The sequence below is a fragment of the Rhodobacter aestuarii genome (assembly GCF_900156655.1).
GTDB lineage: Bacteria > Pseudomonadota > Alphaproteobacteria > Rhodobacterales > Rhodobacteraceae > Rhodobacter > Rhodobacter aestuarii.
Genome location: NZ_FTOG01000007.1, coordinates 109,937 through 165,859 on the forward strand (window position 1 = coordinate 109,937; position 55,923 = coordinate 165,859).

Below are 55,923 nucleotides of genomic sequence, written 5' to 3' on the forward strand. Positions count from 1 at the left end.
TGCCGGATCACGCCTGCGCCATTTTCAAACGCATTGCCCAACTGGTCGAGTTGGTTTTGCAAGGTGTTGCGCAGTTCGGTGTCATAGCCATCAGGCATGTAGGAAATGGCATAGCCAGGAACATCGGCCATCACATGCACCAGCGTGACGCGCGCCCCCGGCGCGGCAAGCGCGCGGGCAATATCAATGGCGGCATCGGGGTTGTGGCTTTCATCAAAGGCCACGGGAACGATAATATTGGAATACATGACGCACTCCTCTCCTTTGGAGAACGGTTACAGGATCAGTTTCGAGCTTTCTGCGCGCGGGCGCCTTGACGCAAGTCACGGTTGCGCGCGATTGCAGCCACTTGCGCAAAACGCATGAGCCGCGACAGGGTGAAAAGATAGGCCGCCGTCGCCCCGGCCCAAAGCGCGGGGGTGAGCGGGGCGTGCCAGAACAAGGTCTCGAATGCTTCGCCGGGCAAAAGCGCCATGCCGAAATCATCAGCAAGCCGCGCGGTGACGGTTTCGCCCAGCCAATACCAGCCCGCCGCAAACATCAGAACCGACAAGAGCCGAAACGGCCAAGGCCCGGAAAAGGCGGCGAGGATGGCAAGGAGAAAAACCAAAAGCGGTGCGGCCAGCGCGACGTGCAGGGCCAGTAAGGCGGGTGTCACAACAAGCGTGGGCGTGAGATCGCTGGCGGACCCCATGAAGCCAGCCCCGCCTCCCCAAACAAGGTTTGCCCAAACTGTGGTGGCGGCCATCACCGCACCGGCAAGGCCCGTCAGAAGGGCAAGGCCCGCGCGGCGAAGTTGGGGTGCCATCTTAGCCCCCCGTCCGGTTCATTTGCCGCGCCACTTGGCCGGAAACACCGGTTTCGGTGTAAAGAAAATCATGCGCTTTTGGTTTGTGCGCGAGACCTTCGCGGATCGCTTCAATTAGCGGGCCATCGCCTTCGCTTGCCCGCAAGGGCCCGCGCAGATCGACCTTTCCGGCTTGGCCAAGGCAGGGGTAGAGCGTGCCCGTGGCGCTGACGCGGACCCGGTTGCAACCCGCGCAGAAGTTGTGGCTGAGCGGCGTGATAAAGCCGATTTTTTGCCCGGTTTCACGCAGCTTTGCATAGCGCGCCGGGCCGCCCGTGGTCTCGGTTAGGTCGTCCAGCGTGAAGCGTTCGGCCAGCCTTGCGCGCAAATCCGTCAGCGCCCAAAACTGGCCAAGCCGTTCCGGCCCCAGCGCCTCGCCCAGCGGCATCACCTCGATGAAGCTCAGATCAAGCCCTTCGGCGCCCGCCCAAGTGACAATGTCAAAAAGCTCGTCTTCGTTCACGCCTTGCAACGCGACGGTGTTGATTTTGACCCGCAACCCGGCGGCTTTGGCGGCTTTGATGCCTGCGAGAACCTGCCCCAGATCACCGCGCCGGGTGATGGCGGCGAAACGCTCCGGGCTCAAACTATCAAGCGAGATATTGACCCGTTCCACCCCACAATCGGCCAAAGGCGCGGCGAAACGGTCCAGCTGCGCGCCATTGGTGGTGAGGGTGAGTTCTTTTAGCGCGCCAGACACACGGTGCCGCGACAGGGCGCGAAACAGGTCCATCACATCGCGGCGCACCAAGGGCTCGCCCCCGGTGATGCGCAATTTGGTGATGCCAAGCCCGACAAAAGCGCTCGCCAGCCGGTCAATTTCCTCAAGGCTGAGTACATCACGGCGGGGCAGAAATTTGGTGTCTTCCGCCATGCAATAGCTGCAACGAAAATCACACCGATCCGTCACCGAAACCCGTAGGTAGGTGATGTTGCGCGCAAAGGCATCGGTGAGAGCGGGTGCGGTCATGTCCGAAGGCTAGTGCGGGGCCATGGCAACGGCAAGGGGGATCGCGGCGGGTTGGTGCCCGGATGCGACCTTAGGTGACGCGCGCGCGGGCGTGAAACTCGGGCCGGTCCCAAGCGCGGGTCGCCATGATCTCAGCCAAGATCGCGGCGGCTCGCTCCACCTCATCCATGCCGATGTAAAGCGGCGTGAAGCCAAAGCGCAAAATATCAGGCGCGCGAAAATCGCCAATCACGCCGCGCGCAATCAGCGCCTGCATGATCGCATAGCCCTCGGGGTGGGCAAAGCTGACTTGGCTGCCTCGGCTTGCGTGATCGCGCGGGGTGACAAGGGTCAGATCGGGGCAGGCGGCCTCTACTTCGGCGATGAACCGGTCGGTAAGCGCGAGCGATTGCTTGCGGATATCGGCCATATCGACGCTATCCCACACATCCAGCGCGGCATCGAGCGCGGCCATTTGCAACACAGGGGGCGTGCCGACGCGCATCCGCTCGGTGCTCGGAGCCGGGCGGTAGCCCTGTTCAAAGGCAAAGGGCGCGTCATGGCCCAGCCAGCCGCAAAGCGCAGGCTGAACCGTCGCCGCATGGCGCGGGGCCACATAAATAAAGGCGGGCGCCCCCGGCCCGGCATTGAGGTATTTATAGGTGCAGCCCGCCGCAAAATCGGCCCCGCACTCCGCAAGCGCCACCGGCACGGCGCCTGCCGAATGCGCCAAATCCCAAAAAGCCAGCGCGCCTGCTGCATGGGCTTTGGCGGTAAGTCGCTTCATGTCATGCTTGCGGCCGGTGCGATAATCCACCTCGGTCAGCATGGTGACGGCGATGGTTTCATCAATCGCCTCTTCCACCGCTTCGGGCGCGACAATCCGCAATTCATGCCCGGTGGCCAAAAGATCCGCGAGCCCTTGCGCCATGTAAAGATCGGTCGGGAAATTGCCATTGTCCGACAAGATCACCTTGCGTTCGGGGCGCGCTTGCAAAGCCGCCGAGACCGCCTGAAACACCTTGATCGAGAGCGTATCGCCCAAGGTGACAGAGCCGGGCTCCGCCCCGATCAGTCGTGCCACTCGGTCGCCCAAACGCGCGGGTTGTTCCATCCAGCCCGCATTGTTCCATGCGGTGATCAGCATCTGCCCCCATTCGGCCTGCATCGCTTGCGCGACGCGCCCAGGCACAGCGCGGGGCAGGGGGCCGAGCGAATTGCCATCAAGATAGATCAGCCCTTCGGGGATATCGAAAAGCGCGCGCGTTGCGGTGAAATCAGTCTGCATTGGGGTCTCCTGTCGCGGGCAGACTGCGCCCTGACGCGACTGCGCGCAAGTGCCCCGCCGCAAAGGGGTTGCGCGGTTCACGAACGGCCCCCAAATGGGCGCAAGGGCCAAAAAGGGCGCAAGGGGGAGTGCGATGGACCTGCGGGAAAAGCTGAAGCTGGCGCTGAAGGAACTGGAACTGCCGCCGATGTGGCTTGCGGTCTTTGCGGCGATTGGCTGGGCTGTGGGGCAGATTGCGCCACTGCCGATCCCTTACGCCGATTGGCTTGGCTATGGGTTGGTTGGCTTGGGGCTGGTGATCTCGGGTCTGGCGGCGGCGCAAATGGTGCTGGCGCGCACCACCTTCATTCCGCGCCGCCAACCGCAGCGGCTGGTGACCGGTGGGATTTTCGCGCTCAGCCGAAACCCGATCTACCTTGCCGATGCCTTCATCCTTTCGGGCCTTTTGCTGATCTGGGATGCACTCTTTGCCGCGCCGCTGGTGCCTGCCTTCATGGCTTGGATCACGCATCGCTACATTCGTGGTGAAGAGGCATGGATTATGGCGGCGCATGGCGCGGACTATGCCGCCTATTGCGCGCGGGTGCGCCGCTGGCTCTAGGTGCATTTCTGCGGCGCAGAAAAATCGTCGCACCCCTATTCCTGCCCACTGTTTAAGCAAACTGTGCCAAGCGACGGAAACGAAAGCCAAACCCTTGAATCGCTGCGCAAAATGGGACCGCTAACATTGCATGCGACGGTATGCTTTTGTATACCCGCGACCTTCGGTCAGATTTCCAACTGTTTCCAATGATCATTGGCTTGTGAAACTTTCTTACGCGGTGTTAAAGGGCTTTCGCCACGTTTTGTCCCCCGGCTGAAATCGTCCGAGGGCAGCAATGGGAGAAAAATGAAGTGAAAATCGGCGCTCCGAAGGAGATTTTCGAGGGGGAAGCGCGTGTCGCTCTGACCCCCGACTCTGCGGTCCAGCTGCAAAAGCTCGGCCATGAATGCTATGTCGAGGCCGGTGCCGGCTACGCGGCAGGGTTTGCCGACACTGCCTATGAGGCGGTTGGCGTGACCGTCGTGCAAGGGGCGGCAGCGCTCTTCGACGCTGTCGATTTTGTCGTCAAAGTGCGTCCGCCCGTGGATGCCGAAGTGGCGATGCTGAAACAGGGTAAAACCCTGATTTCCTTCTTCTACCCGGCGCAAAACGAAGCGCTGTTGGCGGCGGCCAAAGATACCGGCGCGAATGTTATCGCGATGGATATGGTGCCGCGGATTTCGCGCGCGCAAAAAATGGATGCACTGTCGTCCATGGCCAATATTTCGGGCTATCGCGCGGTGATCGAGGCGGGCAACAACTTCGGTCGTTTCTTTACCGGTCAGGTGACGGCGGCAGGCAAAGTGCCCCCGGCGAAAGTGCTGGTTGTGGGCGCGGGCGTGGCCGGTCTGGCCGCGATTGGCGCTTCCACCTCGCTTGGCGCGATCACCTATGCGTTCGACGTGCGTCCCGAAGTGGCTGAGCAGATCGAATCGATGGGTGCCGAGTTCGTCTATCTCGATTTTGAAGAACAAGCGCAGGATGGCGCGGCGACGGGTGGCTATGCGGCCCCCTCCAGCCCCGAATTCCGCGAAGCGCAGCTGAAGAAATTCCGCGAACTTGCGCCCGATATCGACATCGTCATCACCACCGCGCTGATCCCGGGCCGGGATGCGCCGGTGCTTTGGACCAAAGATATGGTCGAGGCGATGAAGCGCGGTTCGGTTATCGTGGACCTTGCTGCCGAGCGTGGCGGCAACTGCGAACTGACCAAGAAAGACGAGAAAGTCGTCACCGAAAACGGTGTGACGATCGTCGGCTATACCGACTTCCCGAGCCGTATGGCGCAGCAGTCGAGCCAACTTTATTCGACCAACATCCGCCATATGATGGCCGACCTCACGCCGGGCAAAGACGGTGTGGTTGTCCACAATATGGAAGATGACGTGATCCGCGGCGCGACCGTGGCCTATCAAGGTGAGATCACCTTCCCGCCGCCGCCGCCGAAAGTGGCCGCGATTGCGGCGCAAAAGCCGAAGGAAAAGGTCAAAGAGCCGACGCCGGAAGAACGCAAAGCCGCCGAGGCTGCCGCGTTCCGCAAGCAAACGCGTGACCAAATCCTGATGCTGGGCATTGGTGGGGCGCTGCTTTTGGGCATTGGCCTTTTCGCTCCGGCCAGCTTCATGTCGCACTTCATCGTCTTCGCGCTGAGTTGCTTTGTGGGCTTCCAGGTGATCTGGAACGTGTCGCACTCGCTGCACACGCCGCTGATGGCGGTCACCAACGCGATCTCGTCGATCATCATTCTGGGTGCGCTGATGCAGGTGGGCTCCACCTCCTATCTTGTCGTGCTTTTGTCGGCTGTGTCGGTCTTCATGGCAGGCATCAACATCTTCGGCGGCTTCATGGTCACCCGGCGCATGCTGGCGATGTTCCAGAAATCGTAAGCGGAGGGAAACATAATGGATTTCGGTTTCACGACAGCCGCTTACGTCGTTGCGGCAGTTCTGTTCATCCTCTCGCTCGGGGGCCTTTCGGGGCAGGAAAGCGCGAAACGCGCCGTGTGGTATGGCATTGTGGGTATGGCGCTTGCCGTGGCTGCAACGCTTGTTGGCCCCGGTCAGGGCTACTGGCTTTTGTCGATCATCTTGCTCGGCTGGGGCGGGTTCTACGGCGTCAAAGTTGCCAAGAAAGTGCAAATGACCGAGATGCCGCAGCTTGTGGCGGCGATGCACTCGCTTGTTGGTCTGGCGGCCGTGCTGGTGGGCTACAACGCCTATATCGAGTCGGTGCGCGTGCCCGCGATGGCCGAGGTCGAGCATGGCCTGCTGCGCGGTTTTGCCGAGATTGTCGCGCATAAAACCGCGACCGAACTGGCGATTTTGCGGGTTGAGCTGTTCTTGGGCGTGTTCATCGGGGCCGTGACCTTCACTGGCTCGATCATCGCCTTTGGCAAGCTGGCGGGCAAAGTTGACACCAAAGCGAAAAAGCTGCCCGGTGGTCACATCCTGAACGCGGTCGCCGCAGCGGCTTCGGTCGTGATGCTGGTGCTCTTCATGATGGGCTATGGCACGCTGCCGCTGATCGTCATGACGCTTCTGGCCTTCTTCATCGGTTATCACCTGATCATGGGCATCGGCGGCGCCGATATGCCGGTCGTGGTGTCGATGCTGAACTCCTATTCGGGCTGGGCCGCGGCGGCGATTGGCTTCTCGCTTGGCAACGACCTTCTGATCGTGACCGGCGCGCTGGTCGGTTCTTCGGGCGCGATCCTGTCTTACATCATGTGTAAGGCGATGAACCGCTCCTTCATCTCGGTCATCCTCGGCGGCTTCGGCAATACCGCTGGCCCGGCGCAAGAAGTCGAAGGCGAGATGGTCGCCATTGATGCGCAAAGCGTGGCCGATACGATCTCGGAAGCCGATAGCATCATCATCGTGCCGGGCTATGGCATGGCGGTGGCTCAGGCCCAAATGGCGGTCTCGGAACTGACCTCGTTGCTGCGCAGCCGTGGCAAGAACGTCCGCTTCGCGATCCACCCTGTTGCGGGCCGTCTGCCGGGGCACATGAACGTGCTCTTGGCCGAGGCGAAAGTGCCCTATGACATCGTTCTGGAAATGGACGAGATCAACGAGGACTTCCCCGAAACCGACGTGGTGATCGTGATCGGCTCGAACGATATCGTGAACCCGGCGGCGCAAGACGACCCGAACTCGCCCATCGCGGGGATGCCGGTTCTGGAAGTGTGGAAAGCGAAACAGGTCTTTGTCTCGAAACGTGGCCAAGGCACCGGTTACTCGGGCATCGAAAACCCGCTCTTCTACAAAGAGAACACCCGCATGTTCTACGGCGATGCGAAGAAGTCGCTTGAAGAACTGCTTCATCTGATCCGCCACTAAGGCCGATCCGTTAGAAAGAAAAAGCCCCGCCGGTTTGGTGGGGCTTTTTTGTTTGGCTTTGGCTTTGCCTGAACGGCCCGCCGGGCAGATATGAAAACGCCGCGCGAGGGATCTCGCGCGGCGCTCTTTTTAAGTTGCCGTCTGATCAGATCGACAGGCAGACGTATTTCATCTCAAGGTAATCCTCGACGCCGTGATGGCTGCCCTCGCGGCCAAGGCCGGATTGCTTGACCCCGCCAAACGGCGCCACTTCGGTCGAGATGATCCCGGTGTTCACACCGACGATGCCGTATTCCAGCCCTTCCTGCACGCGGGTGATGCGGCCAATGTCGCGGGCGTAGAAATAAGAGGCGAGGCCGAAGATCGTGGCATTGGCCTTTTCGATCACCTCTTCCTCGGTCTCGAACTTAAAGAGCGGCGCGACCGGGCCAAAGGTTTCCTCGGTGGCGACCTTCATCTCTTGCGTGACGCCGGTGACGACGGTGGGCTGGAAGAACGTCCCGCCCAGTGCGTGCCGTGCGCCGCCAGTGACGACCTTGCCGCCGCCCGCAACCACATCAGCGATATGGTCCTCGACCTTTTCGACCGCATCTTCCGAAATCAGCGGGCCGGTGGTGACGCCTTCGGCCAGACCGTCGCCCACGTTGAGCTTGTTCACAGCGGCGGCGAGTTTCTCGGCAAAGGCATCATAGACGCCCGCTTGCACATAAAGTCGGTTCGCGCAGACGCAGGTTTGACCATTGTTGCGGAACTTCGACATCATCGCGCCTTCAACGGCGGCATCGAGATCGGCATCATCAAAAACGATGAAGGGCGCGTTGCCACCCAGTTCCATCGAGCATTTCATCACCTGATCTGCGGCTTGGCGCAGCAAAATGCGCCCCACTTCGGTGGAGCCGGTGAAGGTGAGTTTGCGCACGGCATGGTTTTCGCAGAACTCTTTGCCAATGTCCGAGGCGCGCGAGGAGGTGATCACCGACAAGATGCCCTTGGGCAGGCCCGCGCGTTCGCCCAAAAGCCCCATGGCCAGCGCCGAAAGTGGGGTTTCCGCCGCCGGGCGGCACACGAAACCACAGCCCACCGCAATCGCCGGGCCCGCTTTGCGCGCGATCATCGCATTGGGGAAGTTCCACGGCGTGATCGAACCCACCACGCCAATCGGTTGCTTGAGCACGGTAATGCGCTTGTCGCGCATATGGCCGGGGATGGTTTCGCCGTAAATCCGCTTCGCCTCTTCGCCGAACCATTCGATGAAGCTCGCCCCATATGCGATTTCACCTTTGGCTTCTGCCAAGGGTTTGCCCATCTCGGCGGTCAGGATCAAACCGAGGTCATCTTGGTTCGCCATCATCAAATCGAACCATTTGCGCATCACGCTCGCGCGTTCTTTGCCGGTGCGCGCGGCCCAATCTTTCATCGCGACGCGGGCGGCTTCAATCGCGCGGGCGGTTTCGGCCCGGCTCAGGTCCGGCACGGAACAGATCACATCGCCGCGGGCGGGGTTTGTGACTTCGAAGGTGGCGCCGTCATCGGCATCAACCCAATCGCCGGCAACGAGGGCCTTGGTGCACAGAAGGCTCGGGTCCTTGAGGAGGGTTTTCAACTCGGTCGCGGTATCGGGCATGGTAACTCTCGTCGGTTGAGGGATATGGAAGGGAAGCATGTGGCCGCGCAGATGTAAATTGCGCGCCGTGGAAAGAAAGGGCGAGGAAGTGACCGATCTGGACGATGACTATGCCAATATGCCGTATATCCCGGAGGGCGAGGCCTATCCGGCGCGTTGGGCGGCACAGGCCGAGGCGTTTCGCGATGAGGCGATGATGCTGGAAATTGGCTATGACAGCGGGGTGCGCCGCCAGATTGATGTTTTCGTGCCGATGGGGCAGGCGAAGGGCGTGCTGATCTTTGTGCATGGCGGCTATTGGATGAAGTTTTCACGCCGCGATTTCTCGCATCTTGCCAAAGGTGCTTTGGAGGCGGGCTGGGCCGTGGCGCTGCCAGGGTATGATTTGGCGCCCGATGTGAAAATTTCGCAGATCTCCGCGCTTGTGGCGATGGCGGTGGCCGAGGTGGCGCGGCGGTTTAGCGGCCCGATCCGGCTGGTGGGCCATTCGGCTGGCGGGCATCTGGTGGCGCGGCTGGCCAGTTCCAACCTGTTGCCGCCAGAGGTCTTGGCGCGGGTGGAAAAGGTCGTGCCCATTTCGCCGGTCTCTGACCTTGAACCGCTGTTGCGCACCTCGATGAATGAGACCTTTGGACTCGACGCCGCCGAGGCGCGGGCGGAAAGCCCGGTTCATGCGCCTGCGCCCAAAATGCCGGTCACGGTTTGGGTGGGCGAAAACGAGCGTCCAGCCTTCCGCGATCAAGCGCGCTGGTTGGCCGAGGCTTGGGGATGCGACTTGGTCGTCGATCCGGGCAAACACCATTTCGATGTGATTGAGGGGCTCGAAGATGAAAGCCCGCTGTTGCAGGCGGTGATCGGGTAGGGGCTTTGCCCCCACCCAAACCCTCTAGCTGCGCGCATCTTCCAAAATCATCCGCGCGGCCTTTTCGGCAATGACCATCACCGGGGCATTGGTATTGCCCGAGGTGATAGTCGGCATGACCGAGGCATCCGCGATACGCAGCCCCTTGAGCGCCCTAAGCCGTAGCCGAGGGTCCACCACTGCGGCGTCGTCTACGCCCATCCGGCAGGTGCCGACGGGGTGGAAGATCGTCGTGCCGATATCGCCTGCCGCTTGTTGCAAGGCCTCTTCGCTCGTGATCTGCGCGCCGGGTTTGTATTCTTGCGGCGCAAAGCGGGCGAAGGCGGGCTGGGTGGCGATGTCGCGCGTGAGCCGAATGCCTTGGGCGGCGACGCGCCTATCCCCTTCGGTCGCCAGATAATTTGGGCGAATGGCCGGGGCGGCGCGAAAGTCCGGGCTGGCCAGATGCGTGGTGCCCCGGCTTTCGGGGCGCAGGTTGCACACGCTCGCCGTCATCGCCTCAAACGGATGCACCGGGTCGCCAAATTTATCTAAGCTCACCGGCTGAAGGTGCCATTCCAGATCGGGCATTTCCTTTTCCGGGAAGGAGCGCGCAAAGATACCCGCTTGGCTTGGGGACATCGACATCGGTCCGCGCCGGAAAAGCGCATATTCCGCCGCGATTTTGGCCTTGCCCCAAAGCGAAGACGACATGGTGTTGAGCGTGCGCACGCCCGAAACTTTGAAGATCAGCCGCAATTGCAAATGGTCTTGCAGGTTCTTGCCCACTTGCTCCACCGCGACTTGCGGCGCGATGCCATGGCTTGCCAAAACCTCTGGGGCGCCAATGCCCGAAAGCTCCAAAATCTGCGGTGTGCCAATCGCGCCTGCGGCCATCACCACCTCGCCCGCTTTCACCTCGTGGCGGGTGCCTTCGCGGTGATAGATGAGCCCGGTGACGCGCCCCTCTACGATGGTGAGCTTTTCCACCTGCGCGCCGGTCAGCACCCGTAGGTTGGGGCGCGCCATCGCAGGTTTCAAGAACGCGCTCGCCGCCGACCAGCGCCAGCCGTTTTTCTGTGTGACGTGGAAATAGCCCGCGCCTTCATTGGTGCCTTGGTTGAAGTCATGGGTGCGGGGAATCCCCGCTTGTTCGGCGGCTTCGATAAAGGCATCGAGCACCTCCCAGCGCACCCGCGCTTCTTCCACCCGCAGTGGCCCGCCTTCGCCATGCAGATCAGAGGCGCCGCGATAGAAATCTTCTTGATCGCGGAAAAGCGGCAGAAGGTCCTCCCACCCCCAGCCGGTGCAGCCCGCTTGTGCCCAAAGGTCATAATCGCGGGCCTGACCACGCATGTAGATCATGCCGTTGATCGCCGAACAGCCGCCCAGAATCCGCCCGCGTGGGTATAGAAGGCTGCGCCCGTTCAGCCCCGGTTCGGGCTGGGTCGCAAACCCCCAATCGGTGCGCGGGTTGCCAATGCAATAAAGATAGCCCACCGGAATATGCACCCAGTGGTAATTGTCCCGCCCGCCGGCTTCCAGCAGCAGCACGCGGTTTTTGGGATCGGTGCTGAGCCGATTTGCCAAAACACAGCCCGCGCTCCCCGCGCCGACCACGATAAAATCGTAAGTTTCCATGATCTCCCCTCTCCTCGGGTGATCTTCTCAGCCGGGGGGGATCGGCGCAAGCTTGCTGATCGCGTGGCTGCGGGGCAGGCATGCAAAGAGCGTGCTTGCAATTTTGTCGCAGCGCCTGTCTGATGAACTTGTCTATAAGTGCGCGCCGATGATCCGTTACAGCCTAAAATGCGAAAACGACCATAGCTTTGATAGCTGGTTCGCCTCGGTCGAGGCGTTTGAAAAGCTGCATGCCGCGGGCATGGTGGCTTGCGCTGTTTGTGGATCGGCCCATGTGCAAAAGGCGTTGATGACGCCGTCTGTGCGGTCCGCGCGCAAATTCGCTGCGGGACATGAGCCGGAACCCGATCAGGCGGCGAATGGGGCGAGCGCGCCGACGAAAAGCGAGAATGCAGCCCATCCGCTAAGCAAGCCGCAAAACGCTGCCGAAGAATTGTTCGATGCGATGCGCCGCACGGTCGAGGAAAACTCGGACTATGTTGGGGGCGATTTCGCCGCCGAAGCGCGGGCGATGCATGCGGGCGAAAAGCCTGAGCGGTCCATTCATGGCGAGGCGCCGCTTTCTGAGGCTAAGGCCTTGCTGGAAGAAGGTATTCCGGTGACGCCTCTCCCGATCTTGTCCAAGCGCAAGCGCAACTGATCTCTTCTGTCGCGGGATGCGGGTTCCGCTTGCCCCTGCCGCTGAGCGCGGCATGATGGGCAAAAAGGAGGATCGCATGACCATTCTCATTACCGGGGCAAATCGGGGTATCGGTGCGGCTTTGTTGAGCCATTATCGCCATCAAGGCATGGCCACTTTTGGCACGGCGCGGCGCCCCGAAGGCGACCTTCTGCCGCTTGATGTGATGCAGCAAGACAGCGTCAAAGAGCTTGCGCGGCGGCTCAACGGTCTGCCGCTGAGCCTGTTGGTCTGCAATGCCGGGGTCTATGCCGATAAGGGCCAAGCTCTTGAGGCGGGCTATGCGCCAAGGCTTTGGGCGCAAAGCTTTGCGGTCAATGTCATGGGCGTGTTCTTGACGGTGCAAGCGCTGCTTCCCAACCTGCGCGCGGGCAAAGGCAAGGTGGCGATCATTTCCTCTGCGATGGCGTCTGATGCGCGCGCGCCGGGGGGAAGCTATATCTATCGGTCCTCCAAAGCAGCCGCGCTCAACCTTGGGCGCAACTTGGCGGTGGATTTGAAGTCCGAGGGTGTGGCCGTGGGGATTTATCATCCCGGTTGGGTGAAAACCGATATGGGCGGCCCACAAGCGGAGATTTCCCCCGCGCAATCGGTGGCTGGGCTGACCGCGCGTTTCGCGGCGCTGTCGCTCGACACAACCGGCTGCTTTGAAAGCTATGACGGGACGGAACTGCCGTTTTAAGCGCTAGGAAAGGAAAAAGCCGCTCGGCCTTTGCAGCGGGAGGAGGAGGCTGCGCGGTCGAGCGGCTTATTCAGTCAACCCGCATGGGGTGCGGGGTCTTTTGGAACCTTGGAACCATCCTGCTCCAATAAGCTAAGGGTCGCGCCGAAGCCCGTTTCGGTCAAGAAAAGCCGGGACGGGCTGCGCAGTTTCGCGGCGGTCGGGCCTAAAGCTGTAGCAATTGCCGCAATGCGCGGCGTCTTTGCTGGTAAAATGGGCGGTGCAAAAACGTTTGCGCAGGTTTGCTGTAAGACTCACGCCCCTAGAGGTCGTGCCACAGCCCCAAAGCGCCCAGCCGGGGCGATTTTTTGTTCGTGTGCCGATCCATCCGCATCAGCACATCGCGCAAAAAGCCCACCGCAGGCACCAGATGCGGCCCTTTGTTCAGCATCACACATTCGGCGCGTTGGCTCATTGCGGCATCGGTCATCTCGGCGCGGCTGGCTTGACCGTCTTTGACCATGCTTTCGAGCACTTGGGTGGCCCAGACCACGGGCACCTCGGCCGCTTCGCACAGCCACAGCACCTCTTCTTGGATCTCGCTGAGCCGTTCAAAGCCGATTTCCACCGCCAGATCACCGCGCGCGATCATCACGCCGATCGGCATCCGGCCACCCGCTTCCACAATCAGCCCGGGCAGATTGCGCAGGCCCAAGGGAGTTTCGATTTTCAGCATCAACGCGGGTAAATCACGGCTGGTGCCCCCATCCGAGCGCGCATCTAATTCGGCAAAAAGCGCGCGCAGATCAGCGCTGGTTTGCACGAAGGAAAGCGCCAGAATATCGGCATGGCTCAGAACGAAATCGAGGTTGGCAATGTCACTGGCGGTAAGCGCAGGCACGCGCAGATCGACGCCGGGCAGGTTCACGCCCTTCTCAAGCTTGATTTTGGCGCCTTTTGATGGGGTCGAGACCACCTCGGCCAGCACCCGCCCTTTGGCGACGCCGACGATTTTGGCGCGTAGCTTGCCGTCATTGATCCAAAGCGCGCCGCCCTCGGCCATCAATGCCATGAGCGCGGGGTGGCTAAGCTTGATCTGCAAATGATCAATATGCTGAGAGAAGCGCTCCACCACCTCAAATTGGTCGCCCTCAAACAGCCGATGCGATTCCGCTTTGCCGTTTGAAAGCGCCTCAACCCGCAGTTTCGGCCCTTCAAGATCCATCTGCACCGGCACGCGCCGACCCATCCGCACGGCGGCATGGCGCACATGACCGATCATCGCGGCCCAAACGTCAGGCGTGTCATGCGCGCAGTTGATGCGGATGCAATCGGCCCCCGCGGCGAGCAGATTGCCGACGATCGTTGCGTCTTCGGCGGCTTCCGTGGGCAGGGTGACCATCACCCGCGAACGCGGCGCATCGCGGCGCGCGCCAAACAGCATATCGCGCCGCGCGGCGAGCCGGGCGGGGCCTGCGGCGAACATCTCAACTGTGGGGTAATCGGCGGTGCCCTCGCCGCCGATCATCGCCAGCGAGGCGAGCACGGAATCGAGCGAAGGGCGGACATGGCTTTCGGCCCGGCCAAGCGAGCTGAGCCCGAGCGAGGCGAGCGGAGCCTGAAACGGCACCAAATCGCCCCGACGCAACGCAAGATAATCGGCGAGGTTGCGGGCAGAAGGCATGAACTCGGGGCGACGGATCATCCCGTCCCAACCTTCAAGCGTCGCCTCTGAGCGGCGCACCAGATCGGCGCGCAGCACTTCAAGCGCGCGTTGCAGCCCCCGCGCCTGCGCGCGACGTTCCCGAATTTCAACCTCTGCAAGACTCATCATCTTTCTCCTCACGTCTTGCTTTTGGGCTATCGTCTCGCCGTAACGACAGGGTGACAAAGCCGCGACATCCCGCCGCGAACAAAGGCTTGTGAAGCGGGTGAAACCCTTGCAAGCGCGCCTGCCTTCCGATAGCAGGAGCGCGAACCCGGACGCAGGGTCCGGCGCAGGATTGGAGGGGAAGATGCCGCTTCTCGTGATGAAATTCGGCGGCACCTCGGTGGCTGATCTCGACCGCATTGCCAATGCGGCGGCAAAGGTCAAACGCGAGGTCGAACGCGGCTACGATGTGATCGTGATCGTCTCGGCCATGTCGGGCAAGACGAACGAACTCGTGGGCTGGGTCGAGGGCACTTCCCCGCTTTATGACGCGCGCGAATATGACGCCGTCGTGGCCAGCGGTGAAAATGTGACCGCCGGTCTGATGGCGCTGCGTTTGCAAGAAATGGGCGTGTCGGCGCGCAGCTGGCAAGGCTGGCAAGTGCCGATCCACACCACCTCGGCGCATGGCTCGGCACGGTTCATGTCGATCCCGCGCGAGAACCTTGATGCGAAATTCGCCGAAGGGTTCAAGGTTGCGGTGGTGGCGGGCTTCCAAGGCATTTCCGCCGAAGGCCGCATTACCACGCTGGGTCGTGGCGGTTCGGATACCACGGCGGTGGCCTTTGCGGCGGCCTTTGGCGCGGAACGCTGCGATATTTATACCGATGTCGATGGCGTCTACACCACCGACCCGCGGATTTCCTCCAAAGCGCGCAAGCTTGATAAGATCGCCTTTGAGGAAATGCTCGAATTGGCCTCGCTTGGTGCGAAGGTCTTGCAGACCCGTTCCGTGGAACTGGCGATGCGTTACAATGTGCGCCTGCGGGTGCTCTCGTCCTTCGAGGACACCGACGAAACTTCTGGAACCCTTGTCTGCGGTGAGGATGAAATCATGGAATCGAAAGTCGTCTCGGGCGTCGCTTATTCGCGCGATGAAGCCAAGATCACCCTCTTCACCATCGAAGATCGCCCCGGCGTGGCGCAGGCGATCTTTGGTCCGCTTTCCGAAGCGGGGGTCAACGTGGACATGATCGTCCAGAACATTTCGGAAAAGGATTATGACGAGGCGCACCCTGGTGCGGTGACCGACATGACCTTCTCTTGCCCGATCAACCAAGTCGCGCGCGCGCAAAAAGCGCTCGAGGAAGCTGTGGCGGCTGGCAAGATCAAATATGACGAGCTGATCATCGACACCGAGGTCGCGAAGGTCTCGGTTGTGGGGATCGGCATGCGCTCGCAAGTGGGTGTGGCGGCGCGCAGCTTTGCCGCATTGGCCGCCGAAGGCATTAATATCAAGGTCATCTCCACCTCCGAAATCAAGATTTCGGTGCTGATCGACCGGAAATATATGGAACTGGCGGTGCAAGCCCTCCATGATGCGTTCGAGCTGGAGAAATCGGCCTGAGCTGATCGAGGTCAGGCCCTTGGCAGAAGACGGGGGCGTCAACGCATGGTAGAGCGTCGCGACACAGACAGCCGGACGCTGCTGCGCCGGCTGCGTGACACGCTTGCCACCCCCGGTGGCGGGCAAGATCGGCTGGACCATATCACCCATCTGATCGCGGATTCGATGCACACGCAGGTGTGCTCGATCTACCTGTTCCGCGACCCCGAAACGCTGGAGCTTTGCGCCACCGAAGGTCTGAACCCTGAAGCCGTGCACCAAGTGCGGATGCGGCTCGGGGAAGGTCTTGTAGGGCGCGTTGCGCGCACGGGCGTGGCGGTGAACACGGGGGATGCGCCCTCGGAACCCGGTTTCCGCTACATGCCCGAAACTGGCGAAGAGATTTATTCGAGCTTCCTTGGGGTGCCGATCCAACGCGTGGGCGAAAAGCTCGGCGTCTTGGTCGTGCAGTCGCGCGAGGCACGCGAATTTTCCGAAGACGAGGTCTACGGCCTCGAAGTCGTGGCGATGGTGATCGCCGAAATGACCGAGCTTGGCGCTTTCACTGGTGATCAGGGCGGCATTGGGTCGGCGCATCGGTTCCCGGTCATGTTCCGTGGCGCGACCGGACAAGAGGGGGCTGCCGAGGGCCGCGTTTGGCTGCATGAGCCGCGCGTTGTGGTGGCGAACCCGGTGGGCGACGACCCCGACGCGGAAAAGGCGCGGCTGGAAGAGGCCGTGGCCACGCTGCAAGCCCATATCGACGAAATGCTGATTGGCTCTGCCGCAATGGATAAAGAGCAGCGCCAGATCCTTGAAGCTTACAAGATGCTCGCCCATTCGCGTGGTTGGGTGCGGCGGATGTGCGAAGATATTGACCTTGGCCTTTCGGCCGAGGCGGCGGTGGAGAAAGAACAATCCACGGCGCGAGCACGGCTTGAACAATCGACCGATGCCTATCTGCGCGAGCGGTTGCATGACCTTGATGACCTGTCGAACCGTCTGCTGCGGCTGTTGACGGGGCAGGGCAAGGATACCGGGGCGGAACTCCCCGAAAACCCGGTGCTGGTGGCGCGCAACATTGGCCCGGCGGAACTGCTTGATTACGGGCGCAAGCTCAAGGGCGTGGTGCTTGAAGAGGGCTCGGTTGGCAGCCATGCGGCGATTGTCGCGCGCGCGCTTGCTATTCCGCTCGTGATCCATGCTGCCCGCGTCACCAATGAGGCACTCAACGGTGACCAGATCTTGGTCGATGGCGATCAGGGCATCGTGCATTTGCGGCCCGAAGAAAGTGTGGCCGGGGCTTTTCGCGATAAAATCGCGATGCAGGCCGAGGCGCAAAAACGCTATGCCGATCTGCGTGGTGTGCCGGCACAGGACAAATCTGGCCAAAATGTCAGCCTGATGATGAACGCGGGGCTGATGGCCGATCTGCCCTCGCTCAACAGTTCCGGCGCGGATGGGGTGGGCCTGTTCCGCACAGAGTTGCAATTCCTGATCCGGTCGCGCGTGCCGCGCCGGGGCGAGTTGGCGGCGCTTTACAAGCGGGTGATTGATGCGGCGCAAGGCGCGCCGGTGCAATTCCGCACGCTTGATATCGGCTCTGACAAAGTCGTGCCCTATATGAAGCCGCAAGAAGAGCCGAACCCGGCCATGGGCTGGCGCGCGATCCGCGTGGGGTTGGATAAACCCGGCGTGTTGCGAATGCAGCTTCAGGCGTTGATCCGCGCCTCGGAAGGGCGGCCCTTGTCGGTGATGTTCCCCTTTATCGCCGCGCCTGACGAATTTAACACCGCCAAGGCGATGTTGATGCGCGAGATCGACCGCGAGTCGACCCTCAATCGCCCAGTCCCGCGCGATGTGCGTGTGGGGGCGATGTTGGAAACGCCCTCGCTTGCTTTCGCGCCCGACAGCTTCTTTGCCGCCTGCGATTTCATTTCGATTGGCGGCAATGATCTCAAGCAGTTCTTCTTTGCGGCAGACCGCGAGAACGAGCGGGTGCGGCGGCGCTATGATACGCTCGACGTCAGCTTCTTGGCCTTTATCGAGGCGATCATTGCGCGTTGTAACGCCAATGATGTGGCGCTGAGCTTTTGTGGCGAAGATGCGGGCCGCCCGATTGAGGCGCTCACCTTCGCGGCTTTGGGGCTGCGCACGCTCTCGATGCGTCCGGCCTCTATCGGCCCGGTGAAGCACTTGATCCGGCGTGTCGATCTTGCGGTCTTGAAGCAGGTGATTGATGCCGCGCGTGCGCGTGGTGACCAATCCGTGCGCCACGCCGTGACAGCGTGGCTGGCCAGCCAATAGAAGCGAAAACGCGCTTTAGTGCACGGTCAGGTCGCTGAGTTCGTGCAAGATGGCGCGGTTGCGGCACCAATCCGGCGTCTCGCCCGCAGCGGGCGAGCTGCCCGCCAGATAGGCCATACAGCCATCGACCCCAGGGCATTCGCGGCACCGCGTGATCATCGAGGCAAAATCGGCCTGTGTTAGATTGCCGTCATGCATCGCCTCGGTCAGATTCACGCCCAATCGCCGCGCCATCCCGCGGGTGATCCAGAAGTGCAAATCCAAATTGCCCTGTGCGCCCATCCTATCCTCCTTGAGCGACCTCCGTCGCCAGTTCATCCTCAGCGCGCTGGTGCCGCAGACGCGCCATCATCATGCGGTTGGTGCAATAGCCGGGCGTATCGCTCATCGGCGCGGCATTGCGATCAACACCGGCTTCGGCATGTTCCGCCAGCCAATGCAGGCACTCTCCGGGTTCACTGCAGCTTGCGCAGCGAACCACCGCTTCGCGCCACTCGTCACCGCTGATTTTGCCACGGATCATCATCTCGGTGAGATTGATGCCGAGCACTTGCGCCATGCGGTTCATCAGCGAGGCGTGGCGATTGAGGGTTTTCCGTCCGTACATGGTCAGTCCTTTGCGGGCAGAGTTGCGCCATGCTCGTTTTAGAGGGCGCTTGTTGCCATGATTCAGATCAAAGCCCCCGGAGGTGGGGCTTTGGGGAGCCTAACTCACAGAGGCGTGAGGAAAAAGTGATTAGATGCCGCTGCCAGATTTTGCACCCGCACGCAGCTGCGCCACGGTGCGACGCACCAATGCGATGCGCTCTGCGTTGGAGGGATGCGTGCCAAGGAAGCTGTGGCCCGGATCGGCGAGTCGCGTGAAGAACAGCGCCCCATGCGCGGGATCATAGCCCGCATTCCACGCGATGATCGTGCCGAGCTTATCGGCTTGCAGTTCATAATCTTTGGAATAGCGTCGCGCGCCGAGTTCGGCACCGAAATCCTGCGCCTGTTGGATCGTGCTTTCGTCGCCCCCCGAAGCAGCGGCAAGCGCTCCCATGATCAAGGCGCCGCGATTGGCATCGGTGCTTTTGGCTTCAAGGTGGCCCAAAATGTAATGCGCCGCCTCATGCCCCATCACAAAAGCCAGTTCATCGCGGTTCCGCGCCTCAGCGATCAGTGCAAGGTTGAAGGCCACCACGGGACGGCCGCGCCGATCCACGGTTTGCAATGCGTTGGGCGTGCTGTCGGGGCGGTCATCGACCATCACCTGATAGTCGCAGTTGCGCCCGCGCGTCCGCGCGCGGCATTCGCGCTCGATCCGGGGTTCCATGTCGGCGGCTACGGCGATGAAGTTTTGGGCAGCTTGTTTGGCACTTGGCCCCGGTTCCGCGCTCACGACGGGCGGCCCCGAGTGCGGCAGCGGCGTGCGGACAACGGTTCCCGGCGGCGCCTCGCAAGCGGCCAGCATGATCGGCAGGAAAAGACAGGCAAACAGTCGGTTGCGATACATGCATAGGCCTCGAAATCGTGAGTCCATGTTATCGGCCCGTGTGCCGCTTGCGCAACGCGCAAAGACGTGAAGGGCCGAAACTTTACCCTTGCCGCTGCAAAATGCTGCGCTAGCATCGTGGGTATGTTTACAATCGAGCACGAATTCGACGCCACCGTGATCACCCTTGTCGATGAAGGGGATGATCCGCGCGATTACTTGCAAGAAGACATCACGATCCAGTCGTTTGAAGACTGCGTTGTGGTGGAGCAACTGGATGAAAACACGGAAATCGTGATGCGGGTGGTGTTCTCGCACGCGCAACTGCGGGAACTGGCCGCGGCGCTGGATCTGCCCGAGGGGGTTTACCGGCTGCAAAACCGCAAGCCCAAAGCCTGAGCTTGCGGTTTCAGATACGGATCAGACCGCGATATTGTCGATCAAGCGCACATCGCCAAGCATGACCGCGGCGAGCATCCGCGCGGGTTCGGACAGGCTTTCCAGCGGGCGCAGCCCGTCCGCCGTGCGCAGTTCCAAATAATCCCAAGTGCCAAAGCCCTCAGCCTGAAGGGCGTCTTTCGCGGCGTTGAGAGCTGTCTCAACCGGTGTGCCTGCGCGAATCGCTTCGGCGGCGGCTTGCATTTGGGCGTGCAGCTTGGGGGCGCTGGCGCGTTCTTCGCTCGTCAGACGCACATTGCGTGACGACATCGCCAGCCCGTCCTCTTCGCGGATGGTCGGGCAGCCGATGATGCGGATCGGAATGTTCAGGTCTTCGACCAGCCGTTTGACGACTTGCAACTGCTGCCAGTCTTTTTCGCCAAAGAAGGCGCGGCCCGCTTGGGTCATACCAAAAAGCTTGCTGACAACGGTTGCCACCCCATCGAAGTGACCGGGGCGAAATGCGCCTTCCAAAGGTTCGGAAATTCCGGAAACGGAAACTTTCGTTGCAAAACCATTGGGGTAGACTTCATCAACCCCCGGCGCAAAGAGCACGTCGACCCCTTCCGCCTCCAAAAGCGCCAGATCATGCGCCTCGTCGCGGGGGTATTTGGTTAGGTCATCGGGGTTATTGAACTGCATCGGGTTGACGAAGATCGTCACGATCACCCGGTCCGATTGTTTGCGGGCCTCGCGCACAAGGCTCATATGCCCATCATGCAGCGCGCCCATCGTGGGGACCACGCCCACCAACATGCCGGACCGTTTCCAGGTTGCCACCTTCTCGCGCAATTCAGCGGAAGAGCGGATCACTTGGGTCATTTGCCTGCCTCATCAAAGAAAGAATGTTCTGCGGCGGGGAAGCTGCGCGCACGCACTTCGGCGGCGTAATCGGCCACGGCTTGCACGGCGGTTTTGCCAAGCTCCGCGTAGCGTTTGACGAATTTCGGTTTGAACTCGGCAAAGAGGCCCAGCATGTCGTCAATCACCAGCACCTGCCCGTCACAGTCCACGCCGGCTCCAATGCCGATGGTGGGAATCGTCAACTCGCGCGAAATCTCGCCCGCAAGGCCCGCAGGTACCTTTTCGAGCACCACCGAGAAGGCGCCCGCCTCGGCCACGGCATTGGCATCGGCGCGCAGACGCGCGGCATCATCGCCCTTGCCCTGCACCTTGTAGCCACCGAGCGTGTTCACCGCCTGAGGTGTGAGCCCAATATGGGCCATCACCGGAATGCCGCGGGCAACCAAAAAGGCGATGGTCTCGGCCATATGCACGCCGCCTTCCAGCTTCACCGCGCCCGCGCCGGTTTCGGCCATGATCCGCGCGGCATTGCGAAACGCTTGCGCGGGGCTTTCTTCATAGCTGCCGAAGGGCATATCGATGACCACAAGCGCGTGGTTCGAGCCGCGCATCACCGCTTGGCCGTGCAGGATCATCATGTCCATCGTGACGCCGAGCGTCGAAGGCAAGCCATGCAGCACCATGCCAAGCGAATCGCCCACCAAAAGCACGTCGCAATCGGCATCGGCGAGCTTGGCGACGGGGGTGGTGTAAGCGGTCAACACAACAACAGGTGCCTGCCCTTTTAGGGCGCGGATATCGGTGGGCATCAGCCGTTTCAGGCGAGCGGTGGCACTCATGGTAAACCTCCCTTTCCTTGCGCGCAGGCATAGACCCTCTGCCCGGGATTTGCAAAGCGGAACGCTGCGGCGCAGCGCGTGCGGAAGGGCTTGCCTTGGTGGGCGAACACGAAAAAGGGGCGGGAAGACCCGCCCCTGATAGATCCTGTGGAAAAAATCAGTTGGTCGCGCGCTCTTCGGCCGAGGCAACGGCGGCAGCGTGCTGTTCCGCCTCTAGCTCCTCGGCATCGCGGATCTTGCCTGCTTCCCAAGCCGCCTCATCCGCCGCAATGATCTTTTCGGCATCGGCGGGCACGACGTAGCCGCTGTGCAGCTCATGCATCGGGCCTTCCATCTCAAGGCTTTCGGCGCGGGTGCGCACCCGGACCTTGGTGCCGAGTTCGGTTTCATCAAACATGTCGATGATGTCTTGGTTGAAGAGCCGAATGCAGCCCGCCGAGGTGGCCTTGCCGATGGACGACGGGTCCATCGTGCCGTGGATGCGGTAATAGGTGTCGCGCCCATTGCGGTAGAGGTAAAGCGCACGCGCCCCAAGCGGGTTATCCAGCCCACCCTGTAGGCCACCCGCCAGCGGGCCGTAAAGCGCAGGGTCAGACCGGACCATCCGCGCCGTCGGTTGCCAATAGGGGTATTCTTCCTTGCGCGATATCACTGCATTGCCAGAAAAACCGCGCCCCTCTTTGCCAACGGCAATGCCAAAGCGCATCGCCTTGCCCTCTTCAACAATGTGATAAAGCAGCCGGGCATAGGGGTCGATCACAACGGTTCCCGGTGCTTCGGGGCCCTTATATTCAACCCAGCGGCGACGGTTGCGCTCCACCAGATAGGCGGGGTCCACCGCCGGAACGACACGTTCCCCATCCGCACGGGCCTGATATTCGCGCGGCACTGCGGAAGACGAAGACAGCCCGGCAGGCGTCATCGGATCAGCGGCGCAGCCTGCCAGAAGGGCAGCAGCGACAAGCCCCGCGAAGGGCAAATGAAATCGGGATGAGAAAAGGGACACGGGGCAGCACCTGTCGAATGAAACGAATCCCCCGGCAGCTGGGGGCTGTGAACCGCAAGGACGCCGTGCATAGGCCCTAAGGTCAACCCCTTGGGCCGCGGAAACCGCGCCAATCTGCCCGAAATCGGTGCAATCGCGCGGCTGAGGGCATGGCTGATGCGGGGGCAAGCAGTGCTGCCCCCGCGAAACGTTTAGCCCACCACGTTGAAGTCGGGGCCATAGGGGTATTTGGTAATGTCCTCAGACCCCTCTTCGCCGATCACCAAAATATCGTGCTCGCGGTAGCCACCTGCGCCGGGCATTCCTTCGGGAAGCGTCAGCATCGGCTCCATCGAGATCACCATGCCGGGTTCGAGCACGGTGTCGATATCTTCGCGCAACTCTAGCCCCGCCTCGCGGCCATAGTAATGGCTGAGCACGCCAAACGAATGACCGTAGCCGAAGGTGCGGTACTGCAGCAGGTCACGTTCGGCAAAGAAGGCGTTGATCTTTTGCGTGATCTCATCGCAGCGCGCGCCGGGCACCAAAAGGCTCATGCCATATTCATGCGCGGCGACATTGGCCTCCCAAATCTTGCGGCTTGCGTCATCCACTTCGCCGACGAACATCGTGCGTTCGAGCGCAGTGTAATATCCCGAAATCATCGGGAAGCAGTTGAGGCTTAAAATATCGCCGCGCTTGAGTTTGCGCCCCGTCACCGGGTTATGCGCGCCATCCGTGTTCAGCCCTGATTGGAACCACACCCAAGTGTCGCGGTATTCGGCATCGGGGAAGCGCTTGGCGATTTCCGCTTCCATTGCATCGCGACCCGCCATTGCCACGTCAATCTCGCGGATGCCTTCTTTGATCGCATCATGGATCGCATAGCCGCCCACATCGGCCACCGCTGCGCCATGTTTGATCAGCTCAATCTCGGCTTCGGATTTCACCATCCGCTGCGCCATTGTGGCGGGGGCCACATCCAGCCCGCGCTTCGGCTTGAGGAAATGGCTGAATTTATCGGCGTTGATCATTGTCAGATGATCGGCCTCGCAGCCAACCGCTTTTCCGGTGCCGATGATATGGGCGACGGCGCGCCAATAATTATCGCGCGCCCAATCGGTATAGGTCAGCGCTTCGCCGTGGCAGCGCCGCCACGGCTGGCCCGCATCAATCCCCGCCGAAATCACCACCGAACGATCTTTGGTGACAACAAGCCCATAGGGCCGCCCAAAGCTGCAATAAAGAAAGCCCGAGTAGTAAGCGATATTGTGCATCGAGGTCAGCAGCACCGCATCAAGGCTGTGCAGTTCCATCACATCGCGCAGGCCCGCAAGCCGGGTTTCATATTCCTCGGCACTAAAGGGCAGGGGGGCTTTGGGGCCGTTTTCGCAACTGTAAAATTCGGGTCTTTGCATCTTTTGTCCTTTGGTCCGCTGGGGACCCTAAAAGATCCCGGCGTTCAGGACGGTTGTGGGCGAACCACAAGCATCAGGCAAGTATGCCCTGTGGCGACGCCATCGCCACGGCTCACACCCAGAATGGCAAAGGGGCGCGGGGCTTGCAAGCGCCCCACGCCCCTTCGGTTCAGATTTGCGCGGCTTAGCCTGCGGCCAGCCGTTTTTCGTTTGCGGCTTTGAACGCCTCATCCGAAGGCGCAATGAAGGTATAGAACATCGGCACCACGAACAGCGTGAACATCGTCCCGATCAAAAGGCCCGAGAACATCACGATCCCCATTGCCTCGCGCGCCGCGGCGCCCGCGCCTTGCGCCAGCACCAAAGGCACCACAGCCAAAGCCATCGCGGCTGTGGTCATCAGGATTGGGCGCAGGCGGGTTTTCGCGGCGGCCACAATCGCCTCGCGCCGGCTCAGGCCCTTTTGCTCGCGTTGTTGGTTGGCGAATTCCACCATCAAGATGCCGTGCTTGGTGATCAGGCCAATCAGCGTGATCAGCCCGACTTGGCTGTAGATGTTGAGCGTGCCCATCCCAAGGTTAAGCGGCAAGATCGCGCCAAAGATGGTGAGCGGCACCGCCATCAAGATGATGAACGGGTCGCGGAAGCTTTCAAACTGCGCTGCAAGCACAAGGTAGATCACCAGCACCGCCGCACCAAAGGCCAGCAAAAGCGTGTTGCCCTGCGTTTGCTCTAGCCGCGATTGGCCCGTGTAATCGAGGAAGAAGCCCTCCGGCAGCACCTCTTGCGCGATTTGCACAATCGCCGCCAAACCATCGCCCGAAGATTGGCCGGGGATCGGCAGCGCCGAGATCGTGGAGGAGTTGAGCTGGTTGAACTGCTCCACCGTTGAAGCGATCGAGTTGGATTTGTGTGATACCACGGAAGAGAGTGGCACCATATCGCCGGTGGAGGCACGCACGAAATAACGCCCCAGATCCTCTGGGTTGGCACGGAAGTCCTGCGGCACCTGCAAGATGATGTCATAGCTGTTGGAATCGCGGTCGAACTGCGCCACCGAAGCACCGCCGACCATCAGGCCAAGCGTGGTGGCAATATCCGAAACCGAGACATTGAGCGCCGCCGCGCGGTCACGGTCAATCGTCACCACGACTTCGGGCGCATCAACCGAAAGCGAGTTTTGCACGAAGATGAATTTATGCGTCGCCATCGCGCGTTGGCGGATTTCTTCTGAAATCTCGGCCACGCGATCCACCCCGTGGATCGATTGCACCACCACCGAAATCGGCAGGCTGCCGCCCGCACCGGGCAGCGTCGGCGGGGCAAAAGCAAAGCCCTGCAACCCGGTCGAGGCATCAATGCCCGCCTGCACATCGGTCTGGACTTCTTTTTGGCTGCGATCGCGATCGGCCCAGTCTTTCAGCGCCCAAATCGCGATCCCCATACTATCGGCGCCCCCAAAACCCGCGATGGAGAAGGAGGTTTTCACCTCTGGGATCGCGCTCGTTTTTTGGTTAAGCGCGTCAATGTAATGCGCGGTGTAATCGGAGGTTGCGTAGCGCGGGCCTTGTAGCATCGCGATCACCGCGCCCTGATCTTCTTCTGGGGCAAGCTCGGTTTGCGTGCGCGGGAACATAAAGCCCATCGTGCCGATCAGCACGACGACGATCAGCAGTGTCACCGGGCGATAGTCGAGCGAGCCAGAGACGCGCCGCTCATACCAGCCTGCGAAGCGCTCAAAAGTGCGGTCCACAAAGGCGGCAAAACCCGTGGCATGGCCTTCTTGCAAAATCCGGCCTGACATCATCGGCGTAATCGTCAGCGCGATCAGGCCTGACAGCACCACCGAGCCCGCGAGCGTGAAGGCAAATTCGGTGAAAAGCGAGCCTGTCAGCCCGCCGGTGAAGGCCAAGGGCGTCAGCACGGCGGCCAAGGTGATGGTCATCGCCACCACCGCGCCCGAGATCTCTTTCATGCTTTGCACGGCGGCGGGGATCGCTTTCATCCCCTCTTCTTCCATGTGGCGGTGGATGTTCTCGACCACGACAATGGCGTCATCCACAACAAGCCCAATGGCCAGAACCATCGCCAAAAGCGTGAGTAGGTTGATTGAGTAGCCAAGCGCCAACAGCACCGCCATCACCCCAATCAGCGACAGCGGGATCGTGACAATCGGCATCACCACCGAGCGGATCGAACCAAGGAAGAGCAAGATCACCACGACCACAATCGCCACCGCCTCGGCAATGGTTTTGAACACCTCAACGATCGAGGCGGAGATTTGCTCGGTCGTGTCATAGACCAGTTCAATCGTCATGCCTTCGGGTAGGGTCGCGGCGATGTCGGGGAGTTCGGCGCGCACGGCGGCGGCGGTATCAAGCGGGTTGGCGGCAGGCGTTGGGTAAACGCCAATGAACGTGCCGCGTTTGCCCGCAAAGGTGACGATCTCGCCGCTGTCATCCGAGGCAAGTTCCACCGAGGCAACATCGCGCAACCTGATCACCGCATCGCCATCGGCCCTGACTGGCAGCGCGCCAAAGGATTCGGGCGTTTGCAGGGTCGATTTCAGCGTGATCGACTGGGTGACATAGTCGTTTTCCGTCTTGCCCGGCGCGGCCAAGAAGTTCGAGGCGCGGATCGCGGCCAGCACTTCGGCGGCAGTCACATTGCGCGCGGCCAGTTTGAGCGGATCGAGCCAGACCCGCATCGCGTAGTTCGAGGCGCCAATCACCTCAATCTCGGCCACGCCCTCAATCGTCGACATGCGTGGCCGGATCACCCGTTCCAAATATTCGGTCAGTTGTTCGGGCGTCATATTGGGGTTCAACACCGCCAAATACATCAGCGCGAAGGTCATGCCGGTGCCCTTCACAATCACCGGGTCTTCGGCATCGGAGGGCAGTTCCCCGCGCACCTCTTGCACCTTTGACATCACCTCGGTCAGCGCGGCATCCGGGTCCGAGCCGAGCTTCATATTGACCGAGACCTGCGAGACCGAGGGCATCGAGCTTGAGGCCACATAGTCAATGCCTTCGGTCGTTGCCACAGCGGCCGAAATCGGCGCGGTGATGAAGCCCTGAATAAGGTCAGGCGAGGCGCCCACATAGGTTGTGGTGATGGTCACCACGGTCTCATCGACCTTCGGATATTCGCGCACCGGCAGGTTGAAAAACGCCTGAATGCCAAGCAGCAGCATAAAGGCGGCCAGCACCGTTGAAAGCACGGGGCGGCGGATGAAGATTTCAGAAAAATGCATCCCCGTTCCCTCAGTTTTCGGCCGCTGGCGCGGGTTCAACAAGGCTTTGGCTGTTGTCGATGAACACCTGCGCGCCCGAAGTCAGCTTGTTTTGGCCCGCATTCACCACTTGGTCGCCAACCGAAAGCCCTTCCAGAATTTCAACGCGCTCGCCCGCATGGCGGCCGACTTTGATAAAGACCTGCTTTGCTTGCAGTTGCGGTTCATCGGCGCCTTCGGGCGTGACCTCGCGCACCACAAAGACGCTGTCGCCATAAAGGCTCGCCGTGACCACGGTTTGCGGCAGCGCGATGATGTTTTCCTCAACCGGGAGCGCCACGCGCACATGCAAGAACTGCCCCGGCGTCAGCCCACCTTCGGCATTCGGCACCTCGGCGCGCATTGTCACAAGGCGCGAATTTGGGTCGATCTTCGGTTCAATGCCGCTGATCGTGCCTTCCAGCGCCATATCTCCCGCTTCTGAAGTGAGGTTCACCACCATGCCGGGTTTTACCAGCGCGGCTTGTTGTTCGGTCAGAGCGAAATCAACCCGCATGTGGGAGCGGTCTTGCAGCGTGGCATAGGGCGTGCCCGCCGCGACAAAGGCCCCAGTTTCAATTTGCGGAATGCCGACCGTGCCATCAAAGGGCGCGGTGAGTTGTTTGGTGGAAAGCGTCGCTTCAATTTTCGCCACGGCGGCACGGGCTTCAAGCGCGGCGGCTTCGGCGGAATCGAGGGCTGAAACTGCAGAGACGCCTTTTTCGCGCAGCTCGCGGGCGCGTTTCAGCGCGGTTTCCGCTAAATCAAGCGCGGCCTTGGCCGAGGCGAGATCGGCACGCTCTTGGCGGTCGTCGATCTGCACCAACACCTGCCCCTTTTGCACCGTGTCATTCGCCTTGAAACGGATTTCACGCACGATGCCAGCAGCCTCCACCGCCAGATCGGTGCCGCGCGCGGCTGAGGCCGTGCCAATCGCCTCAATCCCCGGTTCCCAGCTTCCTGCCGTCACCTCAGAGACCGACACCGGAACCGGCGGCGCTTTCATATTGGCGAAGATGTTCGTCATCAGCTGGCTCATGAAAAGATTGAAGCCGATGATCCCGCCCGCCACGATGACGAGGGCGATAATGGCGATAAGAAAGCGTTTGATCATGGGCGGCTCCGTTCATCTCCCGATGGGCGGTCACGCCCAAGAGCCCGAGGGCGAACCCGGGCAATGTTGCGCGCAACATGAGGTCGGCGGGGCAGAAAGACAAGCCGCAGGCCCTTGCATTGCCAGCAACCGTTGCATCTTGGTGTCGATCGTGGCCTGCGCCGACGAAGAGGCAGGCAGCAGATGTTAAGGTTTTGTTAACCCTCCTGCCCGAGCCTATAGGTTTAGCGCCAAACGGAGGGCTTAGCTTGCGGAGGCGTGTCAGACATCTTCTGATATTGCTCGGGCTTGTCGGCTGCACGGCTTCCCCCGCCCCCGTGTTCTTTGGGGCGGCACGCCACGATCTGGTGCTTGAGGGAATCGGCTTCACCGTTTTCGTCAAAAATAGCCATGCCGAGGTGGTGCGGCTGGGCTATTTGCCCCGTAAAGCGCGCGATCCGGTCCCTGCCTTGATGGTGCGCGCGGCGGAAGAAGCTTCTGGCTGCCGGGTGACTGGCGCGGCGCGCGGACTGTGGCGCTCCCCTTCCTTGCCCGGAGACACGGGCGAGGCGCGATTTGCATTGGCGTGCTGAACCGGCATGCGCTGGGGTGCGACATTGCGCCACGCGTGGGCAAAGGGTTGCAGGTATCGCAATATGATTCAGATCAATTTTCGGCCCGAGAAAAGATGATTGAAATTTGCATGAAACGCGTTGCTTTGGAGGATAACATGACTCGTCTATTCGGCATTATCTATGCCCTTGCCGGGCCCACGCTGGCCGGCATCCTCATTACCGCTGCGCTGACCATGAACATGATCAACACGAAATCCATGATCTACGCCGCTGCCATCGGGTTTATCGTTGCGCTACCGATCGCATGGATCGTTGCCAAACAGATCAAGGACAACGCGTGAGCCAATGATCTGCGGCAGAACGCAGCAGAGATAGTCTTATTTTGAAATCGGAAAGATCGGCAGCGCCCGGGGATGGGAAGGGGCCTGTGGCTGCGCTGATCTATCCGCTTGCGGGGCAAGAAGGGCTGTGCAAGCCTTTCTTGCCCCGCGTTTCATTCATGCTCTCTGAGGAGGATTCCATGTCCGCTCCGCAAGGATACAGCCGCGCCCAGATCGCTTTGCACTGGATTGTTGCCGCGCTGATCATTCCGCAATTCATCTTTCATGACTTCATTAGCCACGCCTTCTCCGCTTCGATGAAGGGGGAGGCCGTGACCTTCAACGCCGCCGTACCGCTGCATGTGTTCACCGGCGTGCTGATCCTCGTCATGGTGATCTGGCGCATGGTGCTGCGCTTCACCCGTGGCGCGCCCGCGCCGGTGCCGACCGACAACCCGATGATGACCAAAATCGCCGCCGCCGTGCAGCACACGCTTTACCTCGTGCTGATCTTGATGGTGATCAGCGGCGGCATGGCTTGGTTTGGCGGCCTTGGCTTTGCCGCAGGCGTTCATGGCGTGATGAAGTTCGTGCTGATGCTGTTGGTGCTGATCCACATCGCCGGTGCCGTGAAGCAGCAATTCATCGAGAAAACCGGCGTCATTGGCCGGATGATGAAAGCCGCCGACTAAGGCCTAGCGCGTCAGGAAGGCCGCAATCGCGGCTTCCACCTGTCTCGGGCGCTCGGCATGCAGCCAATGGCCCGCGCCCTCAATCACTTCAAAATCCGCGTGCGGGAACAGCGCGCGGATTTTTTCATGGTGCTCGGGCAAAAGGTAATTTGAGTTTCCGCCCGAAAGGAACAGCGTTTGCCCGGCAAAGGGTTTCACCCCAGTGGGCAGATCGGGCCAGCCCAAAATCGCGGGTAGGTTTGCCTTCAGCGCCTCCAAGTTGAGCTTCCAGCGCACCGGGCCCTCTCGCAGTTCGAGCGATTGGAGCAAGAACGCGCGGGTGCCCTTGTCGTGCACGCTTTCCGAAAGGCGGCGATCCGCTTCCATGCGGCTGGTCAGATCGTCGATCTTCAGCCCCTGCATGGCCGCAATCAGCCCTTCATGCGTTGCGCCATGCCCATAGGCAACGGGGGCGATATCGGCCACCACCAACCGCTCCACCAGACCGGGGTGCATCAATGCCAGCATCATCGCGGTTTTGCCGCCCATCGAATGACCAAGCACATCACAGGCGCGGCCCTCGGCCTCGATCACTTGCGTAATATCGGCGGCAAGCTCTGGGTAGGTATGGCTATCATCCCAGAAACTGTCGCCATGATTGCGCAGATCAAGCGCCAGCACGCGCCGTTCAGCGCTGAGGTTTTTGGCAATCACCCCCCAATTGCGGCCAGAGCCAAAAAGGCCCGGGGCAATAAGAAGCGGCGGAAGATCGGTTTCGGGGCCATGGGCTGTGACGTTGAGCATATGCGAGACTTAGCGCAGCGGGCAGGGTGCGACCAGTGGGGCGTTGCGCGACTCTATACCAAAGCGTAGGGTCGCGAACCGAGGGAGACATCATGGACCCAAGCGAGCTTCAGCGCATGTGCGGGCGCGTCTCGCAGCTTTTGGCCGAACGCCTTGGGGCGCGCGGGCACACGCTGCCCGACCGGATCGCCAGCCGCCACCGCACTTTGCCGCGCAAAGTGCGCCGCGCCGCGTTAGACCTTGCCGAGGCGCAAGCGTTGCTTGGGGCTCCGAAAGTGGTGCGCCAGCTTGATCATGACAAGCTGCATCACGCCTACCAGACCTGCCTGCACTATCTTGAGCCGCTGGATGCGCCGCTGCGTTTTGGGCGCCGCTTGCTTGAGGTGGTGACGACTGTGGTCTTGGGGCTGCTGATTATGGCCGGGGTCGGCTTCGCTTTCGTTTATTGAGACGGCATGAAAAAAGGCCCCCGGTTGGGGGCCTTCCATTTCGTGTCTCGCCCGATCAGAGGTTCGGGTAGAGCGGGAATTTGGCACAAAGTTCGGCCACTTCGGCGCGCACTTCGGCTTCTACCGCGTCATTGCCATCTTCGCCATTGGCGGCCAGACCATCGACCACTTTGATGATCATCCGGGCAATTTGGCGGAACTCTTCTTCGCCAAAGCCACGGGTGGTGCCAGCGGGCGTGCCCAGACGGATGCCCGAGGTGACGGTCGGTTTTTCCGGGTCAAACGGGATGCCGTTTTTGTTGCAGGTGATGTGGGCGCGGCCAAGGGCTTTATCGGTCGCGTTGCCTTTCACGCCTTTCGGACGCAGGTCCACCAGCATCACGTGGGTGTCGGTGCCGCCGGTGACGATGGCGAGGCCACCTTTGACCAGCTCATCCGCCAGCGCTTGGGCGTTGGCAATCACTTGCTTGGCGTAGACCTTGAACTCGGGGCGCAGCGCTTCGCCAAAAGCCACGGCTTTCGCGGCGATGACATGCATCAGCGGGCCGCCTTGGATGCCCGGGAAGATCGCCGAATTGACCTTTTTCAGGATCTCGGCGTTGTTCGTCAGGATCATGCCTCCGCGCGGGCCGCGCAGGGTTTTGTGGGTCGTGGTGGTGGCCACATCGGCATAGGGGAAGGGCGACGGGTGCGCGCCACCGGCCACAAGACCGGCAAAGTGCGCCATGTCGACCATCAGGTAAGCGCCAACGCTATCGGCGATTTCGCGGAATTTCGCGAAGTCGATTTGGCGCGGAATCGCCGAGCCGCCCGCGATGATCAGTTTCGGCTGATGCTCTTTCGCCAGCGCGGCGACTTGATCGTAGTCGATCAGGTTGTTGTCTTCGCGCACGCCATATTGCACGGCGTTGAACCATTTGCCCGATTGGTTCGGGGCCGCGCCGTGGGTCAGGTGACCGCCCGAGGCGAGGTTCATGCCAAGGATCGTGTCGCCGGGTTTGATCAGCGCGTTGAACACGCCTTGGTTCGCTTGGCTGCCCGAGTTGGGCTGCACGTTGGCATATTCACAGCCAAAAAGCTCGCAAGCGCGGTCGATCGCCAGTTGCTCGGCCACGTCCACATATTGGCAGCCGCCATAGTAGCGCTTGCCCGGATAGCCTTCGGCATATTTGTTCGTCATCACGGAGCCTTGCGCTTCCATCACGGCGGCCGAAACGATGTTTTCCGAGGCAATCAGCTCGATCTCGTCGCGCTGGCGACCAAGCTCGTTGCGGATCGCACCGAACAGATCGGGGTCACGGGAAGAAAGGCTCTCGGTAAAGAAGCCGGCGTCGCGTTGGGCGGTCATGGGCGTCTCCTGCTGGAAATGTTGTGGGTGGTTTATCGCAGAAATTTGCGCCCCGAAAGCGCTCAAAACGACGAATGGGCAATTTGGCGCGTCGCAAAGCGGGGTTGCACCGGATCGGACTTGTGTTTCCCGCTTTGGCTTGCGACACCTGTGGCCAAAGTACGACGCCAGACGGAGGCGGGTATGAACCGGCCGAACCATATCCATTTCGCCGCCTCCCCGGCCGAAAGTGCTCAAGAGGCGCTGGAAGACTTGGTTGGGCTTTACGGTCAGGCCCCTGTTGAGCGGGCCGATGTGATCGTGGCGTTGGGGGGCGATGGCTTCATGCTGCAATGCCTGCATGCGGACCGAGGGCTTCCGGTCTATGGCATGAACCGCGGCTCGGTCGGCTTTCTGATGAACGATTATTCTGCCGAAAACCTGCCCGAGCGGTTGGCGGCGGCAGAAGAGGCGGCGATCAACCCGCTCGCGATGCGTGCAGAAACCGCCGATGGCACGTTGCATGAAGCTTTGGCGATCAACGAGGTGTCGCTTTTGCGCGCGGGGCCGCAGGCGGCGAAGCTGCGCATTTCGGTCAATGGCCGCGTGCGGATGCCAGAACTGATTTCGGATGGCGCGATCATCTCCACCCCGGCGGGCTCCACCGCCTATAACTATTCTGCCCAAGGGCCGATCTTGCCGATTGGCTCAGATGTGCTGGCGCTGACCGGGATCGCGCCGTTCCGCCCGCGCCGGTGGCAAGGGGCGATCCTGCCCTCCTCTGCGCTGGTGCGCTTTGATGTGTTGGAACCCGAAAAGCGCCCGGTGATGGCCGATGCGGATAGCCGCTCGGTTGCGCCCGTGCTTTGGGTCGAGGTGCGGTCTGAGCCGAAGGTGATACATCGCATCCTCTTCAACCCCGGTCATGGGTTGGAAGAGCGTCTGATGCGCGAGCAATTCGCCTAAACGCAAAGGCTTAGTCTTGTCGCCAAGTATCCAGCTTGCGGTAAAGCGTTGAGGGCGCGACCCCCAAATCGGCTGCGGCGCGCTGCACCGCCCCGTCATGGCGGCCCAAGGCGGCCTCAATCGCGGCGCGTTCCAGTTCGGCGAGCGTCATACTCTCAAAATCTGGACGGTTCTCCGTAACGGGCGCGGCGGAGGGGATGTCCTGCAAGGCTTTCGGGAGCATGTCAGGCAACACCATGTCGCCTTCGTGCAGAACCGTGGCGGCGCGCACAACATTGGCCAATTCGCGCACATTGCCCGGCCAATTATGCGCCTTGAGCCGCGCCATCGTCTCTGGCGCAATCGTGTTCAACCCGCGCCCTTCCAATGCCGAAAAACGGTGCAAGAAGGTATCGGCCAGTAACGGAATATCCTCGGGGCGGTTGCACAAGGGGGGCATACGCAGCGGCACCACCATCAGCCGGTAGTATAGGTCACTGCGAAGTTGCCCCCGGCGCATGGCTTCTTCGGGTGCGATGGACGTCGCTGCAAGAATGCGCAAGTTCACCCGCCGGGCCGCTTCTGCGCCAAGCGGATGAACTTGCCCGGTTTGCAAGAACCGCAACAGTTTGGTTTGCAGCGCCAGCGGCAGATCGCAGATTTCATCCAAGAAGAGCGTGCCACCATCGGCGAGTTCGGCCGCGCCCAACCGATCATTCACCGCCCCGGCAAAGGCGCCGCGACGATGCCCGAAGACCTCGGTTTCAAATCGGTCCGAGGTGAGCGCGCCGCAATCAAGCGTGATGAACGGGCCCTGTGCCCGGTCAGACAGACGGTGGATCGCCTGCGCTGCCATTTCTTTTCCGGTGCCGTTTTCGCCAATAATGCAAACGGGGGCCATGGAACGTGCGCAGGCCCGGATCGTTTCATAGACCTCCAGCATCGGCGCAGAATGTCCGACGAAGTCGCCCACCGGCGTGCGGGCCTGTTTCGAATGTGGCGGATGGGCCAGATTGGCGGCGCGCTGCGCGGCTTCCACCGCTTCCATCAACCGGGTCTCGCTGACCGGTTTCACGAGGTAATCAAGCGCCCCGCGCCGGATCGCGCTTACCGTGCGTTCGGTCGAGCGTTCGGCCGCGACAACCACGACCGAGGTCGAGGGGCGCACGTCGAGCAGGTCGATAAGCAGATCAAGCCCGTCCCGGTCAGGCAGCATAAGATCGAGCAGCACCACAGAAACCCTATGGGCGCGAAACAGTTCCAGCGCCTCGCCTGCGGTGCCGGTTGCTAATGTGCGATAGCCCGCGCGGCGCATATGCGCCTCATAGATGGTGCGCATCGAGGCCGTATCTTCGACGATCAGAATATCGTAGTCGGAAGGGGGCAGGGTCGGATCCAGATCAAAGCTGGGTTCCGTGGCAGCAGCAGACGTCATTTCAATTTCTCTTCCAACCGGGTCAGGCGCCGCGAGGCATGAACAATCACGCGGTCGGTTTGCGCCAGCACCGCCCGTCCAATCAGTTGCATCGCCGTTTCATCCTTGTTTTGGGCCGCCTGAGAGAGGTCTTCGGCCAATGTCCGCAGCGCTTCCGCCCCGATCGAGCCTGCGACCGAAACAAGCACATGCGTATCTGCCCGGATCGTGTCTGTATTGCGCTCGTAGAGGCCGGAAACAAGGCCGCGCTCAGCACGCAAAAGATCATCGAGCAATCTGTCGAGAAGGTCGAGTGATCCCTCTGGCCCGTTGATCAGCAACAGCGTTTCAAAGGTTGTTTCGTCAAGCGGGGCCGGGGGCAATATCGGCGGGCAGGTCTTGTCTTGCCGTGCACGCTCAAGCGCAAGCGTGATCGCCTCGGCCAAGGGGGCAAGGGTGGTGAGCGGTTTCGAAATGATCGCATCGGCACCTGCGGCCAAAACCGCATCGCGGTTCGCTCGCAGCACATATGCGGTGCAGGCAACTATCGGCAAAGCGGCGTGCGGTCCACGGCCAGAACGCAGCGCCTGCATCAGATCAAGCCCAGAGAGACGTGGCATCTCCACATCAATCACGGCTAGATCGTAGCTGTCCGTTTCAAGCTTTTGCAGGGCCTCAACCCCATCGGCGGCATAGTCGCAGTGCGCGCCCATAGTGGAAAGCATATGCCCCGCCACCGCTTGGCTAAGCGCGGAATCTTCGGCCACCAACACGCGCATCCCGTTAAGGTCCGGCAGGGGGATTTCAATCTGCGCATCGGCGGGAAGGAGCGGTTCAACGGGCAGCGACAGCGCCACCAAGGCCCCCCCTTCCGGGCGGTTGGCAATTTCAATCCGCCCGTCCAGCCGCTCGGCCATATCGCGCGAGATATAAAGCCCAAGCCCGCTGCCCGCCTGAGAGACATCGCCACGCGCGCCCGGCTCAAAAAGCCGTGCCATCAAATCATCTGAAAAGCCCGGCCCGTCATCCGACACGGAGAACTGCAATCGCTCGGCCTCAAGCGCCACGAGCAGCCGCACCGTGCCGCAGTCAGTGTATTTCACCGCATTAGAAAGCAGGTTGGACAGCACCCGTTCCAGCGCGATGCGGTCCAGTTGCACCTCCATCGGCACATTCGGCGCGATGGCCACGTGAAAGCCCAAGCCTTTTTCGAGGGCGCGCCCGCTCCAGCGCATTTCAATGTCATAGATCACGCGAGCGAGCTGTACGGTTTGGCGTAGCGGGCCGATCGTCTGATCTGTGACGATCTCGATCCCTTCTTCGAGCAGCCGGGCCATATCTTCGCCTGCGGCGCGCATACGCTCAAGCTGCAGCCGCATGCTGTGGCTCATGTCTTCATGCGCCAAAAGCCGAAGCCCGCCCAAAATGTCTGAGACTGCGGTGCGCAAATCATGCCCCAAGAGCATGACCCGTCCTAGCCTGGCCTTCTCTTGCGGTATGCCGACATCTCCGTCGGGTCCAGGCTTTGGTAACAATTTATTCATGATGGCACCCGGCCGAATGATTCCGACAAGATGCAGGAAGATCAAGCGATCCTTGGTGTGACCACCCTCACAAAGTGCATTTTATATGCTTTGGCGGAGGCCAGAAGGCCTCCGCCGGAGTTTTAGAGGGATCTTTCTCAGGCCGCAGCCGGGAAGCCGATGCTTTTCAGCGCATCCGCGATCTCATCGAGAATCGCCGGATCGTCGATCGTCGCGGGCATTTTGAACTCTTCCCCATCGGCGATTTTCACCATCGTGGCGCGCAAGATTTTGCCCGAGCGGGTCTTCGGCAGCCGGTCCACAATCACGGCCAGCTTGAAGGCGGCAACCGGGCCGATCTGATCGCGCACCAAGGTCACGCATTCGCGGATCACTTCGGCATGCGACTTGGTGCAGCTTTTTTGCAGGCACAGGAAGCCCATCGGCAGTTGCCCTTTGAGCGTGTCAGAGACGCCGATCACCGCGCATTCGGCCACGTCCGGGTGCGAGGCGATCACCTCTTCCATCGCGCCGGTCGACAGGCGGTGGCCCGCGACGTTGATCACGTCATCGGTGCGCGACATGATGTAGATGTAACCATCTTCATCCAAGTAGCCCGCATCGCCGGTTTCATAATAGCCGGGGAAATGCTCCAGATAGCTTTTCTTGAAGCGCTCTTCGGCGTTCCACAGCGTCGGCAGCGTACCGGGAGGCAGCGGCAGTTTGATCGCAATCGCGCCCAAAGTGCCCGGTTCCACCGGATGGCCGCCTTCATCAAGCACTTGAACATCATAGCCGGGCATCGCTTTGGTGGGCGAGCCCATCTTCACCGGCAGAAGTTCAATGCCCAGCGGGTTGCCCGCAATTGCCCAGCCGGTTTCGGTTTGCCACCAGTGGTCGATCACCGGCACACCAAGGTGATCTTGCGCCCATTTGACCGTATCCGGGTCGGCGCGTTCGCCCGCCAAGAACAGCGCCTGCATCTCGTGCAGTTTGTAGCGCTTGATATATTCCCCATCCGGGTCTTCGCGGCGAATGGCGCGCAGCGCGGTCGGCGCGGTGAAGAAGCTCTTGATGCGGTGGTTTTGGATGATCCGCCAGAACACGCCCGGGTGCGGGGTGCCAACCGGTTTCCCTTCAAACACCACCGTGGTGGCGCCCGCCAAAAGCGGCCCATAGCAGATGTAGCTGTGGCCCACGACCCAACCCACGTCCGAGGCGGCCCAGAAGCGGTCACCCGGATCAATGTTGTAGATCGCTTTCATCGACCAATGCAGCGCCACAAGGTGCCCGGCGGTCGCCCGGATCACGCCTTTGGGCTGGCCCGTGGTGCCCGAAGTGTAAAGGATATAGGCGGGGTGGTTGCCATCAACCGGCACGCATTCGGCGGGCTTCACGCCATATTGGAAGCCGTGCCAGCTGAAGTCGCGGCCTTCGACCAGCTTCGCCACTTCCTGTTCGCGCTGGAAGATCACGCAGAACTCGGGCTTGTGCTTGGCTTGGTCAATCGCGGCGTCGAGCAGCGGTTTGTAGTGCACAACGCGGTTCGGTTCGAGGCCGCAAGAAGCGGCGATGATCGCTTTGGGCGTGCAGTCGTCAATCCGCACAGCGAGTTCGTGCGCCGCAAAGCCGCCAAACACCACCGAATGGATCGCGCCAATCCGCGCACAGGCGAGCATCGCCTCAAGCGCTTCGGGGATCATCGGCATATAGATGATGACGCGGTCGCCCTTTTCCACGCCACGCATCCGCAGCGCCCCGGCAAGGCTGGCAACACGCGCTTGGAGTTCTTTATAGGTAATGCCCTTGGTCGAATGGGTGATCGGGCTTTCGTGCATGATCGCGATCTGGTCGCCACGCCCTGCCTCCACATGGCGATCGACGGCGTTCCAGCAGGTGTTCACCTTGGCGTCAGCAAACCATTCCCCGGCCGGACCTTGCTCGAAGAAGGCTTTTGACGGGGCTTCGTCCCAATCGATTCCCTTGGCGGCCTCCATCCAGAACCCTTCCGGATCCGCCTTCCAAGCACCGTAAACCTCATTGTATCCCATGGTATCCCTCCTCCACTCTTGTAAGCTTGTTATGCAGATGGAAAGATTTCTGCAAGATTGTTACCGTCGCAGGTCTAGGCCCTACACAAAAATTTGCATAACTGGCCCGTTTTTCGCCCGCAAACTTTTGCAAACAGGCTCGATATATTTACAGATGTGCATTCTTGGGCGGAGTTTGCAAAGTTTGCGCACTTTGCAGCATCTTTTGCCATAGCAGGCCACGGTGCACGCGCTGCGCGAGTCGCGGCGGTATGCGCGACCTTGGTGCGGGTAATCCGCGCCTGGCTGCCTGCGCCAACTGGCCCCCCTTGCGCCGCCCCGCGCCCCGGCGCAGGATCGGCGGATCATTTCTGGCCGGAGGAAGCCCGATGTCCCTGCTCGATGCCGCGCGTGCGGTGCGTGAAAACGCCTATGCCCCCTATTCCAAGTTCAAGGTGGGCGCGGCGGTGCGGGGCGCCTCTGGCACGATCTACCGTGGCGTGAATGTGGAAAATGTCGCTTACCCCGAGGGCACTTGTGCCGAGGCGGGCGCGATCGCGGCGATGGTTGCTGCGGGCGAGACCGAATTGGTCGAGGTTGCGGTGATTGCCGATAGCCCAAGCCCGGTGCCGCCTTGCGGCGGTTGTCGGCAAAAGCTGGCGGAGTTTGGCCGGACCGATGTTCCCGTGGTTTTGGCCACCACCGATGGCGCGCAACTGCAAACCACCGTGGGCGATTTGCTGCCCGGTCGTTTTGCTGCCAGCCACATGGACAACTGCTGATGGACGCGCGCTCAATCATTATGGCGGTGCGGGACGGCAAAAGCCTGTCACCCGAGGCGGCGGGCTGGTTTGCACGCGGCTTGGCCGATGGTACCGTGTCGGATGCGCAGGCGGGGGCCTTCGCGATGGCGGTGCTCTGCCGGGGCTTGGGGGATGAAGGCCGCGTCGCACTAACCGAGGCGATGCGCGATTCCGGCCAGCGGCTAATCTGGGAGTTGCCCGGTCCGGTTGTCGATAAACACTCGACCGGGGGCATTGGCGATTCCGTCTCGCTGCTGCTGGCCCCGGCACTCGCCGCTTGCGGTGTCTATGTGCCGATGATTTCGGGCCGCGGGCTCGGCCATACTGGCGGCACGCTTGATAAGATGGAAGCGATCCCCGGCTATAAGGCGCTGCCGGGTGTGGAGGTGCTGCGTAAGGTGGTGGCCGATGTCGGCTGCGCGATCGTGGGTGCGACCGATGAAATCGCCCCGGCAGATCGCCGTCTTTATGGCATCCGCGATATTTCGGGCACGGTGGAAAGCCTTGATCTGATCACGGCTTCTATCTTGTCAAAGAAACTTGCCGCCGGGCTCGATGCTTTGGTGCTGGACGTCAAAGTGGGCTCCGGCGCGTTTTTACCCAGTTTGGAGGCCGCGCAGGCACTGGCGCAAAGCTTGGTGCGCACGGCGAATGACGCGGGCTGCAAAACCTCTGCCCTGATGACCGATATGGATCAAAGCCTTGGTCATTCGGCAGGCAATGCGCTTGAGGTGCTAGAGGTGATGGAAACGCTCACCGGCACCTCGGTCAATGAAGCGCTTTGGGATGTGACCTCCGCCTTGGGCGGCGAGGTTCTAACGCTGGCAGGCAAAGCCGCTGATCTTGATGAGGGCGCGGCGCAGATTGATGCGGCGATTGAATCGGGTCGCGCGGCGGAATGCTTTGGCCGGATGGTGGCGGCGCTGGGCGGGCCGTTCGATTTTGTCGAGCGCTTCCCGGATCGATTGCCCGCCGCTTCGGTCATTGTGCCGGTGCCCGCGCCGCGCCGGGGCTATGTGGCAAAGGTGAACGGCCGTGCTTTGGGGGAAGTTGTGGTGCGGCTCGGTGGTGGTCGGCTTGTGGGGGGCGACCGGATCAACCCTTCTGTCGGGCTTTCGGGGCTTGCGATGCTGGGCGAAGGGCTTGGGCCGGGCGAAGTGCTCTGCCTTGTTCATGCGCCCAATGACGCCAAGGCCGAGGCCGCCGTGAAAGCGGTGCAATCCGCCTATGCGATCAGCGAAGAAGCACCGGAAGAGCCGCCCCTTATCCATGCGCGGTTTGGGCCGGAGGATTTGGCATGAGCCCGCGTGCCTTTTTGATTGTGATGGATTCCGTGGGCATTGGCGGCGCGCCCGATGCAGCGGCCTTCTTCAATGAGGGCAGGCCCGATACGGGCGCCAATACGCTCGCCCATATCGCGCAGGCCTGTGCCGAGGGGCGCGCGAATGCGGGCCGATCTGGCCCTTTGAAGTTGCCGCATCTGGATCAACTGGGGCTTTCGGCGGCGGTAGAGCTTGCCTCGGGTGAGAAACTCCCCGGCCTTGGTGCCAAGCCGCAAGGGCTTTGGGGCGCGGCAAGCGAGGTTTCTAAAGGCAAAGACACCCCCTCGGGGCATTGGGAACTCGCGGGCGTGCCAGTGCCGTGGGATTGGCACTATTTCAAAGAGATCGAAAACAGCTTTCCGCCCGATCTCGTGGATTTCGTCGCAAAAGCCGCCGGGACCGAGGGTATTTTGGGTAATTGTCATGCCCCCGGCACGGCGATTATGGAGCGCTTGGGGGAAGAGCATCTGCGCACGGGCTGGCCGATTTGCTATACCTCCGCCGACAGCGTTTTTCAGATTGCCGCGCATGAAGAAAGCTTTGGGCTGGAGCGGTTGTTGGACCTTTGCCAAGCTATCGCGCCCCGTTTGCATGAAATGAAAGTGGGACGGGTGATTGCGCGGCCGTTTGTTGGCGTGCCCGGTGCCTTTACGCGCACCCCCAACCGGCGCGACTTCGCAATTGAGCCGCCCGCGCCCACGCTTTTGGATTGGGTGCAGGGCGCGGGCCGCACCACCCATGCGATTGGCAAGATTGGCGATATCTTCAGCCATCGCGGTATCACGCATCTGCACAAGGGCAAGAACGATGCCGATCTGATGGACCATCTGATCCGGCTGGGCGATGAGGCCGAACCGGGCAGCCTGACATTTGCCAATTTCGTGGAATTTGACAGCCTTTATGGCCACCGCCGCGATGTGGCGGGCTATGCGCGTGCGCTGGAGTGGTTTGACGGTGCGCTTGCGCGCTTCTTGCCCAAGCTGCGCCCCGGCGATTTGGCGCTTTTCACGGCAGATCACGGCAATGACCCCACATGGAGCGGCACCGACCATACCCGCGAGCGGGTTCCGGTCTTGGGCTGCGGGATCGGCTTGCGGGCAGTGGGGCAGGTGGGGTACGCCGATATTGGCGCCTCGGTCGCCGCGCATCTGGGCGTGCCCGCCTGCGGCCCCGGCAAAAGCTTTCTGTGAGAGGACAGACATATGGATGAACAGGTCACGGTCGTCGACCACCCGCTGGTGCAGCACAAACTGACGCTGATGCGCGAAAAGGGCACCTCCACGGCCTCGTTCCGGCAGCTTCTGCGCGAGATCAGCCTGCTCTTGGCCTATGAGGTGACGCGCGGTCTGGACCTGACGACGAAGCGCATTGAAACGCCGCTGTGCGAAATGGATGCGCCGATCCTTGAGGGCAAGAAGCTCGCGCTGATCTCGATCTTGCGGGCGGGCAATGGCTTGCTGGATGGGATTTTGGAACTGATCCCGGCGGCGCGTGTGGGTTTTGTTGGGCTGTATCGCGACCCGGAAACCCTGCAACCCGTTCAATATTACTGCAAAGTGCCGGCGGAACTGGAAGATCGCACCGTGATCGTGGTCGATCCGATGCTGGCCACGGGCAATTCTTCTGCGGCGGCTGTGCAGTTGATGAAGGACAAAGGCGCTAAAAACATCCGCTTCCTGTGCCTGCTTGCAGCGCCTGAAGGCATTGCGCGGATGCGCGAAGCACACCCCGATGTGCCGATCGTGACCGCCTCGATCGACGAACAACTCAACGATCATGGCTATATCGTGCCGGGTCTAGGGGATGCGGGTGATCGCATGTTTGGCACCAAATAAGCGGTTTTGAGCCGCTTTTTCCTTTACTCGGAACCAATCCTGCTGCATTTTTTCCAAAAGATCATCGGGGGATGACAATGCGGCGGTATGGACAGTTTCTGGCGGCGACAGCGCTCGTCGCCTTGGTGAGTGCGGGCTCTGCTGTCGCAGAGATGCGGACCTATTCTCCGGCAGAAGTGCCGCCGCCTTCGTTTAAGGGGCGGCAGTATGTTGATAGTTCGGGCTGTGTGTTCGTTCGGGCTGGCTATGGGACGGCGGTGCGTTGGGTGCCGCGCGTAAGCCGCGATAAAAAACAGCTTTGCGGCTATCAGCCGACCTTCCAAAATGGTGAGGCTGTGCTGGATGTGGCAAACGTGGCCCCCGCCACACCGCCCGCGGCCGAGCCCCCTGCCGCGGCACCCGCCCCGGTTAAGCCGCCTGTCGCCGTGGCTGCTGCCACGCCGACAGCAGCCCCCAAACCCGCCCCCGCAGCACCGCAAGCGGCAGTTGCGCCCACCGCACCTGCGGAACGGAGCCGCGCAGTCTCTCCGTTTAGCCCGACGCCGTTTGTTGGGCGACCGATGGCCACCATCGCCACCACAGAAACCCCGCCGCAGGTGGGCCGTGTGGCGGCAGCTACGCCAGCGCCTGCCCCCGTTCAAACCGCCGCGTCGGAGCCGCGCGTTGCCGCCGCCAGCCCAACCCATTCGGGTTATGTGTCGCCCTATGTGGCCGGGGCGAGTGGCACGGCCGTGCGCTACCACAACCCCGTGGCCTTGCCCGGCGCTGCATCCGTGGAAATGGCCGCTGCCTCTGCCGCAACGATCATGGGCACCGAGCAGGTGGACCCGGCGACGACGTCATGCCCCGCAGGCACCGTCTCGGCGCAGCGGTATACGCTCTCTGATGGGCGGCGTGTGGTGCGCTGTGGCGCGCAGGTGCAAAACCCCGCCGCCTTCATCAATCAGGCTGAGGTGCCCGGTCTTGTCGTGACACCCGCTGCGGCCAGCCAGTCTGGCTATGTCTCGCCCTATGTGTCCAATGCGGTGGGTTCTCGCCGCAGCGTGCCGATTGTGGATGTGCCGTTGCGCGACGCCACCGGATATGTTGCGCCGAGCACGCCTGCTCGTGCGCCCGGTCCTGCGTCGACACAGGCAAGCTATGCTGCTGTGAGCCCCTATCAATCTGCGGGCGTGAGCAGTGCCTCAAACCCACTGGTGCCCGAAGCTGTTTTGGTGCGCACGCCCGCGACTGGGCAAGTGACGCTCGCTCCGGTGATCGTCAGCACGAAAACGGGCCCGGGCTACAAACCCGCCTTTGAAGATGGTCGGCTCAATCCGTTCCGGGGCCCGCGGAGCCTTTGGGGGGATGCGCAGCAAAGCATGATCTGGACCAATCAAGTGCCTGCCAAACTCGTGACTGCGCAAACGCCCGCTTGGCGGCGGATCGTTCCGACCGAGGCGACGGTCACCCGTGTTTCGACGAAATCTGCTCCGGTCGCCGCGCGACCGGCGGTTGCGCAGCGGGTCGCCGCGCCGCAAACGCAGGTGCAACAGCCGACTCAAGGGCCGCGTTACGTGCAGGTTGGCACTTTTGCGGTGGCCAGCAATGTCGCCGGGGTGAAGGCGCGCTTGGCCGCTGCTGGGCTGCCGGTGGCCAGCTCCACGACATCGCGCGGGCTGACGATTGTCTATGCCGGGCCGTTTGCCGATGCGCGCGCCGCTTTGGCGCAAGTGCGTGGGGCGGGCTTCTCCGATGTGATCTTGCGCTAAGCAAAAACACTCACCCCAAGCTTTTACGGCGGTCCTTTCGGGCCGCCGTTTGCATTCAGGAACAGATATCTTTCAGCGCGAGCCATTCGGCATCATCGAGCACGGGCTGCGGCGCAGGTGCGCCCCGAAACGGATCGGCCTCAATCAGCCCAAGGACGGTTTCGCCGCTTGGGTCCACCGCATAGGCATAGGGGGTCGAAGCAACGCCTGCCGCTTTGAACGCGCTTAGCAACTGATCCAGCGCCGCAGGCGTATTCGGCAGCGAAATCGGGCGGGCCAAAAGAGACGCGCCATAGCCCTCAATCTTTTTGGCGGGCAAATCGCCCGTGGTCAAAAGGCTGAGCGCTGCCCCGGCCCCTGCCCATTGCAAAAGCGCATGCGCGGGCGTTTCGCCGCTTTGCGCCAACTGGGCGGCTAAGATCGCCCCGGCGGCAACCTCGGGCGTGTCGGGGCCAATCAGCGTGTCTTGGCCCAGTGCAACCACGCCGCCCGCCAAAATGCGCGCCCCGGTCAAGGCGCGGGGCAGGACGGCGATTTCCGTCACGCCATCAAGCCGTTCGGCCAGTAGCGCGAGCGCTTTATCTCCCTCGGTCGAGTGGCAGGCGACGCCAGTGGTGTGTTCCAGATCGGCAAGCATCATCCGGCCGATGTCGGCGCGCTTGGCAAGTGGCACCACCCGTGCGGCTTGGTCGATCAAGGCGCCGGGCAACCAGATCACCGCGCCTATGGCCAGCGCGCTTACCACAGAGATCCAGCCGATCCGCCGCAAACGGCCGGGATGCGGGCGGCGCGCCTCAAGCGCAGCTTGCACCTTTTCGATCGCCTCGACCATCGTATCATCGCCGATCTCAAGCTCTTCGCCCGGATCATCGGAGGGCGCAAAAACTGCAGGCCGCCCGCCCGGATTGCGCCGGACCAAAGCCGCCAAAGACCAATGCGTGAGCGCGGTGGCAGAGCGGTCATCCGCAATCACCAAGGATGTATCCCCAAAAGACACGATCACCTCGCGCCGCTGCGCTTGCGGCGTTTCACGCCACAGGCCGGGGGCTTCTAGCCGTTCATATTGGGGCAGGGCGGTCATGCTACAAATTGGGTCTCATTACAGATTAGCCACGAATCATAGACCATGAGGGGGCAGGGTCAATCGCACGATGCGGCACAGGCGGGGCTGTGCCGCTTTCCCATCGCCAATCTAGTGCCGGGGCGCTAGGCTCGCGCGATGATTGTTTCGCCGGGCCGCCGCTACATCTTTGTTCACATCCCCAAGACCGGGGGCACCGCGCTGGCCGAAGTGTTGGAAGCGCGCGCCATGGCCGATGATATTTTGGTGGGCGATACCCCGAAGGCGCGCCGCCGCAAGGGGCGGTTGAAAGGCATGGAGACCGCCGGGCGATTGTGGAAGCACACGACCTTGGCCGAGGGGGTGGGGCTTTATACCGAGGCGCAGGCGCGCGATTGGTTCACCTTTGCGCTGGTGCGCAACCCTTGGGACCGGATGGTGAGCTATTACCATTGGCTGCGGGCGCAAAGCTTTGCCCATCCGGCGGTGGGGTTGGCGCAAGATCTCGATTTTACCGCCTTTGTGTTGCATCCAGAGATTGGCGCCTCAATCGCGGCATCGCCTTATGGCAGTTATTTGCGCTTAGCAAATGGCTGCGAGGCGGCAACCGCCTTTATTCGGCTTGAGCATTTCGCCGAAGATGTCGCCCCGCTAGAGGCGCATCTGGGGTTTACGCTTGCGCCTTTGCCGCGGGTGAATGCCTCGGCGCGGGCGGCCGATTGGCGCGGCTACTACACCGATGAAACCGCCGCTGCGGTGGCCCGTTTCGCCGCCGCAGATATCACCCGGTTTCACTACGCCTTCGACTAAGTTACCGCTTTCTCGCGATTGCACGCCCAGTTTGCAACAATGCGCCCTTTGGGGTTGCATTGATATCACTCTCGCCGCCAGTGCCTTTTTTGCGCCGCAAACGCGCCCCGGAAAGATCGCGGGAATCACCCGAGATGGCCTCATGGAAACGCCCGAGGGAACACTTGGGAGGCAAGGAGAAGACGCGATGTTCGGGTTCAATACCGCCAAACGTGCCGACCGCTGGGAAGAGCCCGAAGGCTTCGAAAGCGTCTTCGCAACGCAGGGCTTTAGCACCGTTTCCAATATCAGCCATTCCGATGGGATCGTTGCGGGCACCCGCATCGCCACGGCCATGGGCTGGCGCCCAGTTGAGGCGATGGCGGCGGGCGATATGGTGATGACCTTTGATCATGGGATGCGCCCGGTGCGCGCTGTGCATCGCTCCCACCTCTTTGCGGGGCGCGCGAAGCTGCCCCGTTCGATGATGCCACTCGCGGTACCGGAAGGCGCGCTGGGAAATGCCAGCCCGATGCTGCTTTTGCCCGAACAAAATGTGCTGGTGGAAAGTGATTTGGCCGAGGCGGTCTTTGGCGACCCCTTTGCATTAATCCCGGCCGCCGCGCTTGAAGGCTATCGCGGCATCACCCGGATCACGCCGCATCAGCGCATCGAAATTATCACCCTGCAATTCGACGAAGATGAAGTGATCTACGCCAATGGCACCGGCATGATCCATTGTGCTTCGGTCCATGGTACGTCGATCAGCGCGATGATCGACGAAGTAACGGGCTATGTGGTTTTGCCAATGGATATGGCGCAACAGATCGTTGCGCAGATGATCAAGGTCGATGCATTGGGCTGAGAACGGCTCAGATCTTGATCCGAAACGCCGCGGTGCCCCCCGCGGCGTTTCCTTATGTGGCGGTGCTGCAGACCGGGCAGGTAGGGGCGCGCTTTATAGCGATGCGGCGGCTCTCGGCCCAAAGCGCATCATGGATCAACAGTGTGCCGCGCAGGCTTTGCCCTGCTTGCACAATTTCTTTAATCGCCTCTGCCGCCATCATCGCGCCAATGATTCCGGGCAGCGCGCCCATCACCCCTGCCTGCGCGCAATCGGGCGCGAGCCCCGGCGCGGGGGCGGTGGGGAAGACACAAGCCAGACAAGGTGCGCCCTTGGCGGGGTCATAAAGGCTGAGCTGCCCTTCCCATTGCGCAATCGCGCCGGAAATGAGCGGTTTGCCCGCCGCCACACAGGCTCGGTTCACCGCTTGGCGGGTCTCAAAATTATCCGTGCCATCAAGCACCAGATCGTATTCGGTGAGCAGTTCCGCCGCGATTTCAGGCGTAAAGGCACGATGATAAGGGCGGATCTTGATGAAGGGGTTTTGCGCAAGAAGCGCGGCTTGTGCGGCAAAGACCTTGGGCTTGCCAATATCGGCATCGCGATAAAGCACTTGGCGCTGAAGGTTGGAGGCAGACACCGTATCAGGGTCAATCACCCCAATCGCCCCCACGCCAGCAGCCCCAAGGTAAAGCAGCACGGGCGCGCCAAGCCCGCCAGCCCCGACCACCAGCACGCGCGCCGCTTTGAGCCGTTTTTGCCCCGGCCCGCCCACTTCGCGCAGTAGGATATGGCGCGCATAGCGGTTTAGCTCCGCTTCTGAAAACGGGCCTTGCGGGGCTTTTTGTTCGGGTTGCGCGGCGCGGGCGCGCAGCTTGGCCAGCCCCCAGCGATAGGTCAGAACAACCCCCGCGACGACGCCAAGCCCGACCCAGCCCGCCAAAGAGCCGCCAATCATCGCGCGCAGCGGATGTGTCGGCTCGGCAAAAAGTGCATGCGCCGCGACAAAGGCTGCACAGACCACGGCCAGTATTCCCCAAATCAACCGCCGGGGCACCTTGAGCGCAAGCCCGAGCGCCGAGAGCAGGAAAAGGAGAAACAGCCCGGTCATTGCGGGCCTCGCTTAGCCGCGTTTGCGCAGCATCGTCCAGGCAACAAAGCCCAGAACGCCCACCACGCCGACAGCAAGCCACAGCGTGAGCGAACCGCCCGAAATCGCGCGCAGCGGCGCCTCCGGGTCGGCCAAGAACGCATGGCCCGCGGTGAAGGCCGCCCAGATCAGCGCAAGAATGATCCCAATCACCTTCGGCGGCGCTTTCATCGCTTTGCCCAAGACGCCCACGATCACCAGCACAAAGATACCTTGCATGGCCTATTTCCTTCCAGTCGAGCCAAAGCCGCCCGCGCCCCGGCTGGTAGCGCTAAGCGTTTCGGCGAGCGCATATCCTGCTTGGACGACAGGGGCAATGACTGCCTGCGCGATCCGTTCGCCGTGGTGAATCGTATAGGCGACAGATCCGAAGTTAATCATCAACACGCCAAGCGGGCCGCGATAGTCGCTGTCAATCGTGCCGGGCGTGTTGGGAAGGCTTAGCCCGTGCTTAAATGCGAGCCCGGAACGCGGGCGAATTTGCATCTCAAACCCTTGCGGAATTTCGACCTTGAGCCCGGTGGGTACAATCGCGCGCGCCATCGGTTCGAGCTTTAGCCCGGCTTCGCGTATCTCGGGCGGCAGGTTCGCGCGAATATCCGCCCCCGCAGAGCCCGGCGTTTCATAGGCGGGCAGTGCCACCTCCCGGTCGGCCCAGTCTTCGTAAAGAACCTTGATGATCGGGGTCATGAGGTTTCCTTTGTCAGCTGCGCGGCAATACGTTCGGCCAGCTTTTGCGCGACCTGTACCTTGGGCATTTGCGCCCAAGTCTCGGCCCCCGCTGCGTCAATGATCGTGACGGTGTTATGCGCCCCGCCCATCACCCCGCTTTCGGGGCTGACATCATTGGCCACGATCCAGTCACATCCCTTGCGGGCACGTTTCGCGGTGGCATGGGCTTGGACGTTTTCGGTCTCCGCCGCAAAGCCCACCACAAGCGCGGGGCGCCCCGCTCCCATTTGCGACACGGTCGCCAGAATATCGGGGTTTTCCGTAAAGCTGAGCGCGGGTGCGGTGCCTGTGCTGTCTTTCTTCATTTTTTGAGCGGAGGCATTCGCCACCCGCCAATCGGCGACGGCGGCGGCAAAAATGGCGGCGTCGGCGGGCAGGGCGTTTTGCACCGCCTCAAACATTTGCTGTGCGGTTTCAACCGGTACGACTTTCACCCCCTCTGGCGGAGGCACGCTGGCTGGGCCGGTGACAAAGGTGATATTCGCCCCAAGGTCGCGCAGCGCGCGCGCCAAGGCCGTGCCCTGCGCACCCGAGGACCGATTGGCGATATAGCGCACCGGGTCGATCGGTTCATGCGTCGGGCCAGAGGTCACAAGCACATGCTTGCCCGTCAGCGGGCCGTCGGCCAGTTGCGCGCGGATCGCGGCCAAAATCTCTGCCGGTTCCGCCATCCGCCCCAAGCCATGTTCACCGCAGGCCATATCGCCTGCATTGGGGCCAATGGTGGCCACGCCATCTTCGCGCAACTGCGTAAGGTTGCGTTGCGTCGCCGGGTGGTGCCACATCCGCACATTCATCGACGGGGCTATCAGCACTTTCTTGTCGGTCGCCAGCAGCAGGGTGGAGGCGAGGTCACCGGCCAGCCCATTGGCCATCTTCGCCATCAAATCCGCCGTTGCGGGGGCGACCACCACCAAATCCGCCGCGCGACTGAGTTGGATGTGACCGATCTCCGCTTCTCGGGTGAGGTCAAAAAGCGCGGTATGCGCCGCCTCGCCCGCCAGCGCCGAAATCGCCGTTGGGGTGACGAATTGCGCCCCCGCCTCGGTCAGCACCGGGGTGATGGCCACGCCTTCGGCGCGCAACAGGCGGATCAGTTCGGGGCATTTCACCGCCGCGATACCGCCACCGATAATCAGAAGGATGCGTTTGCGTTGCAAGATGGGCCCTCCGTTCTGCCCAAGCTGTAGGGCGGCAGGGCCGGGGGCGCAAGTTATTGGAAGGCGGCGCAGGGGTCTTCGCGCTCGGTTGGCGCGGTGACGATCCACCAATCATAGGGTTGATCGGGGTTTAGGCTGCCATCGCTCGGGCGCTCAAGTTGGCCAAGCGAGATCACTTTGACCTGTGGCGCGGCATGGGCAATCAGCGCTGGTACGGCGCGGTCGGTGCGGGCATGGCCCGAGCCGGTGATCAGTGCAACCGGGCCACCCGTTTCTTGGAGCGCTTGCAGGGTGGTCGCCGCAAAAGCGCCGTCGCGCAGCCGTTGTGCCGCGACCATACCGGGCAGCAATTCGGGCGGCAGGGCGTTGCAATGATCTTCCTGCGCTTGGGTTTCGAGCGTGGCTTGCAGATCAGCAGGGTAGGGCTGGTCGAGGCCATAAGCCGCCGCCTCGGGGAAGATGTCGGGCAGCGCCTCGCTCATGGCGCGGCGCACGGTTTCACGCGGCAAAGCGGCGCCGTAATAGCGCGCATCTGGTGCCGCCTCAAAGATCGGCGCGTAAATCGCGAAATCCGGCCAGCCCGCCGCTTCCCAGCCAAGAACTTGGCCAAGGTCTTCAGGGGTAGAAATTAACTCGGGCGTCACCTGCGCGGCCTGCACGGGCGAGAGCATTTCAAAGACCAGCGCCTTGGGCTTCAACGCTGCCACCGCGGCCGCTTGGGTCAGGTGATGGGTTGGATTGTCATGCAATTCGCCCAAAACCAGCACCTGCGGCGCGGCCTCGGTAATCTTTGCAGACAGGACGGACGCAGAAATTTCCGCGGCACCAAGCGGCGCCGCGGTCAAGCAAAGGGTAAGGGCAAGGAGCGGGCGCTTCATACGAAGAAGTTCGCCACCTCCGGGCCACGGCTTTCCAAGCTTTTGCGCATTTTGCCAAAGGCTTGGGCTTCCAGCTGGCGGATCCGCTCTTTCGAAAGGCCCAGTTCTTCGCCCAAGCTTTCAAGCGTCCGGGGCGCGTCGATCAAGCGACGTTGCACCACAATGTAACGCTCGCGGCCCGAGAGGTTATCCATCGCCTCGCCCAACCAGTTGCGCATCAGCGCGCCGTCATGCGCCTCGGTCACGCGGGTTTCGGGGCCCGCGCCATCATCTTCCAGCGCATCTACCCATTCGCGCCCTTCTTCATCCGAAGATTGCGGCGCATTGAGCGAGAAGTCAGAGCCCGCAAGGCGGCCCTCCATCATCTCCACATCGGCAAGCGGCACGCCAATGCTGGTGGCGACCCGCTGGCGCAATTGCGCGCCGTCAAGCTCTTCGCCCTCGGCTTGGGCTTCGCGCAGAATTTGCGCCTGCACCCGGCGCATATTGAAAAACAGCGCCTTTTGCGAAGAGGTCGAACCCGTGCGCACCATCGACCAGTTGCGCATCACAAATTCTTGGATTGAGGCTTTGATCCACCAAACCGCATAGGTCGAAAAGCGCACGCCGCGATCTGGGTCGAATTTATCGGCCGCTTTCATCAGCCCGAGCGAGGCTTCCTGAATGAGGTCATTCATCGGCGCGCCGTAGCGGCGGAACTTTGAGGCCATCGAAACGGCGAGCCGCATGTAAGCGCTGACGAGCCGATGAAGTGCAACCTCATCGCGGTGGTCGCGCCACGCGCGGGCGAGGTTCGCCTCGGTCTCGGCATCCAGATATTCGGCGCGCATTGCTTGCCGCGCTAGGGTGTCGTCTGTCATTCCATCGAGTGCCATGTCCAGTCTCCCCGGGTTCTGCGACCCGCTGTTGGCTTGCTCCCTGCGGTCACTGTGACAGAAACGCGCACCGATGTCTTTTGGTTGCACTGTGCGTCACAAAAAATTCAGTGTTCGGAAATGCGCAGAGGCAACCTTTTGGAAATACGTAGAATATTGCGCATCACGGCTACGTGAGTGGCATTTTTCGCGGTTTGTTGAGGCTGGGATGCATAATTTCAAGCCTCGAAAGCCGCTTGCGTTGCGCTAAAGCGATTCCCTCATAGCGGGAAAATTCTTGATCGCATTCCCCCTTGCGGACCATGCTGGCGGGGCAGTGTTGGGTAAGTGTTTGGGTGGTGTGTGCATGGTGGCCAGAACCTATACCGTGGCCTTTGAAGGGGTCGAGGCGCGCCCGGTTGAGGTCCAATGCGCCTTGGCCACCGGTATGCCTTCTTTCTCCATCGTGGGCCTGCCGGACAAAGCCGTGAGCGAGGCGAAAGAGCGGGTGCGGGCGGCTTTGGCGGCGTTGTCGATTGCGCTGCCGATGCGGCGCATTACCATCAACCTTTCGCCTGCCGATTTGCCCAAAGAAGGCTCGCATTTCGATCTGCCCATCGCTTTGGCGCTTTTGGCGGCCATCGACATTGTGCCCCGCGAAGAGGTGGAGGGGTTGGTCGCGATTGGCGAATTGGCGCTTGATGGGCGATTGGTGCCCGTGGTCGGTGCGCTTCCTGCCGCAATGGCAGCGGCAAGCGAAGATAAGGCGCTCATCTGCCCGCAGGATTGTGGGGCCGAAGCCGCGTGGGTTGGTGCGACCGACGTTTTTGGCCCCGCCACGCTGACCGAAGCTTTGCAGCATTTGAGCGGTCAAAGGCCGCTTGCCCCCGCGCAACCGGGCGAGGTGGTGGCGCCGCAAAGCCCGCGTGATTTGCGTGATGTGAAAGGCCAAGAACGGGCCAAACGCGCTTTGGAAATTGCCGCCGCTGGGCGTCATCATCTGTTTTTGGTTGGCCCGCCGGGGTCGGGGAAGTCGATGCTGGCCGCGCGGCTGCCGGGCATTTTGCCGCCGCTTTCGGCGATGGAGGCGTTGGAGACCTCGATGGTACATTCGCTTTCGGGGCTTTTGTCCGAAGGTGGCATTTCTCGCACGCGCCCCTTTCGCGAGCCGCATCATACTGCCTCGATGGCGGCGATGATCGGCGGCGGGCGTGGGGCGAAGCCGGGCGAGGTGAGCTTGGCGCATAATGGCGTTTTGTTCATGGATGAGTTCCCCGAATTTCCCCGCACGGTGCTGGAGACGCTGCGCCAACCGATTGAAACCGGCGAGGTTGTGGTGGCCCGCGCCAACGCCCATGTGCGCTACCCTTGCCGGTTTTTGTTAATTGCCGCGGCGAACCCCTGCCGCTGCGGTTACCTAGGCGACCCGGCGCGGGCGTGCGCGCGGGTACCGCAATGCGGGGCGGATTATCTTGGGCGCATTTCCGGCCCGCTGATGGATCGGTTTGATCTGCGGATTGAAGTGCCGGGGGTGGATTGGCGGGAGTTAGACCTACCCTCCGCAGGCGATAGTTCCGGCACGGTGGCCGCACGGGTGGCACAGGCGCGCGACGTGCAGGCCAAACGCTATGAACATCACACGAGCGTGCGGGTGAATGCCGAAGCCGAAGGGGCGGTGTTGGAAGAGATTGCGCCGCTCGATGCCGAGGGGCGCGAATTGTTGGGCAAAGTGTCAGAACGCTTTGGGCTGACCGCGCGTGGCTATCACCGCGTCTTGCGCACCGCACGCACGATTGCGGACCTAGAGGGCGCGGCCCAAGTGCGCGCCCCCCATTTGGCGGAAGCTGTGAGTTACCGGATCAGTTTCGCGCAGACAGGCTAAGGCATTTGCGCGCGAAATCGGCGGCATCGCGCAGCGCCGCGCGTGCTTCTGGCACCCAGCCATCGAACATCTGCCAGACATGGGGTGCATCGGGCCAAAGCTGCAGCGTCACATCAACGCCCGCGTCGCGCAGTTTGTGCTCCAAGAACATCGCATCATCGCGCAAAATATCGCGTTCCGAGGTTTGCAAAAGCACCGGCGGGCAATTGGGGTAGCTGGCGTAAAGCGGGGACACGGCCGGGTCATCGGCGCGGTGGCCGTTGAGGTAATATTGCGCGACCTCTTCCATCCGCTCGGCAGCAAGCATCGGGTCCCGGTCTTCCAAAAGCACCAGTGAAGGCGAGGCCCCGGTTAGGTCCGTCCAAGGCGAAAACGCAATGATCCCCGCAGGCCGATGCCCCGCTTTGCACAGCCGCGCCAGCAGCGACAGCGCCAAGCCTGCCCCGGCACTATCGCCCGAAAGCACAATGTTTTCTGCCGCGTAGCCCTTAGCCACCAAATCCTCAAACGCGGCTTCGGCATCATTGAGCGCGGCGGGGTAGGGGTGTTCGGGCGCCAGCCGATAGGCGGGGGCAATCACCTCTACCTGCGCCAGCCGCGCCAGCCGACTCAGCATCGCTTTATGCGTGTTGGGGCTGCCCGCGATGAAAGCACCGCCGTGGAAATGCAAAATCACCTTGTCGGGGATGGTCTTGCCCGAGCGGATCGAAAGCGCCGGACGCCCCGCCAAACTCATCGGCACCGCCACCGTGCAAGGGGCCGAGCGTGCGCCATAGCGGGCCCAGCGCTCCATATCATTGCGCAGCTTCTCAGGCTCCGAAACCTTGCGCAGATAGGGTTTGGTGGTCAGACGCAGCGCCGCGTTCAGAAGGGTCAGTTGCAGGCTCATTGCGCGGCCTCCCGCTCGGCCTCGATCACCTCCCAAATGCGGGCGGCGGCATTGGTGCCATCAAACCGCTCAAGCTCTTGCAGGCCGGTGGGGGAGGTCACGTTGATCTCTGTGAGCCAATCGCCAATCACGTCGATGCCGACAAAAATCTGCCCCTTTTCGCGCAGAAGCGGGCCGATGGCGGCGCAAATCTCTAGCTCGCGATCGGTAAGCTTGGTGGGTTCTGGCCGCCCACCCACATGCATGTTGGAGCGGGTTTCGCCCGCTGCAGGGACGCGGTTGATCGCGCCGACCGGCTCGCCATTCACCAGCAAGATACGTTTGTCACCTTGGGTCACCGCAGGCAGGTATTTTTGCACAATCAGCGGCTCACGGTTGATGCCGCTAAACAGCTCATGCAGCGAGGCAAGGTTGCGGTCATTCGCATCAAGCCGGAACACCCCCGCGCCGCCATTGCCGTAAAGCGGCTTCAAAATCACATCGCCATGCTTGGCTTTGAAATCGCGGATCACCTGCAGATCGCGCGCGACCAAAGTGGGCGGCGTCAGGTCTGGAAAATCCAGCACCAGCAGTTTTTCGGGGTAGTTACGCACCCAAAACGGGTTGTTGACCACCAAGGTTTTGGGGTGAATGCGGTCCAACAGGTGGGTGGTGGTGATATAGCCCATGTCAAAGGGCGGGTCTTGGCGCAGCCAAACCACGTCAAGGCTGGCCAGATCGACCTCAACCTCATCGCCCAAGCTGAAATGGTTGCCCTTCTCGCGGCGCAACTCCAGCGGCCAGCCGCGCGCCATCACCTTGCCTTCGCGGTAAAACATCTTGTCGGGCGTGTAGTAAAATAGGCTGTGGCCACGCGCCTGCGCCTCAAGCCCAATGCGGAAGGTGCTGTCGCCCGAGATGTCGATCCCGGCGATTGGGTCCATTTGCAGTGCTACTTTCAAGGCCATGACGCCCCCTTTCATTCATCTCTAGATGCCCCGCGCGGGGAGGCGATGCAATCCGCAGCGTGGTGAACAGCCCGTGAGGACTTCAGCCGAATATATGTGCATTTTCGACAATTTCGATAACGCCGCGCTGATCGACCAACGCAAGATCCAGCCGCATGTCTGTTGCGGCCAGTTCGGGGCGGGCGGCGACGAATTCTTCCGCCGAAAGCGCGATGCGGTTCAGTTGCTTGGGGAGCAGATGTTCGGCGGCGCTTGCATGTGTGGCGGAGTGTTTCACCTCGACAAAGACCACCACGCCATCGCGGGAAATGATCAGATCAATCTCGCCGCCATATTGGCCGCGCCAGCGGGTGGCGAGGATCGAAAATCCCGCGCGTTCGTAGTGTTGGGCCACCTGTGCCTCGGCAGCAAGGCCCGCGTGATGGGCCATGCGGCCCCGCGTGCTACGGCGATCATTCCCCATCACGGTCAAGTGCAAGCGCGCGTTGGTAGACCTCGCGCCGGGGTAGGCCGAGGGCTTGCGCAACTTCGCTCGCCGCCTCTTTCACCCGCATCCGGCCAAGCCTATCGCGCAACGCGGCATCAATATCTTCGGGGCCAAAGCGGGGGCCGTGCGGGCGATCCAGCAA

Annotated in this window: 54 protein-coding genes (2 of these 54 only partly in view); 22 read left to right on the forward strand and 32 right to left on the reverse strand. The window is 61.7% G+C overall.

The window, feature by feature from the left end; translation table 11 throughout:
* From BW967_RS11180 to kynU, 4 genes are all read right to left on the reverse strand, one after another.
* Nucleotides 1-248, reverse strand: partial view of a universal stress protein gene (locus tag BW967_RS11180; protein WP_076485157.1) — the 5' portion only. Its footprint begins 160 nt before the window's first position; 248 of the gene's 408 nt are visible here — the first part of the coding sequence; it begins with the start codon at nt 246-248; its stop codon lies beyond the left edge, outside the window.
* Between the two features lie 35 nt (nt 249-283).
* The gene (locus BW967_RS11185) at nt 284-808 is read right to left on the reverse strand and encodes a hypothetical protein (protein ID WP_076485158.1); all 525 of its coding nucleotides are present in this window, start codon (nt 806-808) and stop codon (nt 284-286) included.
* Nucleotide 809: 1 nt separating this feature from the next.
* Complete coding sequence (gene moaA / locus BW967_RS11190; RefSeq protein WP_076485159.1) at nt 810-1,817, reverse strand: GTP 3',8-cyclase MoaA; 1,008 nt, start codon at nt 1,815-1,817, stop codon at nt 810-812.
* A 70-nt stretch (nt 1,818-1,887) separates the two neighbouring features.
* Complete coding sequence (gene kynU, locus BW967_RS11195; RefSeq protein WP_076485160.1) at nt 1,888-3,084, reverse strand: kynureninase; 1,197 nt, start codon at nt 3,082-3,084, stop codon at nt 1,888-1,890.
* A 133-nt stretch (nt 3,085-3,217) separates the two neighbouring features.
* Here kynU and BW967_RS11200 point away from each other — a divergent pair, with 133 nt between their 5' ends.
* From BW967_RS11200 to BW967_RS11210, 3 genes are all read left to right on the forward strand, one after another.
* Nucleotides 3,218-3,685 (forward strand): methyltransferase family protein, encoded by a 468-nt coding sequence (locus BW967_RS11200; RefSeq protein ID WP_175610451.1) that lies wholly within the window; start codon nt 3,218-3,220, stop codon nt 3,683-3,685.
* A 293-nt stretch (nt 3,686-3,978) separates the two neighbouring features.
* Complete coding sequence (locus tag BW967_RS11205; RefSeq protein ID WP_076485161.1) at nt 3,979-5,553, forward strand: Re/Si-specific NAD(P)(+) transhydrogenase subunit alpha; 1,575 nt, start codon at nt 3,979-3,981, stop codon at nt 5,551-5,553.
* A 15-nt stretch (nt 5,554-5,568) separates the two neighbouring features.
* A complete protein-coding gene (locus BW967_RS11210) occupies nt 5,569-7,005 on the forward strand; it encodes an NAD(P)(+) transhydrogenase (Re/Si-specific) subunit beta (RefSeq protein WP_076485162.1) in 1,437 nt (478 codons plus the stop codon).
* A 145-nt stretch (nt 7,006-7,150) separates the two neighbouring features.
* Here BW967_RS11210 and BW967_RS11215 read toward each other — a convergent pair whose 3' ends face one another.
* The gene (locus BW967_RS11215) at nt 7,151-8,629 is read right to left on the reverse strand and encodes an NAD-dependent succinate-semialdehyde dehydrogenase (protein WP_076485163.1); all 1,479 of its coding nucleotides are present in this window, start codon (nt 8,627-8,629) and stop codon (nt 7,151-7,153) included.
* An 88-nt stretch (nt 8,630-8,717) separates the two neighbouring features.
* Between BW967_RS11215 and BW967_RS11220 the strand changes: the two genes are divergently transcribed.
* Complete coding sequence (locus BW967_RS11220; protein ID WP_083952191.1) at nt 8,718-9,491, forward strand: alpha/beta hydrolase; 774 nt, start codon at nt 8,718-8,720, stop codon at nt 9,489-9,491.
* 24 nt (nt 9,492-9,515) lie between these two features.
* Here BW967_RS11220 and BW967_RS11225 read toward each other — a convergent pair whose 3' ends face one another.
* Complete coding sequence (locus BW967_RS11225; protein WP_076485164.1) at nt 9,516-11,111, reverse strand: GMC family oxidoreductase; 1,596 nt, start codon at nt 11,109-11,111, stop codon at nt 9,516-9,518.
* 148 nt (nt 11,112-11,259) lie between these two features.
* Here BW967_RS11225 and BW967_RS11230 point away from each other — a divergent pair, with 148 nt between their 5' ends.
* Nucleotides 11,260-11,751: a DUF1178 family protein gene (locus BW967_RS11230; protein ID WP_076485295.1), complete on the forward strand. Its 492-nt coding sequence runs from the start codon at nt 11,260-11,262 to the stop codon at nt 11,749-11,751.
* Nucleotides 11,752-11,827: 76 nt separating this feature from the next.
* Nucleotides 11,828-12,472, forward strand: a complete 645-nt coding sequence (locus tag BW967_RS11235; RefSeq protein ID WP_076485296.1) for an SDR family oxidoreductase — start codon at nt 11,828-11,830, stop codon at nt 12,470-12,472.
* Nucleotides 12,473-12,773: 301 nt separating this feature from the next.
* Here the strand turns inward: BW967_RS11235 and BW967_RS11240 are convergent, their stop codons facing one another.
* Nucleotides 12,774-14,282: a pyruvate kinase gene (locus tag BW967_RS11240; protein ID WP_108188597.1), complete on the reverse strand. Its 1,509-nt coding sequence runs from the start codon at nt 14,280-14,282 to the stop codon at nt 12,774-12,776.
* Nucleotides 14,283-14,466: 184 nt separating this feature from the next.
* On the opposite strand from BW967_RS11240, the gene BW967_RS11245 reads away from it, so the two are divergent.
* Together BW967_RS11245 and ptsP are read left to right on the forward strand one after the other, a co-directional pair.
* Complete coding sequence (locus tag BW967_RS11245; protein WP_076485166.1) at nt 14,467-15,729, forward strand: aspartate kinase; 1,263 nt, start codon at nt 14,467-14,469, stop codon at nt 15,727-15,729.
* Between the two features lie 45 nt (nt 15,730-15,774).
* Nucleotides 15,775-18,015 carry a phosphoenolpyruvate--protein phosphotransferase gene (gene ptsP, locus BW967_RS11250; RefSeq protein ID WP_076485167.1) on the forward strand — a complete coding sequence of 747 codons (2,241 nt, stop codon included), beginning with the start codon at nt 15,775-15,777 and terminating at the stop codon, nt 18,013-18,015.
* A 15-nt stretch (nt 18,016-18,030) separates the two neighbouring features.
* On the opposite strand, the gene BW967_RS11255 is transcribed toward ptsP, so the two are convergent.
* The 3 genes from BW967_RS11255 to BW967_RS11265 all read right to left on the reverse strand — a co-directional run bounded on the left by BW967_RS11255 (nt 18,031) and on the right by BW967_RS11265 (nt 19,510).
* Nucleotides 18,031-18,297 carry a DUF6455 family protein gene (locus BW967_RS11255; RefSeq protein WP_076485168.1) on the reverse strand — a complete coding sequence of 89 codons (267 nt, stop codon included), beginning with the start codon at nt 18,295-18,297 and terminating at the stop codon, nt 18,031-18,033.
* A gap of 1 nt (nt 18,298) precedes the next feature.
* Nucleotides 18,299-18,622 (reverse strand): DUF6455 family protein, encoded by a 324-nt coding sequence (locus BW967_RS11260; RefSeq protein WP_076485169.1) that lies wholly within the window; start codon nt 18,620-18,622, stop codon nt 18,299-18,301.
* 129 nt (nt 18,623-18,751) lie between these two features.
* Nucleotides 18,752-19,510, reverse strand: a complete 759-nt coding sequence (locus BW967_RS11265) for a M48 family metalloprotease (protein WP_076485170.1) — start codon at nt 19,508-19,510, stop codon at nt 18,752-18,754.
* 123 nt (nt 19,511-19,633) lie between these two features.
* Between BW967_RS11265 and BW967_RS11270 the strand changes: the two genes are divergently transcribed.
* A complete protein-coding gene (locus BW967_RS11270; protein WP_076485171.1) occupies nt 19,634-19,888 on the forward strand; it encodes a hypothetical protein in 255 nt (84 codons plus the stop codon).
* 21 nt (nt 19,889-19,909) lie between these two features.
* On the opposite strand, the gene panC is transcribed toward BW967_RS11270, so the two are convergent.
* The 6 genes from panC to BW967_RS11300 all read right to left on the reverse strand — a co-directional run bounded on the left by panC (nt 19,910) and on the right by BW967_RS11300 (nt 28,361).
* A complete protein-coding gene (panC, locus tag BW967_RS11275) occupies nt 19,910-20,749 on the reverse strand; it encodes a pantoate--beta-alanine ligase (RefSeq protein ID WP_076485172.1) in 840 nt (279 codons plus the stop codon).
* Complete coding sequence (gene panB, locus BW967_RS11280) at nt 20,746-21,570, reverse strand: 3-methyl-2-oxobutanoate hydroxymethyltransferase (RefSeq protein WP_076485173.1); 825 nt, start codon at nt 21,568-21,570, stop codon at nt 20,746-20,748. Before panB ends, panC begins: the two co-directional genes overlap by 4 nt.
* Before the next feature lie 157 nt (nt 21,571-21,727).
* Nucleotides 21,728-22,576, reverse strand: coding sequence for a L,D-transpeptidase (locus BW967_RS11285; protein WP_076485174.1), 849 nt, complete (start codon nt 22,574-22,576; stop codon nt 21,728-21,730).
* A 191-nt stretch (nt 22,577-22,767) separates the two neighbouring features.
* Nucleotides 22,768-23,973 (reverse strand): aminopeptidase P family protein, encoded by a 1,206-nt coding sequence (locus BW967_RS11290; protein ID WP_076485175.1) that lies wholly within the window; start codon nt 23,971-23,973, stop codon nt 22,768-22,770.
* A gap of 184 nt (nt 23,974-24,157) precedes the next feature.
* On the reverse strand, nt 24,158-27,229 hold the full coding sequence (locus BW967_RS11295; RefSeq protein WP_076485176.1) for an efflux RND transporter permease subunit: 3,072 nt from the start codon (nt 27,227-27,229) through the stop codon (nt 24,158-24,160).
* Nucleotides 27,230-27,239: 10 nt separating this feature from the next.
* Nucleotides 27,240-28,361, reverse strand: coding sequence for an efflux RND transporter periplasmic adaptor subunit (locus tag BW967_RS11300; RefSeq protein WP_076485177.1), 1,122 nt, complete (start codon nt 28,359-28,361; stop codon nt 27,240-27,242).
* A gap of 278 nt (nt 28,362-28,639) precedes the next feature.
* On the opposite strand from BW967_RS11300, the gene BW967_RS11310 reads away from it, so the two are divergent.
* The 3 genes from BW967_RS11310 (at nt 28,640) to BW967_RS11320 (ending at nt 29,927) form a co-directional block, all read left to right on the forward strand.
* Nucleotides 28,640-28,933 (forward strand): hypothetical protein, encoded by a 294-nt coding sequence (locus BW967_RS11310; RefSeq protein WP_245826538.1) that lies wholly within the window; start codon nt 28,640-28,642, stop codon nt 28,931-28,933.
* Complete coding sequence (locus BW967_RS18725) at nt 28,927-29,256, forward strand: hypothetical protein (RefSeq protein WP_083952172.1); 330 nt, start codon at nt 28,927-28,929, stop codon at nt 29,254-29,256. The genes BW967_RS11310 and BW967_RS18725 overlap by 7 nt, the downstream gene beginning before the upstream one ends.
* Before the next feature lie 179 nt (nt 29,257-29,435).
* Complete coding sequence (locus tag BW967_RS11320; RefSeq protein ID WP_076485298.1) at nt 29,436-29,927, forward strand: cytochrome b; 492 nt, start codon at nt 29,436-29,438, stop codon at nt 29,925-29,927.
* A gap of 3 nt (nt 29,928-29,930) precedes the next feature.
* On the opposite strand, the gene BW967_RS11325 is transcribed toward BW967_RS11320, so the two are convergent.
* Nucleotides 29,931-30,710: an alpha/beta fold hydrolase gene (locus BW967_RS11325; RefSeq protein WP_076485180.1), complete on the reverse strand. Its 780-nt coding sequence runs from the start codon at nt 30,708-30,710 to the stop codon at nt 29,931-29,933.
* A gap of 92 nt (nt 30,711-30,802) precedes the next feature.
* On the opposite strand from BW967_RS11325, the gene BW967_RS11330 reads away from it, so the two are divergent.
* On the forward strand, nt 30,803-31,159 hold the full coding sequence (locus BW967_RS11330) for a hypothetical protein (RefSeq protein ID WP_076485181.1): 357 nt from the start codon (nt 30,803-30,805) through the stop codon (nt 31,157-31,159).
* A 55-nt stretch (nt 31,160-31,214) separates the two neighbouring features.
* On the opposite strand, the gene glyA is transcribed toward BW967_RS11330, so the two are convergent.
* Nucleotides 31,215-32,507, reverse strand: coding sequence for a serine hydroxymethyltransferase (glyA, locus tag BW967_RS11335; RefSeq protein ID WP_076485182.1), 1,293 nt, complete (start codon nt 32,505-32,507; stop codon nt 31,215-31,217).
* 183 nt (nt 32,508-32,690) lie between these two features.
* On the opposite strand from glyA, the gene BW967_RS11340 reads away from it, so the two are divergent.
* Nucleotides 32,691-33,452 carry an NAD kinase gene (locus BW967_RS11340; protein WP_076485299.1) on the forward strand — a complete coding sequence of 254 codons (762 nt, stop codon included), beginning with the start codon at nt 32,691-32,693 and terminating at the stop codon, nt 33,450-33,452.
* Nucleotides 33,453-33,462: 10 nt separating this feature from the next.
* On the opposite strand, the gene BW967_RS11345 is transcribed toward BW967_RS11340, so the two are convergent.
* The 3 genes from BW967_RS11345 to BW967_RS11355 form a co-directional block, all read right to left on the reverse strand.
* Complete coding sequence (locus tag BW967_RS11345) at nt 33,463-34,866, reverse strand: sigma-54-dependent transcriptional regulator (protein WP_108188586.1); 1,404 nt, start codon at nt 34,864-34,866, stop codon at nt 33,463-33,465.
* Nucleotides 34,863-36,311 (reverse strand): hybrid sensor histidine kinase/response regulator, encoded by a 1,449-nt coding sequence (locus BW967_RS11350; RefSeq protein ID WP_076485183.1) that lies wholly within the window; start codon nt 36,309-36,311, stop codon nt 34,863-34,865. The genes BW967_RS11345 and BW967_RS11350 overlap by 4 nt, the downstream gene beginning before the upstream one ends.
* A 215-nt stretch (nt 36,312-36,526) precedes the next feature.
* On the reverse strand, nt 36,527-38,419 hold the full coding sequence (locus tag BW967_RS11355; protein WP_076485184.1) for a propionyl-CoA synthetase: 1,893 nt from the start codon (nt 38,417-38,419) through the stop codon (nt 36,527-36,529).
* Nucleotides 38,420-38,787: 368 nt separating this feature from the next.
* Here BW967_RS11355 and BW967_RS11360 point away from each other — a divergent pair, with 368 nt between their 5' ends.
* From BW967_RS11360 to BW967_RS11380, 5 genes are all read left to right on the forward strand, one after another.
* Nucleotides 38,788-39,180 carry a cytidine deaminase gene (locus BW967_RS11360; protein WP_076485185.1) on the forward strand — a complete coding sequence of 131 codons (393 nt, stop codon included), beginning with the start codon at nt 38,788-38,790 and terminating at the stop codon, nt 39,178-39,180.
* Complete coding sequence (locus BW967_RS11365; protein WP_076485186.1) at nt 39,180-40,502, forward strand: thymidine phosphorylase; 1,323 nt, start codon at nt 39,180-39,182, stop codon at nt 40,500-40,502. Before BW967_RS11360 ends, BW967_RS11365 begins: the two co-directional genes overlap by 1 nt.
* A complete protein-coding gene (locus tag BW967_RS11370) occupies nt 40,499-41,713 on the forward strand; it encodes a phosphopentomutase (protein WP_076485187.1) in 1,215 nt (404 codons plus the stop codon). Before BW967_RS11365 ends, BW967_RS11370 begins: the two co-directional genes overlap by 4 nt.
* A gap of 12 nt (nt 41,714-41,725) precedes the next feature.
* Nucleotides 41,726-42,358: a uracil phosphoribosyltransferase gene (gene upp, locus BW967_RS11375; RefSeq protein ID WP_076485188.1), complete on the forward strand. Its 633-nt coding sequence runs from the start codon at nt 41,726-41,728 to the stop codon at nt 42,356-42,358.
* Between the two features lie 77 nt (nt 42,359-42,435).
* Nucleotides 42,436-44,109, forward strand: coding sequence for an SPOR domain-containing protein (locus tag BW967_RS11380; RefSeq protein WP_139327827.1), 1,674 nt, complete (start codon nt 42,436-42,438; stop codon nt 44,107-44,109).
* A gap of 55 nt (nt 44,110-44,164) precedes the next feature.
* Here BW967_RS11380 and BW967_RS11385 read toward each other — a convergent pair whose 3' ends face one another.
* Complete coding sequence (locus tag BW967_RS11385; RefSeq protein ID WP_076485190.1) at nt 44,165-45,190, reverse strand: hypothetical protein; 1,026 nt, start codon at nt 45,188-45,190, stop codon at nt 44,165-44,167.
* A 138-nt stretch (nt 45,191-45,328) separates the two neighbouring features.
* Between BW967_RS11385 and BW967_RS11390 the strand changes: the two genes are divergently transcribed.
* Both BW967_RS11390 and BW967_RS11395 read left to right on the forward strand, forming a co-directional pair.
* On the forward strand, nt 45,329-45,979 hold the full coding sequence (locus BW967_RS11390; protein WP_076485191.1) for a sulfotransferase family 2 domain-containing protein: 651 nt from the start codon (nt 45,329-45,331) through the stop codon (nt 45,977-45,979).
* Nucleotides 45,980-46,166: 187 nt separating this feature from the next.
* Nucleotides 46,167-46,823: a Hint domain-containing protein gene (locus BW967_RS11395; RefSeq protein WP_076485192.1), complete on the forward strand. Its 657-nt coding sequence runs from the start codon at nt 46,167-46,169 to the stop codon at nt 46,821-46,823.
* A 52-nt stretch (nt 46,824-46,875) separates the two neighbouring features.
* On the opposite strand, the gene BW967_RS11400 is transcribed toward BW967_RS11395, so the two are convergent.
* The 6 genes from BW967_RS11400 to BW967_RS11425 are packed head-to-tail and all read right to left on the reverse strand — an operon-like array spanning nt 46,876 to nt 51,597.
* Entirely contained in the window at nt 46,876-47,913 is a 1,038-nt protein-coding gene (locus BW967_RS11400) for a HesA/MoeB/ThiF family protein (protein WP_076485193.1), read from the reverse strand.
* A 12-nt stretch (nt 47,914-47,925) separates the two neighbouring features.
* Nucleotides 47,926-48,171 carry a hypothetical protein gene (locus tag BW967_RS11405; protein ID WP_076485194.1) on the reverse strand — a complete coding sequence of 82 codons (246 nt, stop codon included), beginning with the start codon at nt 48,169-48,171 and terminating at the stop codon, nt 47,926-47,928.
* Between the two features lie 3 nt (nt 48,172-48,174).
* Nucleotides 48,175-48,642, reverse strand: a complete 468-nt coding sequence (dut, locus tag BW967_RS11410; RefSeq protein ID WP_076485195.1) for a dUTP diphosphatase — start codon at nt 48,640-48,642, stop codon at nt 48,175-48,177.
* On the reverse strand, nt 48,639-49,847 hold the full coding sequence (gene coaBC, locus BW967_RS11415) for a bifunctional phosphopantothenoylcysteine decarboxylase/phosphopantothenate--cysteine ligase CoaBC (protein ID WP_076485301.1): 1,209 nt from the start codon (nt 49,845-49,847) through the stop codon (nt 48,639-48,641). The genes dut and coaBC overlap by 4 nt, the downstream gene beginning before the upstream one ends.
* A gap of 50 nt (nt 49,848-49,897) precedes the next feature.
* A complete protein-coding gene (locus tag BW967_RS11420; RefSeq protein ID WP_076485196.1) occupies nt 49,898-50,722 on the reverse strand; it encodes a ChaN family lipoprotein in 825 nt (274 codons plus the stop codon).
* On the reverse strand, nt 50,719-51,597 hold the full coding sequence (locus BW967_RS11425; RefSeq protein ID WP_076485197.1) for an RNA polymerase factor sigma-32: 879 nt from the start codon (nt 51,595-51,597) through the stop codon (nt 50,719-50,721). Before BW967_RS11425 ends, BW967_RS11420 begins: the two co-directional genes overlap by 4 nt.
* 346 nt (nt 51,598-51,943) lie before the next feature.
* Here BW967_RS11425 and BW967_RS11430 point away from each other — a divergent pair, with 346 nt between their 5' ends.
* Nucleotides 51,944-53,458: a YifB family Mg chelatase-like AAA ATPase gene (locus BW967_RS11430; RefSeq protein WP_076485198.1), complete on the forward strand. Its 1,515-nt coding sequence runs from the start codon at nt 51,944-51,946 to the stop codon at nt 53,456-53,458.
* On the opposite strand, the gene BW967_RS11435 is transcribed toward BW967_RS11430, so the two are convergent.
* From BW967_RS11435 to rsmI, 4 genes are all read right to left on the reverse strand, one after another.
* Entirely contained in the window at nt 53,436-54,347 is a 912-nt protein-coding gene (locus tag BW967_RS11435) for an alpha/beta hydrolase (protein ID WP_076485199.1), read from the reverse strand. The genes BW967_RS11430 and BW967_RS11435 overlap by 23 nt on opposite strands.
* Nucleotides 54,344-55,294: a glutathione synthase gene (gene gshB / locus BW967_RS11440; protein ID WP_076485200.1), complete on the reverse strand. Its 951-nt coding sequence runs from the start codon at nt 55,292-55,294 to the stop codon at nt 54,344-54,346. Before gshB ends, BW967_RS11435 begins: the two co-directional genes overlap by 4 nt.
* A gap of 82 nt (nt 55,295-55,376) precedes the next feature.
* Nucleotides 55,377-55,724: a YraN family protein gene (locus BW967_RS11445; protein WP_245826539.1), complete on the reverse strand. Its 348-nt coding sequence runs from the start codon at nt 55,722-55,724 to the stop codon at nt 55,377-55,379.
* Between the two features lie 22 nt (nt 55,725-55,746).
* A protein-coding gene (rsmI, locus tag BW967_RS11450) for a 16S rRNA (cytidine(1402)-2'-O)-methyltransferase (RefSeq protein WP_076485202.1) crosses the window boundary here: on the reverse strand, nt 55,747-55,923 show its 3' portion. 738 nt of this gene lie beyond the right edge of the window; 177 of the gene's 915 nt are visible here — the last part of the coding sequence; the start codon falls outside the window, past its right edge; the stop codon is at nt 55,747-55,749.

Excerpts from the sequence above, each read along its gene's own strand:
- BW967_RS11185 (WP_076485158.1), bottom strand. The coding sequence starts at position 808 with ATGGCACCCCAACTTCGCCGCGCGGGCCTTGCCCTTCTGACGGGCCTT.
- moaA (WP_076485159.1), bottom strand. The coding sequence starts at position 1,817 with ATGACCGCACCCGCTCTCACCGATGCCTTTGCGCGCAACATCACCTAC.
- kynU (WP_076485160.1), bottom strand. The coding sequence starts at position 3,084 with ATGCAGACTGATTTCACCGCAACGCGCGCGCTTTTCGATATCCCCGAA.
- BW967_RS11200 (WP_175610451.1), top strand. The coding sequence starts at position 3,218 with ATGGACCTGCGGGAAAAGCTGAAGCTGGCGCTGAAGGAACTGGAACTG.
- BW967_RS11210 (WP_076485162.1), top strand. The coding sequence starts at position 5,569 with ATGGATTTCGGTTTCACGACAGCCGCTTACGTCGTTGCGGCAGTTCTG.
- BW967_RS11215 (WP_076485163.1), bottom strand. The coding sequence starts at position 8,629 with ATGCCCGATACCGCGACCGAGTTGAAAACCCTCCTCAAGGACCCGAGC.
- BW967_RS11225 (WP_076485164.1), bottom strand. The coding sequence starts at position 11,111 with ATGGAAACTTACGATTTTATCGTGGTCGGCGCGGGGAGCGCGGGCTGT.
- BW967_RS11230 (WP_076485295.1), top strand. The coding sequence starts at position 11,260 with ATGATCCGTTACAGCCTAAAATGCGAAAACGACCATAGCTTTGATAGC.
- BW967_RS11235 (WP_076485296.1), top strand. The coding sequence starts at position 11,828 with ATGACCATTCTCATTACCGGGGCAAATCGGGGTATCGGTGCGGCTTTG.
- BW967_RS11240 (WP_108188597.1), bottom strand. The coding sequence starts at position 14,282 with ATGAGTCTTGCAGAGGTTGAAATTCGGGAACGTCGCGCGCAGGCGCGG.
- BW967_RS11245 (WP_076485166.1), top strand. The coding sequence starts at position 14,467 with ATGCCGCTTCTCGTGATGAAATTCGGCGGCACCTCGGTGGCTGATCTC.
- ptsP (WP_076485167.1), top strand. The coding sequence starts at position 15,775 with ATGGTAGAGCGTCGCGACACAGACAGCCGGACGCTGCTGCGCCGGCTG.
- BW967_RS11255 (WP_076485168.1), bottom strand. The coding sequence starts at position 18,297 with ATGGGCGCACAGGGCAATTTGGATTTGCACTTCTGGATCACCCGCGGG.
- BW967_RS11260 (WP_076485169.1), bottom strand. The coding sequence starts at position 18,622 with ATGTACGGACGGAAAACCCTCAATCGCCACGCCTCGCTGATGAACCGC.
- BW967_RS11265 (WP_076485170.1), bottom strand. The coding sequence starts at position 19,510 with ATGTATCGCAACCGACTGTTTGCCTGTCTTTTCCTGCCGATCATGCTG.
- BW967_RS11270 (WP_076485171.1), top strand. The coding sequence starts at position 19,634 with ATGTTTACAATCGAGCACGAATTCGACGCCACCGTGATCACCCTTGTC.
- panC (WP_076485172.1), bottom strand. The coding sequence starts at position 20,749 with ATGACCCAAGTGATCCGCTCTTCCGCTGAATTGCGCGAGAAGGTGGCA.
- panB (WP_076485173.1), bottom strand. The coding sequence starts at position 21,570 with ATGAGTGCCACCGCTCGCCTGAAACGGCTGATGCCCACCGATATCCGC.
- BW967_RS11290 (WP_076485175.1), bottom strand. The coding sequence starts at position 23,973 with ATGCAAAGACCCGAATTTTACAGTTGCGAAAACGGCCCCAAAGCCCCC.
- BW967_RS11295 (WP_076485176.1), bottom strand. The coding sequence starts at position 27,229 with ATGCATTTTTCTGAAATCTTCATCCGCCGCCCCGTGCTTTCAACGGTG.
- BW967_RS11300 (WP_076485177.1), bottom strand. The coding sequence starts at position 28,361 with ATGATCAAACGCTTTCTTATCGCCATTATCGCCCTCGTCATCGTGGCG.
- BW967_RS11320 (WP_076485298.1), top strand. The coding sequence starts at position 29,436 with ATGTCCGCTCCGCAAGGATACAGCCGCGCCCAGATCGCTTTGCACTGG.
- BW967_RS11325 (WP_076485180.1), bottom strand. The coding sequence starts at position 30,710 with ATGCTCAACGTCACAGCCCATGGCCCCGAAACCGATCTTCCGCCGCTT.
- BW967_RS11330 (WP_076485181.1), top strand. The coding sequence starts at position 30,803 with ATGGACCCAAGCGAGCTTCAGCGCATGTGCGGGCGCGTCTCGCAGCTT.
- glyA (WP_076485182.1), bottom strand. The coding sequence starts at position 32,507 with ATGACCGCCCAACGCGACGCCGGCTTCTTTACCGAGAGCCTTTCTTCC.
- BW967_RS11340 (WP_076485299.1), top strand. The coding sequence starts at position 32,691 with ATGAACCGGCCGAACCATATCCATTTCGCCGCCTCCCCGGCCGAAAGT.
- BW967_RS11345 (WP_108188586.1), bottom strand. The coding sequence starts at position 34,866 with ATGACGTCTGCTGCTGCCACGGAACCCAGCTTTGATCTGGATCCGACC.
- BW967_RS11350 (WP_076485183.1), bottom strand. The coding sequence starts at position 36,311 with ATGCTCTTGGGGCATGATTTGCGCACCGCAGTCTCAGACATTTTGGGC.
- BW967_RS11355 (WP_076485184.1), bottom strand. The coding sequence starts at position 38,419 with ATGGGATACAATGAGGTTTACGGTGCTTGGAAGGCGGATCCGGAAGGG.
- BW967_RS11360 (WP_076485185.1), top strand. The coding sequence starts at position 38,788 with ATGTCCCTGCTCGATGCCGCGCGTGCGGTGCGTGAAAACGCCTATGCC.
- BW967_RS11365 (WP_076485186.1), top strand. The coding sequence starts at position 39,180 with ATGGACGCGCGCTCAATCATTATGGCGGTGCGGGACGGCAAAAGCCTG.
- BW967_RS11370 (WP_076485187.1), top strand. The coding sequence starts at position 40,499 with ATGAGCCCGCGTGCCTTTTTGATTGTGATGGATTCCGTGGGCATTGGC.
- upp (WP_076485188.1), top strand. The coding sequence starts at position 41,726 with ATGGATGAACAGGTCACGGTCGTCGACCACCCGCTGGTGCAGCACAAA.
- BW967_RS11380 (WP_139327827.1), top strand. The coding sequence starts at position 42,436 with ATGCGGCGGTATGGACAGTTTCTGGCGGCGACAGCGCTCGTCGCCTTG.
- BW967_RS11385 (WP_076485190.1), bottom strand. The coding sequence starts at position 45,190 with ATGACCGCCCTGCCCCAATATGAACGGCTAGAAGCCCCCGGCCTGTGG.
- BW967_RS11390 (WP_076485191.1), top strand. The coding sequence starts at position 45,329 with ATGATTGTTTCGCCGGGCCGCCGCTACATCTTTGTTCACATCCCCAAG.
- BW967_RS11395 (WP_076485192.1), top strand. The coding sequence starts at position 46,167 with ATGTTCGGGTTCAATACCGCCAAACGTGCCGACCGCTGGGAAGAGCCC.
- BW967_RS11400 (WP_076485193.1), bottom strand. The coding sequence starts at position 47,913 with ATGACCGGGCTGTTTCTCCTTTTCCTGCTCTCGGCGCTCGGGCTTGCG.
- BW967_RS11405 (WP_076485194.1), bottom strand. The coding sequence starts at position 48,171 with ATGCAAGGTATCTTTGTGCTGGTGATCGTGGGCGTCTTGGGCAAAGCG.
- dut (WP_076485195.1), bottom strand. The coding sequence starts at position 48,642 with ATGACCCCGATCATCAAGGTTCTTTACGAAGACTGGGCCGACCGGGAG.
- BW967_RS11420 (WP_076485196.1), bottom strand. The coding sequence starts at position 50,722 with ATGAAGCGCCCGCTCCTTGCCCTTACCCTTTGCTTGACCGCGGCGCCG.
- BW967_RS11425 (WP_076485197.1), bottom strand. The coding sequence starts at position 51,597 with ATGGCACTCGATGGAATGACAGACGACACCCTAGCGCGGCAAGCAATG.
- BW967_RS11430 (WP_076485198.1), top strand. The coding sequence starts at position 51,944 with ATGGTGGCCAGAACCTATACCGTGGCCTTTGAAGGGGTCGAGGCGCGC.
- BW967_RS11435 (WP_076485199.1), bottom strand. The coding sequence starts at position 54,347 with ATGAGCCTGCAACTGACCCTTCTGAACGCGGCGCTGCGTCTGACCACC.
- gshB (WP_076485200.1), bottom strand. The coding sequence starts at position 55,294 with ATGGCCTTGAAAGTAGCACTGCAAATGGACCCAATCGCCGGGATCGAC.
- BW967_RS11445 (WP_245826539.1), bottom strand. The coding sequence starts at position 55,724 with ATGGCCCATCACGCGGGCCTTGCTGCCGAGGCACAGGTGGCCCAACAC.